The organism is Parahaliea mediterranea (genome assembly GCF_003402235.1).
Lineage (GTDB): Bacteria > Pseudomonadota > Gammaproteobacteria > Pseudomonadales > Halieaceae > Parahaliea > Parahaliea mediterranea.
This window is the reverse complement of record NZ_QEWO01000005.1, coordinates 57,672-112,234: the sequence shown is the minus strand read 5'-3', so window position 1 is coordinate 112,234 and position 54,563 is coordinate 57,672. Positions and strand designations below refer to the sequence as shown.

The 54,563-nt window shown below is 64.9% G+C and carries 57 protein-coding genes (2 of these 57 cut by a window edge); 39 read left to right on the top strand and 18 right to left on the bottom strand.

Annotated elements, in window-relative coordinates:
* On the top strand, window positions 1–134 hold the 3' end of the coding sequence (locus DDZ17_RS15375) for an exodeoxyribonuclease III (protein WP_116367856.1). It extends 640 nt beyond the left edge of the window; the window shows 134 of its 774 coding nt (coding positions 641–774); its start codon lies off the left edge, out of view; it ends in the stop codon at window positions 132–134.
* Window positions 135–150: 16 nt separating this feature from the next.
* On the opposite strand, the gene rph is transcribed toward DDZ17_RS15375, so the two are convergent.
* Complete coding sequence (gene rph / locus DDZ17_RS15370) at window positions 151–873, bottom strand: ribonuclease PH (protein WP_116368241.1); 723 nt, start codon at window positions 871–873, stop codon at window positions 151–153.
* Between the two features lie 135 nt (window positions 874–1,008).
* Here rph and DDZ17_RS15365 point away from each other — a divergent pair, with 135 nt between their 5' ends.
* From DDZ17_RS15365 to DDZ17_RS15345, 5 genes are all read left to right on the top strand, one after another.
* Window positions 1,009–1,878 (top strand): YicC/YloC family endoribonuclease, encoded by an 870-nt coding sequence (locus DDZ17_RS15365; protein ID WP_116367855.1) that lies wholly within the window; start codon window positions 1,009–1,011, stop codon window positions 1,876–1,878.
* A 136-nt stretch (window positions 1,879–2,014) separates the two neighbouring features.
* Window positions 2,015–2,632, top strand: coding sequence for a guanylate kinase (gene gmk / locus DDZ17_RS15360; RefSeq protein WP_116367854.1), 618 nt, complete (start codon window positions 2,015–2,017; stop codon window positions 2,630–2,632).
* Between the two features lie 203 nt (window positions 2,633–2,835).
* The gene (rpoZ, locus tag DDZ17_RS15355; protein WP_116367853.1) at window positions 2,836–3,096 is read left to right on the top strand and encodes a DNA-directed RNA polymerase subunit omega; all 261 of its coding nucleotides are present in this window, start codon (window positions 2,836–2,838) and stop codon (window positions 3,094–3,096) included.
* 39 nt (window positions 3,097–3,135) lie between these two features.
* Entirely contained in the window at window positions 3,136–5,262 is a 2,127-nt protein-coding gene (gene spoT / locus DDZ17_RS15350; RefSeq protein ID WP_116368240.1) for a bifunctional GTP diphosphokinase/guanosine-3',5'-bis pyrophosphate 3'-pyrophosphohydrolase, read from the top strand.
* Window positions 5,263–5,288: 26 nt separating this feature from the next.
* On the top strand, window positions 5,289–5,672 hold the full coding sequence (locus DDZ17_RS15345; protein WP_116367852.1) for a RidA family protein: 384 nt from the start codon (window positions 5,289–5,291) through the stop codon (window positions 5,670–5,672).
* A gap of 3 nt (window positions 5,673–5,675) precedes the next feature.
* Here the strand turns inward: DDZ17_RS15345 and DDZ17_RS15340 are convergent, their stop codons facing one another.
* Window positions 5,676–6,548: an NAD(P)H-binding protein gene (locus DDZ17_RS15340; protein WP_116367851.1), complete on the bottom strand. Its 873-nt coding sequence runs from the start codon at window positions 6,546–6,548 to the stop codon at window positions 5,676–5,678.
* Window positions 6,549–6,694: 146 nt separating this feature from the next.
* Between DDZ17_RS15340 and recG the strand changes: the two genes are divergently transcribed.
* Both recG and DDZ17_RS15330 read left to right on the top strand, forming a co-directional pair.
* A complete protein-coding gene (recG, locus tag DDZ17_RS15335; RefSeq protein ID WP_116368239.1) occupies window positions 6,695–8,770 on the top strand; it encodes an ATP-dependent DNA helicase RecG in 2,076 nt (691 codons plus the stop codon).
* A gap of 121 nt (window positions 8,771–8,891) precedes the next feature.
* Complete coding sequence (locus DDZ17_RS15330; RefSeq protein ID WP_116367850.1) at window positions 8,892–9,344, top strand: SRPBCC family protein; 453 nt, start codon at window positions 8,892–8,894, stop codon at window positions 9,342–9,344.
* A 24-nt stretch (window positions 9,345–9,368) separates the two neighbouring features.
* On the opposite strand, the gene DDZ17_RS15325 is transcribed toward DDZ17_RS15330, so the two are convergent.
* Together DDZ17_RS15325 and DDZ17_RS15320 are read right to left on the bottom strand one after the other, a co-directional pair.
* Window positions 9,369–9,929, bottom strand: coding sequence for a DUF1415 domain-containing protein (locus DDZ17_RS15325; RefSeq protein WP_116367849.1), 561 nt, complete (start codon window positions 9,927–9,929; stop codon window positions 9,369–9,371).
* Window positions 9,929–11,299 carry an FAD-dependent oxidoreductase gene (locus tag DDZ17_RS15320; RefSeq protein ID WP_116367848.1) on the bottom strand — a complete coding sequence of 457 codons (1,371 nt, stop codon included), beginning with the start codon at window positions 11,297–11,299 and terminating at the stop codon, window positions 9,929–9,931. Before DDZ17_RS15320 ends, DDZ17_RS15325 begins: the two co-directional genes overlap by 1 nt.
* Before the next feature lie 232 nt (window positions 11,300–11,531).
* On the opposite strand from DDZ17_RS15320, the gene DDZ17_RS15315 reads away from it, so the two are divergent.
* The 3 genes from DDZ17_RS15315 to DDZ17_RS15305 are packed head-to-tail and all read left to right on the top strand — an operon-like array spanning window position 11,532 to window position 14,220.
* Window positions 11,532–12,155, top strand: coding sequence for a chorismate--pyruvate lyase family protein (locus DDZ17_RS15315; RefSeq protein WP_157976675.1), 624 nt, complete (start codon window positions 11,532–11,534; stop codon window positions 12,153–12,155).
* A 35-nt stretch (window positions 12,156–12,190) separates the two neighbouring features.
* Window positions 12,191–13,060 carry a 4-hydroxybenzoate octaprenyltransferase gene (gene ubiA, locus DDZ17_RS15310; protein WP_116367846.1) on the top strand — a complete coding sequence of 290 codons (870 nt, stop codon included), beginning with the start codon at window positions 12,191–12,193 and terminating at the stop codon, window positions 13,058–13,060.
* Window positions 13,057–14,220: a GNAT family N-acetyltransferase gene (locus DDZ17_RS15305; RefSeq protein WP_116367845.1), complete on the top strand. Its 1,164-nt coding sequence runs from the start codon at window positions 13,057–13,059 to the stop codon at window positions 14,218–14,220. Before ubiA ends, DDZ17_RS15305 begins: the two co-directional genes overlap by 4 nt.
* 31 nt (window positions 14,221–14,251) lie before the next feature.
* Here DDZ17_RS15305 and DDZ17_RS15300 read toward each other — a convergent pair whose 3' ends face one another.
* Window positions 14,252–15,130: a dihydrodipicolinate synthase family protein gene (locus tag DDZ17_RS15300; protein WP_116367844.1), complete on the bottom strand. Its 879-nt coding sequence runs from the start codon at window positions 15,128–15,130 to the stop codon at window positions 14,252–14,254.
* Between the two features lie 10 nt (window positions 15,131–15,140).
* Complete coding sequence (locus DDZ17_RS15295; protein ID WP_116367843.1) at window positions 15,141–15,917, bottom strand: aldolase; 777 nt, start codon at window positions 15,915–15,917, stop codon at window positions 15,141–15,143.
* Window positions 15,918–16,031: 114 nt separating this feature from the next.
* On the opposite strand from DDZ17_RS15295, the gene pdxR reads away from it, so the two are divergent.
* On the top strand, window positions 16,032–17,489 hold the full coding sequence (gene pdxR, locus DDZ17_RS15290; protein WP_116368238.1) for a MocR-like pyridoxine biosynthesis transcription factor PdxR: 1,458 nt from the start codon (window positions 16,032–16,034) through the stop codon (window positions 17,487–17,489).
* Here pdxR and DDZ17_RS15285 read toward each other — a convergent pair.
* Genes DDZ17_RS15285 through yaaA form a run of 3 tightly spaced genes read right to left on the bottom strand, consistent with a single transcriptional unit; the run spans window position 17,486 to window position 20,383 of the window.
* Window positions 17,486–18,085 carry a DUF938 domain-containing protein gene (locus DDZ17_RS15285; protein ID WP_116367842.1) on the bottom strand — a complete coding sequence of 200 codons (600 nt, stop codon included), beginning with the start codon at window positions 18,083–18,085 and terminating at the stop codon, window positions 17,486–17,488. The two genes, pdxR and DDZ17_RS15285, sit on opposite strands and share 4 nt — an antisense overlap.
* Window positions 18,086–18,089: 4 nt before the next feature.
* Window positions 18,090–19,553: a flavin-containing monooxygenase gene (locus DDZ17_RS15280; RefSeq protein ID WP_116367841.1), complete on the bottom strand. Its 1,464-nt coding sequence runs from the start codon at window positions 19,551–19,553 to the stop codon at window positions 18,090–18,092.
* Window positions 19,554–19,600: 47 nt separating this feature from the next.
* On the bottom strand, window positions 19,601–20,383 hold the full coding sequence (yaaA, locus tag DDZ17_RS15275) for a peroxide stress protein YaaA (protein WP_116367840.1): 783 nt from the start codon (window positions 20,381–20,383) through the stop codon (window positions 19,601–19,603).
* A 98-nt stretch (window positions 20,384–20,481) separates the two neighbouring features.
* On the opposite strand from yaaA, the gene DDZ17_RS15270 reads away from it, so the two are divergent.
* The 3 genes from DDZ17_RS15270 to DDZ17_RS15260 are packed head-to-tail and all read left to right on the top strand — an operon-like array spanning window position 20,482 to window position 22,771.
* Window positions 20,482–20,997: a TRAP transporter small permease subunit gene (locus tag DDZ17_RS15270; RefSeq protein ID WP_116367839.1), complete on the top strand. Its 516-nt coding sequence runs from the start codon at window positions 20,482–20,484 to the stop codon at window positions 20,995–20,997.
* On the top strand, window positions 20,994–22,358 hold the full coding sequence (locus tag DDZ17_RS15265) for a TRAP transporter large permease (RefSeq protein WP_116367838.1): 1,365 nt from the start codon (window positions 20,994–20,996) through the stop codon (window positions 22,356–22,358). Before DDZ17_RS15270 ends, DDZ17_RS15265 begins: the two co-directional genes overlap by 4 nt.
* A gap of 20 nt (window positions 22,359–22,378) precedes the next feature.
* Complete coding sequence (locus tag DDZ17_RS15260) at window positions 22,379–22,771, top strand: acyl-CoA thioesterase (protein ID WP_116367837.1); 393 nt, start codon at window positions 22,379–22,381, stop codon at window positions 22,769–22,771.
* On the opposite strand, the gene DDZ17_RS15255 is transcribed toward DDZ17_RS15260, so the two are convergent.
* Both DDZ17_RS15255 and uvrD read right to left on the bottom strand, forming a co-directional pair.
* Window positions 22,772–23,947, bottom strand: a complete 1,176-nt coding sequence (locus tag DDZ17_RS15255) for a TRAP transporter substrate-binding protein (protein ID WP_116367836.1) — start codon at window positions 23,945–23,947, stop codon at window positions 22,772–22,774. It abuts the gene before it with no gap.
* Between the two features lie 59 nt (window positions 23,948–24,006).
* Window positions 24,007–26,157 carry a DNA helicase II gene (gene uvrD / locus DDZ17_RS15250; RefSeq protein ID WP_116367835.1) on the bottom strand — a complete coding sequence of 717 codons (2,151 nt, stop codon included), beginning with the start codon at window positions 26,155–26,157 and terminating at the stop codon, window positions 24,007–24,009.
* A 129-nt stretch (window positions 26,158–26,286) separates the two neighbouring features.
* On the opposite strand from uvrD, the gene DDZ17_RS15245 reads away from it, so the two are divergent.
* The 3 genes from DDZ17_RS15245 to DDZ17_RS15235 all read left to right on the top strand — a co-directional run bounded on the left by DDZ17_RS15245 (window position 26,287) and on the right by DDZ17_RS15235 (window position 28,871).
* Window positions 26,287–27,147: an SIS domain-containing protein gene (locus tag DDZ17_RS15245; RefSeq protein WP_241505910.1), complete on the top strand. Its 861-nt coding sequence runs from the start codon at window positions 26,287–26,289 to the stop codon at window positions 27,145–27,147.
* A gap of 69 nt (window positions 27,148–27,216) precedes the next feature.
* A complete protein-coding gene (locus DDZ17_RS15240) occupies window positions 27,217–28,404 on the top strand; it encodes an SPOR domain-containing protein (protein WP_116367833.1) in 1,188 nt (395 codons plus the stop codon).
* A 92-nt stretch (window positions 28,405–28,496) separates the two neighbouring features.
* Window positions 28,497–28,871 carry a hypothetical protein gene (locus tag DDZ17_RS15235; protein ID WP_116367832.1) on the top strand — a complete coding sequence of 125 codons (375 nt, stop codon included), beginning with the start codon at window positions 28,497–28,499 and terminating at the stop codon, window positions 28,869–28,871.
* Window positions 28,872–28,917: 46 nt separating this feature from the next.
* Here DDZ17_RS15235 and DDZ17_RS15230 read toward each other — a convergent pair whose 3' ends face one another.
* From DDZ17_RS15230 to DDZ17_RS15225, 3 genes are all read right to left on the bottom strand, one after another.
* Window positions 28,918–29,298: a DUF805 domain-containing protein gene (locus tag DDZ17_RS15230; protein WP_116367831.1), complete on the bottom strand. Its 381-nt coding sequence runs from the start codon at window positions 29,296–29,298 to the stop codon at window positions 28,918–28,920.
* 89 nt (window positions 29,299–29,387) lie between these two features.
* Window positions 29,388–29,522, bottom strand: a complete 135-nt coding sequence (locus DDZ17_RS22920) for a hypothetical protein (protein ID WP_277749326.1) — start codon at window positions 29,520–29,522, stop codon at window positions 29,388–29,390.
* Window positions 29,523–29,626: 104 nt separating this feature from the next.
* Entirely contained in the window at window positions 29,627–30,559 is a 933-nt protein-coding gene (locus DDZ17_RS15225; protein ID WP_116367830.1) for a hydrogen peroxide-inducible genes activator, read from the bottom strand.
* Between the two features lie 143 nt (window positions 30,560–30,702).
* Between DDZ17_RS15225 and ahpC the strand changes: the two genes are divergently transcribed.
* The 12 genes from ahpC (at window position 30,703) to DDZ17_RS15165 (ending at window position 41,218) form a co-directional block, all read left to right on the top strand.
* Window positions 30,703–31,266 carry an alkyl hydroperoxide reductase subunit C gene (gene ahpC, locus DDZ17_RS15220; RefSeq protein WP_116367829.1) on the top strand — a complete coding sequence of 188 codons (564 nt, stop codon included), beginning with the start codon at window positions 30,703–30,705 and terminating at the stop codon, window positions 31,264–31,266.
* A gap of 163 nt (window positions 31,267–31,429) precedes the next feature.
* Window positions 31,430–33,034: an alkyl hydroperoxide reductase subunit F gene (gene ahpF / locus DDZ17_RS15215; RefSeq protein ID WP_116367828.1), complete on the top strand. Its 1,605-nt coding sequence runs from the start codon at window positions 31,430–31,432 to the stop codon at window positions 33,032–33,034.
* Window positions 33,035–33,228: 194 nt separating this feature from the next.
* Window positions 33,229–33,684 (top strand): Rap1a/Tai family immunity protein, encoded by a 456-nt coding sequence (locus tag DDZ17_RS15210; RefSeq protein WP_157976674.1) that lies wholly within the window; start codon window positions 33,229–33,231, stop codon window positions 33,682–33,684.
* A 54-nt stretch (window positions 33,685–33,738) separates the two neighbouring features.
* The gene (locus DDZ17_RS15205) at window positions 33,739–34,209 is read left to right on the top strand and encodes a Na+/H+ antiporter subunit E (protein WP_116367826.1); all 471 of its coding nucleotides are present in this window, start codon (window positions 33,739–33,741) and stop codon (window positions 34,207–34,209) included.
* On the top strand, window positions 34,209–34,484 hold the full coding sequence (locus tag DDZ17_RS15200) for an MrpF/PhaF family protein (protein WP_116367825.1): 276 nt from the start codon (window positions 34,209–34,211) through the stop codon (window positions 34,482–34,484). Before DDZ17_RS15205 ends, DDZ17_RS15200 begins: the two co-directional genes overlap by 1 nt.
* Entirely contained in the window at window positions 34,481–34,822 is a 342-nt protein-coding gene (mnhG, locus tag DDZ17_RS15195; protein ID WP_116367824.1) for a monovalent cation/H(+) antiporter subunit G, read from the top strand. Before DDZ17_RS15200 ends, mnhG begins: the two co-directional genes overlap by 4 nt.
* 12 nt (window positions 34,823–34,834) lie before the next feature.
* Entirely contained in the window at window positions 34,835–35,827 is a 993-nt protein-coding gene (locus DDZ17_RS15190) for a Na(+)/H(+) antiporter subunit B (protein WP_116367823.1), read from the top strand.
* 2 nt (window positions 35,828–35,829) lie between these two features.
* Window positions 35,830–36,183 (top strand): cation:proton antiporter subunit C, encoded by a 354-nt coding sequence (locus tag DDZ17_RS15185; RefSeq protein ID WP_116367822.1) that lies wholly within the window; start codon window positions 35,830–35,832, stop codon window positions 36,181–36,183.
* Window positions 36,177–37,709 carry a monovalent cation/H+ antiporter subunit D family protein gene (locus DDZ17_RS15180; protein ID WP_116367821.1) on the top strand — a complete coding sequence of 511 codons (1,533 nt, stop codon included), beginning with the start codon at window positions 36,177–36,179 and terminating at the stop codon, window positions 37,707–37,709. Before DDZ17_RS15185 ends, DDZ17_RS15180 begins: the two co-directional genes overlap by 7 nt.
* Window positions 37,706–39,175 carry a proton-conducting transporter transmembrane domain-containing protein gene (locus DDZ17_RS15175; RefSeq protein ID WP_116367820.1) on the top strand — a complete coding sequence of 490 codons (1,470 nt, stop codon included), beginning with the start codon at window positions 37,706–37,708 and terminating at the stop codon, window positions 39,173–39,175. The genes DDZ17_RS15180 and DDZ17_RS15175 overlap by 4 nt, the downstream gene beginning before the upstream one ends.
* Window positions 39,176–39,179: 4 nt before the next feature.
* A complete protein-coding gene (locus DDZ17_RS15170) occupies window positions 39,180–39,533 on the top strand; it encodes a hypothetical protein (RefSeq protein WP_193940621.1) in 354 nt (117 codons plus the stop codon).
* Window positions 39,530–41,218, top strand: a complete 1,689-nt coding sequence (locus DDZ17_RS15165) for a Na(+)/H(+) antiporter subunit D (protein ID WP_116367819.1) — start codon at window positions 39,530–39,532, stop codon at window positions 41,216–41,218. Before DDZ17_RS15170 ends, DDZ17_RS15165 begins: the two co-directional genes overlap by 4 nt.
* Before the next feature lie 88 nt (window positions 41,219–41,306).
* Here DDZ17_RS15165 and DDZ17_RS15160 read toward each other — a convergent pair whose 3' ends face one another.
* Genes DDZ17_RS15160 through DDZ17_RS15145 form a run of 4 tightly spaced genes read right to left on the bottom strand, consistent with a single transcriptional unit; the run spans window position 41,307 to window position 46,846 of the window.
* Entirely contained in the window at window positions 41,307–43,568 is a 2,262-nt protein-coding gene (locus DDZ17_RS15160) for a TonB-dependent hemoglobin/transferrin/lactoferrin family receptor (protein ID WP_116367818.1), read from the bottom strand.
* A gap of 37 nt (window positions 43,569–43,605) precedes the next feature.
* Window positions 43,606–45,108, bottom strand: coding sequence for a DUF2271 domain-containing protein (locus DDZ17_RS15155; protein ID WP_116367817.1), 1,503 nt, complete (start codon window positions 45,106–45,108; stop codon window positions 43,606–43,608).
* A 1-nt stretch (window position 45,109) separates the two neighbouring features.
* Window positions 45,110–46,042, bottom strand: a complete 933-nt coding sequence (locus DDZ17_RS15150) for an EF-hand domain-containing protein (RefSeq protein WP_116367816.1) — start codon at window positions 46,040–46,042, stop codon at window positions 45,110–45,112.
* 18 nt (window positions 46,043–46,060) lie between these two features.
* On the bottom strand, window positions 46,061–46,846 hold the full coding sequence (locus tag DDZ17_RS15145; protein WP_116367815.1) for a DUF4198 domain-containing protein: 786 nt from the start codon (window positions 46,844–46,846) through the stop codon (window positions 46,061–46,063).
* Between the two features lie 150 nt (window positions 46,847–46,996).
* Here DDZ17_RS15145 and DDZ17_RS15140 point away from each other — a divergent pair, with 150 nt between their 5' ends.
* The 9 genes in view from DDZ17_RS15140 to DDZ17_RS15100 are tightly spaced (at most 40 nt apart) and all read left to right on the top strand, a layout consistent with a single transcriptional unit that may run on beyond the window.
* Window positions 46,997–47,872 carry a DUF3450 family protein gene (locus DDZ17_RS15140; RefSeq protein WP_116367814.1) on the top strand — a complete coding sequence of 292 codons (876 nt, stop codon included), beginning with the start codon at window positions 46,997–46,999 and terminating at the stop codon, window positions 47,870–47,872.
* Entirely contained in the window at window positions 47,862–49,160 is a 1,299-nt protein-coding gene (locus tag DDZ17_RS15135) for a MotA/TolQ/ExbB proton channel family protein (RefSeq protein ID WP_116367813.1), read from the top strand. Before DDZ17_RS15140 ends, DDZ17_RS15135 begins: the two co-directional genes overlap by 11 nt.
* A complete protein-coding gene (locus DDZ17_RS15130; protein ID WP_116367812.1) occupies window positions 49,157–49,534 on the top strand; it encodes a MotA/TolQ/ExbB proton channel family protein in 378 nt (125 codons plus the stop codon). The genes DDZ17_RS15135 and DDZ17_RS15130 overlap by 4 nt, the downstream gene beginning before the upstream one ends.
* Entirely contained in the window at window positions 49,531–49,953 is a 423-nt protein-coding gene (locus DDZ17_RS15125) for an ExbD/TolR family protein (RefSeq protein ID WP_241505909.1), read from the top strand. Before DDZ17_RS15130 ends, DDZ17_RS15125 begins: the two co-directional genes overlap by 4 nt.
* Window positions 49,950–50,609 (top strand): energy transducer TonB, encoded by a 660-nt coding sequence (locus DDZ17_RS15120; protein WP_116367811.1) that lies wholly within the window; start codon window positions 49,950–49,952, stop codon window positions 50,607–50,609. The genes DDZ17_RS15125 and DDZ17_RS15120 overlap by 4 nt, the downstream gene beginning before the upstream one ends.
* Complete coding sequence (locus DDZ17_RS15115) at window positions 50,606–51,964, top strand: tetratricopeptide repeat protein (RefSeq protein ID WP_116367810.1); 1,359 nt, start codon at window positions 50,606–50,608, stop codon at window positions 51,962–51,964. Before DDZ17_RS15120 ends, DDZ17_RS15115 begins: the two co-directional genes overlap by 4 nt.
* A gap of 14 nt (window positions 51,965–51,978) precedes the next feature.
* Complete coding sequence (locus tag DDZ17_RS15110) at window positions 51,979–52,317, top strand: hypothetical protein (RefSeq protein ID WP_116367809.1); 339 nt, start codon at window positions 51,979–51,981, stop codon at window positions 52,315–52,317.
* Window positions 52,318–52,343: 26 nt separating this feature from the next.
* The gene (locus DDZ17_RS15105; RefSeq protein WP_116367808.1) at window positions 52,344–53,720 is read left to right on the top strand and encodes a class II fumarate hydratase; all 1,377 of its coding nucleotides are present in this window, start codon (window positions 52,344–52,346) and stop codon (window positions 53,718–53,720) included.
* Between the two features lie 40 nt (window positions 53,721–53,760).
* On the top strand, window positions 53,761–54,563 hold the 5' portion of the coding sequence (locus DDZ17_RS15100) for a DUF6607 family protein (RefSeq protein ID WP_116367807.1). Its footprint extends 400 nt past the window's final position; only the first 803 of its 1,203 coding nucleotides appear in the window; its start codon is at window positions 53,761–53,763; the stop codon falls past the right edge of the window.

The following is a 54,563-nucleotide window of genomic DNA, read 5'->3' as shown; positions in this document are numbered from 1 at the left end:
TGCGCACCGACTTCCAGATCGTGTCCAAGGGCCTGAAGTACAGTGTTGACTACGGCGCCCTGTACAAGGCGCGGGAGTTTTCCAACCACGCACCGGTCATCATGGACTACGACATCGAGCCTACTGGCGCCTGACCCACTGACGCCTGACTTAGCCCTGCGCCAGTGCCGCCCGCTGGGCGGCAACCAACTGCGAGATACCCTCCGCCGCCAGATCCAGCATGGCGTTCAACTCGTCGCGGGCAAAGGGCGCGCCCTCGGCAGTGCCCTGCACCTCGATGAAGCCGCCGTCCTCGCCCATGATGACATTCATGTCGGTATCGGCCGCCGAATCTTCCGGATAATCCAGATCCAGCACCGGCACACCCTTGTAGACACCCACCGACACCGAGGCAATCATCTGCTTGAGGGGGTCGGTAACAATCAGCTTCTTACGCTGCAGATAGTTGAGCGCATCCACCAGGGCCACACAGGCGCCGGTGATGGAGGCGGTGCGGGTGCCACCATCGGCCTGGATGACATCGCAATCGATGGTAATGGTGTGTTCACCCAGTTTTTTCAGATCCACCGCCGCCCGCAGGGAGCGGCCAATCAGGCGCTGGATTTCCACCGTACGCCCGCCCTGCTTGCCGCGGGCCGCCTCGCGCCCCATGCGGGTGCCGGTGGAACGCGGCAGCATGCCGTATTCGGCGGTAACCCAACCGCTGCCACTGCCGCGTAAAAAGCGCGGCACGCCCTCTTCCACCGAAGCGGTGCAGATCACCCGGGTGTTGCCGAAACTGACCAGCACAGAGCCCTCCGCGTGGCAGGTAAAGTTGCGAGTGATGGTGATGTCGCGCAGCTGGTTGGGCGCGCGGCCGCTGGGGCGTTGCATGGCAATCTCCTGTCTGTACTGGCGCGACAGTATACGGCAGCGGCCAGAGCGATGCAGGGCACGGGCCTGGCCTGTGAGCCCGGCGGGCAAGCTGCTACACTCGAAAGCCGCGTTGACCAGTGAACCCGCCTTGCCATGATCCACAGCATGACCGCCTTCGCCAGGGAAAGCCTTGCCACCGAGCAGGGCACCCTGACCCTGGAACTGCGCAGCGTGAACCACCGCTATCTGGACTGCCACTTCAAGATTCCCGACGCCCTGCGCGAGCTGGAGGGCAGCTTTCGTGAACAGGCGGCGAAGGGTTTGTCGCGCGGCAAACTGGACTGTCTGCTGCGCCTGCAGCAGCTGGGTGATGCCGCCGCCGGGCCGCTGGTGATTGACGAGGCCCGGCTCGACGAGGTGCTGAAGGCCGCCGAGCTGGTGGCCGGGCGCGCCCCCGCCAGCCAGGCCCTGGATCCGTTGCAGGTGCTGCAGTTTCCCGGGGTTTGCGCCAGCCGCGCGGACAGCCAGGACGCACTGCTGAGCGCCGCCGCCAGCCTGTTCGGCAAGGCGCTTGCCACCCTCAAAGACAACCGCGCCCGGGAAGGTGAAAAGCTCGCCGCCCTGATTCTGGAGCGGCTGGATCTGGTGCAGGCAGAGGTGGCCAACACCCGCGAGCGCCTGCCTGCCCTGCTCAAGCAGCAGCGGGAGCGGGTCATCTCCCGCATCGAAGACCTGGACCTGGACGTGGACCCCGGCCGCCTGGAACAGGAGCTGGTCTACATGGCCCAGAAGGCCGATGTGGACGAGGAGCTTGACCGCCTCGACACTCACATCCAGGAAGTGCGCCGCACCCTGAAGAAGGGCGGCCCCTGCGGCCGGCGGCTGGACTTCCTGATGCAGGAGTTCAACCGGGAGGCCAACACCCTGTCCTCCAAATCCACCGCCAGCAGCACCACCGCCAGCGCCGTGGAGCTCAAAGTGCTGATTGAGCAGATGCGCGAGCAGATCCAGAATATTGAATAGCGCTTGTTGCGCGGCCTCAACAGCACCACGCTGACTGCCCGGCTGCGCACTGCCCGCCGCCGCTGCCCCGGGGCGCAACAATAAGGGTACAATTGCCCCTTCCTTTCACCCAGACCACGCAGGACACTCCGGCCCTATGACCGCACCCGGCACTCTCTATACCGTTTCCGCCCCCAGCGGGGCCGGCAAAACCAGCCTGGTCAAGGCACTGGTGGAGCGCTGCGAAAACCTGCAGGTGTCGGTGTCCCACACCACCCGGCCCATTCGCCCGGGCGAGGTGGACGGCGTCAACTACCACTTTGTCAGCGAAGCGGACTTCAGCGCCATGCTGGGCGAGGCTGCCTTTCTTGAGCACGCGCGCGTGTTCGGCAACTTCTATGGCACCTCCCAGCCCTGGGTGGAGCAACAGCTGGCCGGAGGCATCGATGTCATCCTTGAAATCGACTGGCAGGGCGCGGCCCAGGTGAAGCGCCTGCTGCCCCAGACCTGCGCGGTATTCATCCTGCCCCCGTCGCGGGAGACCCTGGAGCAGCGCCTGACCCAACGCGGCCAGGACGAGCGCAGCATCATCGAATCGCGCATGGCCGAAGCGGTGCAGGAGATGTCCCACTATATCGAGTCCGACTTTCTGGTGGTCAACCAGGACTTCGACACCGCCCTCGGCGAGCTGCAGGCCATTATCACCAGCCAGCGCCTGCGCACCCCGCGCCAGGCCGGGCGGTTGACGGCCATGCTGGACAACCTCCTGCGCTGAGCGGCGGCATTATTCACGGCGCCCCGGGCTGGACGCGGCCCCCGGGGGCCGCGCTATAATTGCCGGTCCTCCGGCGTGGCCATGGCTGCCCGGCCCACGAGCCTCGCGGCCCTGCCCAGGCTCCACTCAATGAACCCGGTTTACAAACCGTCGACCCGTCGCATCGCTGCGGGCGGCCCTGAACTGCATGGAAACCTGAACGCATGGCACGTGTAACTGTTGAAGATTGCCTGGAAAATGTCGCGAACCGCTTTGAACTGGTAATGGTCGCCAGCAAGCGCGCCCGCCAGATCGCCACCGGCGGCAAAGACCCCCTGGTCGAGGAAGAATCCGACAAGCCCACCGTTATCGCCCTGCGCGAAATCGCCGAAGGCCTGGTCAGCCCCGACATTCTGAGCCGCGAAGACGAGCTGGACGCGGAAGATGAACTGGCCGAGGTCATGGAGGCCAGCGAGTCGCTGTAATGCGGGAGGGCGTCTTTGGTAGCCAACGCGTATTTCATTATGCACACCATTGACGCCCTGGACTCCACCCTTCGCAGCTACCTGAATCCGGAACAGACCCAGCAGGTACGCCGCGCCTACTATTTCGCCGAGCAGGCCCACCACGGGCAGCTGCGCCGCAGCGGCGAACCCTACGTAACCCACCCCCTGGCCGTAGCCGGGATACTCGCCGACATGCACATGGACCACCAGAGCCTGATGGCCGCCATGCTGCACGATGTGATTGAAGATACTGGTATCGACAAATCCGCCATTGGCAGCCAGTTCGGCGCCACCGTGGCGGAGCTGGTGGACGGGGTCAGCAAGCTGACCCAGATGGAGTTTGACTCCCTGGCCGAAAAGCAGGCGGAAAACTTCCAGAAAATGGCCCTGGCCATGGCCCGGGACATCCGCGTGATTCTGGTGAAGCTGGCTGATCGCCTGCACAACATGCGCACCCTTGGCGTGCTGCGCCGCGACAAGGCCCGGCGCATCGCCCGCGAAACCCTGGAAATCTACGCCCCCATCGCCATGCGCCTGGGCATGAACACCGTGCGCATGGAATTCGAGGACCTGGGCTTTCGCGCCCTGCATCCCATGCGCGCCAGCCGCATCGAGGCCGCCCGCCGCGCTTCCCGCGGCCACCGCAAGGAACTGGTGGACAAGATTCGCCACCAGATCGAGGCGGCCCTTGTGCAAGAGGGCCACGACTGCGAGGTGATCGGCCGCGAGAAGCACCTCTACTCCATCTACAAGAAGATGAAGTCGAAGAAGAAGTCCTTTTCGGAAATCATGGACATCTACGCCTTTCGCATCATCGTCGACTCGGTGGACACCTGCTACCGGGTGCTGGGCTGCGTGCACAGCCTGTACAAGCCGGTGCCGGGCGAGTTCAAGGACTACATTGCCATTCCCAAGGCCAACGGCTACCAGAGCCTGCACACGGTGCTGATGGGCATGCACGGGGTGCCGATCGAAATCCAGATTCGCACCCTGGAAATGGAAGAAATGGCCAACAACGGCATTGCCGCCCACTGGCTGTACAAGAGCGAAGGCCAGAGCGCCAACGCCAGCCACGCCCGCGCCCGGGAGTGGGTGCAGGGGCTGCTGGAAATGCAGCAACGGGCGGGCAATTCGCTGGAGTTTATTGAAAGCGTTAAGATTGACCTGTTCCCCGACGAGATTTACGTGTTCACCCCCAAGGGCGGCATTCTGGAGCTGCCCCGAGGCGCCACCGCCGTGGATTTCGCCTACGCGGTGCATACCGATGTGGGCAACAGCTGCGTGGCCTGCCGCATCAACCGCCGCCTGGCGCCGTTGTCGGAGCCGCTGCAGAGCGGGCAAACGGTGGAGATTCTCACCGCGCCCGGCGCCCGCCCCAACCCCAGCTGGTTCAACTACGCGGTGACCGCCAAGGCGCGCACCAATATCCGCCACTTCCTCAAGCACCAGACCCGGGACGACTCCATCGCCCTCGGCCGACGCCTGCTGGAAAAGGCCCTGACCAGCTTTGGTTCGAGCCTTGAACAGCTCGGTGAAGAGCGCCTGGGCGACTACCTTGGCCGGCACCACTATGGCGAGCTGAACGATTTGCTGGACGATATTGCGCGCGGCAATCGCCTGCCGCCGATCACCGCCCAACAACTGCTTGGCGAAACCGACACCGCCCACGCTTCCCTGGACCCGGCCCACGCCGAGCACGACCAGTCGCTGGCCATTCGCGGCACCGAGGGCTTCATGGTCAGCTACGCCAAGTGCTGCCACCCGATTCCGGGCGACCCCATCGAGGGCTACCTCAGCTCCGAAAAGGGCGTGGTGGTACACCGGGAAAGCTGCAAGAATCTGGCGGAGATGCGCGAGAACCGCGAGCGCCTGGTGGCGCTGCGCTGGGCCGACGAGGTGGAGGGCGAATACCTGACCCACCTGCGCATCGAGGTGGAAAACCGCCGCGGCATGATTGCCGTACTCGCGACCCGCATCAACAGCATGGGCGTGAACATCGAGCGCATTGCCACCGAGGACAAGGACTACCAGTTCACCTTTGTCGACCTGGAGCTGCTGGTGAACAACCGGGTGCACCTGGCCGATATCATGAAGCGGCTGCGCAATCACAGCTCCGTGCGTCGCGTCACCCGCATCAAAAACTAACCACCCCCAGCGCAGGAGCCTTTACCGTGACCAATCGCGCCATTATTTCCACACCCGATGCACCGGCCGCCATCGGCCCTTACTCCCAGGCCGTGAAGGTCGGCAACACGGTGTGGCTGTCGGGGCAGATCGCACTGGTGCCGGAGACCATGGAAGTAGTGGCAGGCGGCGTGGAGGCCCAGGCCCACCAGGTGTTCAAAAACCTAGCGGCAGTGGCCGAGGCCGCCGGCGGCAGCCTCAATCACGCCGTCAAACTGAACATTTCCCTCACCGACATGAACGACTTTGCCGCCGTGAACGCCGTTATGGCCGAATACCTGCAGGAGCCCTACCCGGCCCGCGCCTGTGTCCAGGTGGCCGGCCTGCCCAAGGGTGTCGCCATCGAAGTGGAAGCGATTCTCGCCGTATAACGCTCAGCTGCGCTCGGCCAAAACGGCAGCGTAGCCACTGCGATAATCCGGGTATTGCAGCGCGTAGCCGCTCTCGCGCAGGGCGCGATTGCTGCAGCGCTTGTGGCTGGAAGGCGGCGCCCTGTGGGCGCTGCCGCTCGCCGGCCGCTGGCCCAGCTGCCCGGCCAGCCATCGCTCCACGTCGGCCTGGGGGGCCGGGTCGTCGTCACAGGCCAGGTACAACGGCTGCAATTTGTCATTCCCCTCGGCCTGCAATAGCAGGTGGGCGAGAAAGCCCGCCACATCATCGCGGTGAATGCGGTTGCCGTAGCGGGTGGGCTCGGCGGCGCAGCGCTCGCCCCGCGCCACCCGTGACAGCAGACGGCCCTGGGGGTCGCCATAAATGCCGGCACAGCGCACCACCGTGGCATCGAGGCCGCTGTGCAGCAATTGCTGCTCGGCGCTGATGATGGCCCTGGCCAGTGGGTCATCTTCACTGAGCGGCGAGGACTCATCCACCCAACCGCCCTGCTGTTCGGCATACACCCGGGTGCTGCTCACCATAAGCACCGCGCGGGGGCGGTGCTTGCCAAGCCCCTGTATCACATTCCGCGTGGCATCGCTAAACCCGGCAATGTAACCCGCCTCGCCCGCGCCGCAGGGTTTGAAGGTAGTAACGATGTAATCCGGCGCCAGCGCTGCCAGGCAGCCCAGGCTATCGGGGCGCGTATAGTCCACCGCCGGGCCACGCAGGGCCGCCGGCAGGGCCTGGGGCCCGCGGCGCAGGCCCGTCACCTGCCAATCCGGCAGGGCCGCTGCCAGGCGCACCCCGATATCACCGCAACCGACCACCACCAGGCTCCTGGTGCGAATTGAACGTTCACTGTCGGGGCTCACTGTGGGTACACTCCTTTCTCACCGAACCAACAGCCCGGGATCATGACGCCCACCACCATACCCCGCAAGGCCGCCCTGCCCTGTCTGCCCTCTGTACCTTTTCTGGCCGCTGTATCTTGCCTGGCCGCTGCGTCGGCGCCACCCCGGTGCCGGCTGTGGTAAGCGGGGTGCTCACCCAGCCGCTGCAGAGCCTGCGCGGCGTTGGCCCCAAGCTCGCCGGCAAACTCACCGACTACGGCGTGCACCGAGTGGAGGACCTGCTGTTCCACCTGCCCCTGCGCTATCAGGATCGCACCCGGGTCACTCCCATTGCCGCCCTGCAGGCCAACCTGGATGCCGTCATCGAGGCCGAGGTGCGCGCCGCCGATATCGTGTTTGGCCGCCGTCGCAGCCTGGTGGCCCGGGTGCAGGACGGTAGCGGCACGCTCACTCTGCGCTTCTTTCATTTCAGCGCCGCGCAGAAGAACAACCTGCGCACCGGCAGCCGTCTGCGCTGCTATGGCAATGTGCGCCGCGGCAGCAGCGGCCTGGAGATGTACCACCCGGAATACCGCCAGTTGGAGGACGGCGAGGCGGTTAACGAAGAGCGCCTTACCCCGATCTACCCCACTACCACCGGCATCAGCCAGGGCCAGTGGCGCAAGTTGTGCGCCCAGGCCCTGGCCCTGTTGCAACAGGCGGCACCCCGCGACCTGCTGCCGCCCGAGCACGCCCACGGCTTTGGCCTGGTGGAGGCCCTGCACTACCTGCACAACCCACCGCCGGATGCGCCGCTGGGCCAGTTGCAGGCCGGCAGGCACCCGGCCCAGTTGCGCCTGGCGCTGGAGGAACTGGTGGCCCACCACCTGGCACTGCTGCGCCTTAGGGAGCAGCAACTGAGCGTGCAGTCACCCGCCCTGCCACCACAGGCGGGCGCCCAGCAGCGGCTGTTGCAGGCCCTGCCCTTTACCCCCACCGGCGCCCAGCAGCGGGTGATTGCCGAGATTGGCGCGGACCTCGCCCGCCATCAGCCCATGCTGCGCCTGCTGCAGGGGGATGTCGGCTCCGGCAAGACGCTGGTGGCGGCCTGTGCCGCCCTGCAGGCCATCAGCAATGGTTACCAGGTGGCCATCATGGCGCCCACCGAAATTCTGGCCGAGCAGCACCGGCAGAACTTTACCGGCTGGCTGGGCGAACTCGGCATTGTGCCGGTGCTGCTAACCGGCAAGACCCGCGCCAGGGCGCGCCGGGAGGCTCTCGCCGCCCTGGCCAGTGGTGAATTGCAACTGCTGGTGGGCACCCACGCCCTGTTCCAGGCGGATGTCACCTTCCACCGCCTGGGGCTGGTGATTGTGGATGAACAACACCGCTTTGGCGTGCACCAGCGCCTGGCCCTCACCGAGAAGGCCAGCGGTCGCAGCGGCCGGCCCCACCAGCTGGTGATGACCGCCACCCCCATCCCCCGCACCCTGTCCATGGTGGCCTATGCCGACCTGGACTGCTCGGTGATAGACGAGCTGCCGCCGGGCCGCCAGCCGGTGACCACGGTGCTGATCGATGCCGCGCGGCGCGAGCAGGTGGTGGAGCGTGTCGCCGTGGCCTGCGCCGAGGGCCGCCAGGCCTACTGGGTGTGCACCCTGGTGGAAGAGAGCGATGTGTTGCAGGCCCAGGCCGCGGAATCCACCGCCCAGGAACTGGCCGAAGCCCTGCCGGATTTGCGTGTGGGGCTGATTCACGGCCGCCTCAAGGCCGCCGAAAAAGAGGCGGTGATGGCCGCCTTCAAGGCCGGCGAGCTGCACCTGCTGGTGGCCACCACAGTGATTGAAGTAGGGGTGGATGTGCCCAACGCCAGCCTGATGGTGATCGAGAACCCCGAGCGCCTGGGCCTTGCCCAGCTGCACCAGCTGCGCGGCCGGGTGGGTCGGGGCCGGGCCGCCAGCCACTGTGTTTTGCTGTACCAGAGCCCGCTGTCACAGCACGGCAAGGAGCGCCTGGCCGCCATGCGCGAGAGTAACGACGGTTTTTACATTGCCGAGAAAGACCTGGCTCTGCGTGGCCCCGGCGAAGTGTTGGGCACCCGCCAGACCGGCGACATGCACTTTCGTATTGCCGACCTCAGTGTACACGAGGACCTGCTGGAAGAGGCCCGCGCGGTAGGCGAGGCCCTGGCGCAGGACAAACCGGTGGAGGCCGAACTCATCCGCCGCTGGACCGGCGAAAAGCAGCGCTTCGCCAGCGTGTAGGCGGTTGGCGGAAAAAACCCGCCGCCCTGTCGATTGCCCGCTGGGTATTACGACTACTGTGAGCTATACCCTTTGGTGATTTGTTGTCGCGCCATTTTTGCAACCCACAGGAGCTCACACCATGCCGCACACCATCGACCTGCACCGCGTACTGCAGTCCACACCGGAGCGCGTGTATCGCGCCTTTATCGACCCGGACGCCATGTGCAAGTGGCTGCCGCCCAACGGCTTCACCGGCAAGATGCACCACATGGACGCCCGCGAGGGCGGCAGCTACCGCATGTCTTTTACCAATTTCAGCACCGGCAGCAGCCACACCTTCGGCGGCACCTTCATAGAGCTGGTGCCGGGTGAGCGCATCCGCTACACGGACCAGTTCGAAGACCCCAGCCTGCCGGGAGAGCTGACGGTGACCGTGTCGATCCGCGCGGTGTCCTGCGGCACAGAGCTGCGGGTGACCCAGGAAGGGGTGCCGGATGAAATTCCGCAGGAGGCCTGCTACCTCGGCTGGCAGGAATCACTGGCCCTGCTGGCCAGGCTGGTGGAGCCGGAGATTCCCGACGGCCCGGCCTGAGCAGCGCCGAGTCACCCGGAGCAGCTAGCGGAACAGTGCCAGCCAGCGCGCCTCAAGCGCCTTGCGGCCGAGGTGTTCCAGTTGCTCGATATTGGCCGCGGGGATGCCCTCTGGATCCGGGTGGCTCGTCACCAGACGGGTCACCATGTCTTCACGCAGCAGGTGCAGCGTCGGCCAGGGCGCGCGATTGCTGTAGTGGCTGGCGGCGTCTTCCGCCTCGCCCGCAAAGCGGTAGTCGGGATGAAAGCTCGCCAGCTGAACGATGCCGTCCAGGCCGGCCTGCTCCAGCAGGTACTGGGCCTGGTCGACAAAATCCAGGTAGTCCTCAAAGCTTGCCAGCGCGTCGGAAAACACCAGCAGGGTGGTGGCAATCGCCGACTCCGGCGCCGCCTGCAGCTCATCCAGCGCGTGCAGAAAATCCCGCTGCAGATCGGCGGGTTGCCGGGCGGCGCTAACGCGAATGCGCAGCGCCGGTGAACTGAGCAGAGGGCGGGCGAAGGGGCAGAGGTTCAGCCCCACCACAAAGTCAGCCAGCCACGCCCGGGTGTGTCGCTCGACAGCGCCGGGCGGGGGAGGGCGTTGCATCAGCCGAGGATGGCCGGCAGTTCCTTCTGCAGCTCCAGCTTGGCCTTGGTGGCCTCGCCGGTGAGGGCAAAGCCGAGCAGGGCGCCACCGGCATCGCGGAATTCCGCCCGCACATTGTTGCCGTCGGCGTCGATGGTCCAGTCGCCCGTGGCACCCATCGCCGGGGGCGCCACCACCACCGGGCAGGCCGGGGTTTTGATGGTGACCGGCATGGCCGGGTAGGCCACTTCCGTAGGCTGGCCGGCAAGGGTCTTGCCGAGGGCCTTGGCGGCGGCCATCAGCGGTGCCACATACACCAGCACCTGGCCGTCCACTTCCGCGCAGTCGCCCAGGGCATACACGTTGGGTGCGCTGGTTTCCAGCAGGCGATTGGTGACCACACCGCGATTGACGGTGATGCCGGAGGCCTGTGCCAGGTCGATGCGCGGGCGCACGCCCACGGCTGACACCACCAGGTCGGCGGCGATGGTCTGGCCATTGTTCAGGGTAACCACCACGCCCTTGTCCGCTTTGTTCACTTCGGTCACCAGCGGGCCGAAGTGGAATTTGGCGCCCTTGGCTTCCAGCGCCGCCTGCACTGCCTTGCCGGCGGTTTCCGGCAGCAGGGTGGGCAGGCAGTAGCCGAGGGGGTCTACGGTTTCAACCTCGAAGCCGCCGTTCAGCAGGTCGTTGGTGAATTCGCAGCCGATCAGGCCGCCGCCGATAATGCAGACCTTTTTCACCTCGTTCTTCTGCACCGCGGTGCGGAAGTCGTCGTAGTCCAGCAGGTCGTTGACGGAGTACACCTTCTCCAGGCCGTCGCCGGCGATGGGCGGCTGGATGACCTGGGCGCCCACGGCCAACACCAGCTTGCCGTAGTGGATGGCAGTCTGGGCGTCGCCCACCTTGATCATCTGGTTGGCGGTGTCGATCTCGCTCACATGCGTCATGGTCCACACGCTGGCCTTGAGCTGCTTGGCCATGCTGCCCGCATCAGACTGGGCCAGGTCGCTGGCGGTGGTGTTCTTGGTGTAGCCGGTGGAGAGCATCGGCTTGGAATAGGCGCGGCCATCGTCCGAGGTAATCAGGATCAGCGGGGTCACGTCGTCGTTTTTGCGGAACTCGCGCGCCAAGTTGTAGCCCGCAAGGCCAGTGCCGAGGATCACCACCGGGGGCCGTACCGCATCGGCCACCGGCTCCTCGTGATGCGGGGTGTCTTCCACCACGGATTCTTCGAGCAGTTCAAAGTCTTCCTTGCCCACACCACAGTCGGGGCACAGCCAGTCCTCGGGCACGTCTTCCCACTTGGTGCCGGGTGCGATGCCATCGTCGGGCCAGCCCTCCTTCTCGTCGTAGATCAGGCCGCAGACAATACATTCCCACTTGCTCATACTGAAAACTCGCTCTGGTGTGCGGCGAAAATCGCCGTACGTGGGCGTTTTCGCTAAAAATTAGAGACGCACACTATAGGGTTGTGTGAAAAATGTGCAAGAGCCACAAACGCCAGCCCCGCACCGCCCGGTTGCATATATACGACCCCTGCCGGATAAATCCGCCCGGACCACCCTTGCGCCGCCTGCGGCGATGCCGCATGCTCGCCCTGCATTTTTACCGGACCACACCGTGCCAGGATGTCTCCTGCCCCCGCAGGCCGAGCCGCAGTGGCGGCCCGCCGGGCGCATTCCCAATTACCGCCTGGGTCACCGGGAGCGCGCCTGGCTGCTAGATGACGGCTCCCTCACCCGCCGCATCATTGCCAACAACCCGGGCCAGTTCCGGGTGCAGCGCCTGCGCCAGGAGTGGGTGACCCCACTGCCCAGCGAGCGCCGCCTGCTGGGTTTGCCCCTGCGCCAGCGCGCCCTGGTGCGGGAGGTAATTCTGCAGGTGGACGATGTGCCCCTGGTGTTCGCCCGCAGCCTGATACCGGTGTCCAGCCTGACCGGTGAACTGCGCCACCTGCGCCAGCTGCGCAACCGCCCGCTGGGCGCCATCCTCTTTCGCATGCCGGGCATGCAGCGCAGCCCCTTTGAAGTAGCGCGCATCGGCGGCAACAGTAGCTACCTGCCCTCCTTCCTGCGGCAAACAGACAGCACCTGGGGCCGCCGCTCCTGCTTTGACCTGCAGGGGCGCCAGCTGATGGTGAGCGAAGTATTCCTGCAGGCCTTTAGCCCCTGGCAGGCCGAGATGCCGGTGCACCGCAGCCAGCACGGCAAGGTCAACGCTGCAATCCTGCGGTCAAAACAGTAAGCTGTGTCGCGACAGAACTGCCCATTCGCGCCCCCATGACCACCCTTGCCAACAAGCCCCAGGCCCTGCTGCAGCTGATTCGCTTCGACAAGCCCATCGGCAGCCTGCTGCTGCTGTGGCCCACTTACTGGGCCCTGTGGATTGCCGCCGGCGGCATGCCCGACGCCGGCCTGCTGGTGATCTTCACCCTGGGCACCTTCCTCATGCGCTCGGCCGGCTGCATCGTCAACGACCTGGCCGACCGCGAATTCGACGGCAGCGTGAAGCGCACTCACCTGCGCCCGCTGGTCACTGGCGCGGTCAGCGTAAAGGAAGCCCGCATCTTCATGCTGCTGCTGTGCCTGGCGGCCTTCTCCCTGGTGCTGCTGACCAACCCCCTCACCATTGCCCTGTCCTTTGCCGCGGTGGCACTGACCGCCACCTACCCCTTCATGAAACGCTACACCCACTGGCCCCAGGTGGTGCTGGGGGCGGCCTTTTCCTGGGGTATTCCCATGGCCTTCGCCGCCCAGCAGAACGCCCTGCCCCCCGGCCTGTGGTGGCTGTTCGCCGCCAACCTGCTGTGGACCGTGGTGTTCGATACCCAGTACGCCATGGTGGATCGCGACGACGACCTGAAGATCGGCATTAAATCCACCGCCGTACTGTTTGGCCGCGCCGACCGCCTGATTATCGGCCTGCTGCAGCTGGCCTGCCTGCTCTGCTGGGTCATGGCGGGCGTCACCTTTGAGCTGGGCCCCTGGTACGGCGCCGGCCTGGCGCTGGCGGCGGGTCTGTTCATCTACCACCAGTGGCTGATTCGCGAGCGGGAGCGCATGGCCTGCTTTCGCGCCTTCCTGCACAACAACTGGGTGGGGCTGGCCGTGTTCGCCGGCATTGTGCTGCATTACGCCAGCACCCCATGAGCGAAGCTGGCGACCTGCGCGTTGCTTTTGCCGCCAGCCTGGCGGACGTTGACGCCGATCAGTGGGATGCCCTGGCCGGTAACGACTACCCCTTCCTGCGCCACCGCTTCCTGTACGGGCTGGAGCGCAGCGGCTGCACCAGCGCCGACACCGGCTGGCAACCCTGCCACGCCCTGCTGTGGCGGGGGGACGACCTGCTGGCCCTGCTGCCGCTGTACCTGAAGGATCACTCCTGGGGCGAATACGTGTTCGACTGGGCCTGGGCGGATGCCTGGCGACGGATGGGCCTCAACTACTACCCCAAGCTGGTGTCGGCCATCCCCTTCACCCCGGCCACCGGGCCGCGCCTGTGCTGCGCCCCGGACTTTGCCGCCGAACAGGCCTGGCCGCTGCTGCTGCAGGGTATTCGCAGCCTGAGCGAGCAACAGGGCATCTCATCCTGGCACCTGCTGTTTCCCGAGCGCGCCACCTCCAACGCCCTGGCGGAGGCCGGCTACCCGCAGCGACTCGCCGTGCAGTTTCACTGGCTGAACAACGGCTATCGCAGCTTTGACGACTTTCTGGCCACCTTCGCCAGCCGCAAGCGCAAAAACCTGCGCCGCGAGCGCGCCCGGGTGGCGGAACAGGGCCTGACGCTCCGGCGCCTGCAGGGCAGCGCAATCACCCCCGAACACTGGCGCCGCTTCCACCGCTTTTACCAGCTCACCTACGCCAAGCGCAGCGGCCACGGTGGCTACCTGAGCGAAGCCTTCTTCACCGACGTTGCCCCTGCGCTCGGCGAGCAGGTCATGATGGTAGTGGCCGAGCAGGCCGCCAGCCCCGTGGCCGCGGCGCTCTACTTTCGCTCTGGCGACACCCTGTATGGGCGCTACTGGGGCTGCGAACAGGAATACGACTGCCTGCACTTCGAGGCCTGCTACTACCAGGGCATTGAATACTGTATCGAACACGGCCTGCAGCGCTTTGACCCCGGCGCCCAGGGCGAACACAAAATCCAGCGCGGCTTCACCCCGGTTTACACCTGCTCCAACCACTGGATTGCCGATGAGCGGCTGGCGGCAGCGGTGGCGGATTTTGCCAAGGATGAAGCCGGGCATATTGCCCAGTATCGGGAAGAAGCAGCAGAGCTGCTGCCCTTCAAAAGCGCGCCTGCCGGATAGAAGTCAGCCTACGGGCAGGGGCAGGTGTCACTCAAGCCAGCTCACTGAGCAATGCCTGCAGCCGCTGCCGCGCCGAATCACCCAGGGGTAGCAAGGGCCTTCTGGGCCCGCCCACGGTGTGCCCCTGCAGTGCCAGGCCTGACTTCACCGCTGCCGCAAGCCCGGCTGCCACGATGAACGCAAGAAATTCGTACTGCTGATAGAACAATGCCCTGGCTTTATCACTGTGCCCCGCTTTTACCGCTTCCAACAGTTGCTTAGGCTTATCGCCGATCAGGCAGGGCGCCGCTGTACACCAGCCGCTGGCGCCGGCATTCAGCGCCTCAAGCGCCATGGGGTTACAGCCGTTGAAAAAGGGCACCTTGCCGCCTGAGAGTTTGTGGATTTTATGCATACGCTGAATATCGCCGGTGCTCTCCTTGATCATGCAGGCGTTGTCGATTTTGTCGACCATCTCGAGCATGAATTCCGGCGACATATCCACGCCACAGGTAGCGGGGTTGTTGTAGATCATGATGGGCAGGGGCGTCGCCCGCGAAACGCTGTCGTAGTGTTGATACACCTCTTGCTCGCTGAGTTTGTAGTAGGAAAAAGGTGACAGCATGATCATGTCCGCCCCGACTTCATAGGCATACTCGGCGTACTTCACCGCCTGCGCCGTGGAAAGCTCGGCGACACCGACAACCACCGGCACCCGCCCAGCCACCTGTTTTACGGTGTGCTGGGCCACCCGCTTCCATTCGTCTTCGCACAGGTACGCCGCCTCTCCGGCACTGCCCAGCGCAGCAACAGCATCTACCTTCGCGGCAAGCAGGATATCGATGACCTCGCCCAGTTTGGCGAGATCAACACCGTTGCCACCCTCACCAAAAGGCGTGACCGGGTAACCAATAATTCCGGATAAATTCATGACTATCTCCCTAGATGCAGTCGCGGTGGTTGTTGAGTGCCTGTCGTGCGTAGTAGGCAAAATTGACTTTGTTGCGCTTGTCGGTGGACACCCAGTCGTGGGCTTCCTGTGCCAGTTGATGGGGCAGGGGCTGCACTTCGCCCGCGGCCATCGCCAGTAGCTGCAATTTGGCAGCCCGCTCAATCAGCACCGCCAGATTGCAGGCCTCTTCGATCGTCTTGCCTGTCACCAGTTGGCCATGGTGGGCAAGCAACACCGCGCGGTTGTTGCCGAGGGCGCCGGCAATCAGCTCACCCTCTTCATTGCCCACCGGTACACCAGGCCAGTCCTTGACGAAGGAGCAGTCGTTGTACAGCGCACAGGTGTCCATCTGGGAGATCACCAGTGGCACCGCCAGCATGGACAACGCCGCAACATGGGTCGGGTGGGTGTGAATAATGCAATTCACTTCCGGGTGCTCGCGGTAAATCCAGGTATGGAAACGGTTCGCCGGATTGGCCATGCCCTCGCCGTCCAGCGGGGCCAGATCCTCATCCACGGTCATCAGGTTGCTGGCGGTGATTTCGTCGAACCCCAGACCCAGTCGCTGGGTCAGGAAGGTGCCGGGCGCCTCCGCTCGACAGGTAATCTGCCCTGCCAGGCCCGAATCATGGCCCTTGTCGAACAGGATGCGGCAGGTAATCGCCAACTTCTCGCGATCGCTGAACGCGGCATCCTGAATGAGCTTCTGCATATCGCGCTCAGCGCTCTGCATCAGATCGGCTTTGGATGTGGTCGCTGTTTTCATACTTCGACTCCTCTGCGGCTGCGTTTGAGATGGCCACACGATAGCCAACAACTGGCCCTATAATGAGGTCCAGTATTTTTATTCTTGATGGGCCAGTTGGAGGTGGTGAAAGTAATGAATCCGTGGGAAGCGCAGTTCTGGCTGGACGATAGCCCGGGCAATAGCCTGCACACCAAACTACTGAATCAGCTAACGCTGGATATCCAGCGCGGGCGCCTGGCCCCGGGCTTCCGGCTGCCAGGGTCGCGCGCTTTGGCGGTACAACTGGGCGTAAACCGAAAAACCGTGCAGCAAGTCTACGAAGAGCTTGAGGCACAGGGCTGGCTGGTAACCCGGCAACGCTCAGGCACATTCGTATCGGAAAACCTCCCGGAGCAAGGCCTTTCGCCGTCCAGCCAACGCCTGGTCAGCAGTACCCACCGGGCAAAAGCACCGTCGGAACTGCTCGAGTCGCTGTATCAAGACGCTGTGGGTGCCTTCCCCGCCACCCCGACCGCCAACGACGGCACGCCAGACTCAAGACTCATTCCCTATGCCCTGCTCGCACGCACCTATCGACGCGTGTGCATACACCTGAGCCGTCAATCCAAATTGGGTTATGGGGACCCCAGAGGCAGTATTGAACTGCGCGAATCGGTACGCAATATGCTGTCCAGCGATCGCTTCATGAACTGCTCCACCGAGCAGGTCTGTATTGTACGGGGCAGCCAGATGGGTATTTTCCTGGCCGCGAGAATACTGGACCCGGGCAAGGGCGCCATTGTCGTGGAAGCGCTGTGCTACCCCCCGGCAAAGGCGACGTTTGAGGCCAACGGCTTCACGGTCCTGAAGTGCCCACTGGACGAGCGGGGCCTCAGTATTGAGTGCCTGCAGCAGATTCTTAAACAGCACACTGTCGCCGGGGTGTATGTGACACCACATCACCAGTACCCGACAACCGTAAGCCTGCCCATGGACCGCAGACTGGCTCTACTCGAACTGTCGCGATCGTTTAAATTCGCGGTACTGGAAGACGACTACGATCACGAATTCCACTACGGGTCCAAACCCATCCCGCCCCTGGCCAGCCTGCCAAATTCAGAAAACGTGGTGCATATCGGATCCATGTCCAAGGTGTTTGCACCGGGGCTGCGGCTCGGCTACATGGCGGCCGATGTCCGGTTTATCGAACGGGCCGCCCAGGAAATTGTCTTGATCGACCGCCAGGGCAATACCCTGTCGGAGTTGGTACTTGCCGAGTTAATGGCGTCTGGCGAAGTCAGGCGGCATATCCGGAAAACGAGAAAAGAGTACGAAGCGCGCAGGAACTTTGCCGCGCGAGAATTCGATCGCGTCTTCGGCGACAGGGTTTCATTTACCGTACCCACCGGCGGCATGGCGATCTGGGTGGATATCTCCAAGCTGCTGGCGGGTAGAAATCTGGACGCGCTGCCAGGCAAGGATTCCACACTGAGTACCCTGTACACCGATGATCGCCGCGCACCGACTCACCTTCGTTTTGGCTTCGGCGCCCTCAGCGAGAAGGAAATCAGGCAATCCATACAGCAGTTGGCCAAGACCCTGAGCGGTTAGCGGTTGTTGCCCCACACCAACAAACGATTGTTCGCCGGCATGGCATTGTCCTCCATCAGGTCAAAGCCTGCCTGCCGCGCCAGTTCATTCACCGCCTCAAAGTCGCGAATCGCGCTGTCGGGGTGTTGCCGGGCCAGCCACTGGTCGAAGCGGGCGTTGCTGTCGCTGGTGTATTGCCCGCCGTAGTTAAAGGGGCCGTATACACACAAAAGGGTGCCTGGCCTTGCTTGCCGCCCGAGTTCAGCGAAGCACTGCGCTACGGCGGAAAACGCCATGATGTGGAAACTATTCGCAGTAAAGACAGCATCGTGCACCTGGGCAGGCCAGGGGTGTTGGCATACATCCAGTGCCAGTGGCGGCAGCAGGTTGCCGCCTTCGTAGGCGGCGCAACGAGGCGCCAGGGTGGGCAGGTTGGCGTGCAGGTCGGTGGGTTGCCAGGTGAGGTGGGGCAGGTGGCCGGCAAACCAGGTAGCGTGTTGGCCGGTGCCGGCACCCAGTTCCAGCACCTGGGTCTTGTGGGCCAGCACCCGGCGCAGGATGTCGAGAATGGGCGCCTTGTTGTTTTCACAGGCTTGTGACCAGTTCAGCCCGTCCATCGTGTTATCCCTTCATATCAAAGTCGCTGAAATCCGGCGCCCGCATCTGCCACCAGTAGCGGGTGGTGGTGTGGGGCCAGTTGTTCACTACCTTGCCGGCGTCGTTTTTGTACCAGCTATCGCAGGAGGCTACCCACACAGTATTCGCCAGGTCCTTCTGCATCTTCACATTGTAGTCGCGCATGACACCGGCATTCACGTCGAGGCTACGCAGGCCGTTGGACAGCAGTTTGTCGATGCAGGCCACGGCGTACTTCACCTGGCGCTCCACCATGAAGATGATGGAGTTGCTGCCGAGATTGGTGTTGGGGCCGTAGAGCATGAAGAAGTTGGGGAAGCCCGCCACACACACGCCACGGTAGGCTTCGGCGCCATCCTGCCAGGCTTCGCGCAGGTCGCGCCCGCCGCTGCCAATGAAGCGTACGCCACTGAGCATGTCGGTGGTGCGAAAACCGGTGCCGTAGATGATGACATCGGCGGGCCGCTCGGTGGCGTCTTCGCTGCTTACGCCGCCCGGGTTGATGCCGGTAATGGGCGAGGTCACCACCTCGACATTGGCGCCGGCCAGGGCCTGGTAGTAGTCGTCGCTGACCAGGATGCGCTTGCAGCCAATGGGGTAGTCCGGCGTGAGCTGCCGGCGCAGTGCCGGGTCGGTGATGCTCTCTTCAAGGTAGTCCCGGCTCCACTTCTTCCACAGGGGCCGCAGCAGGCTGCGCTTGAGCAGCACAGGATAGAACACACCCTCGGCGCGCAGGTATACCGACAGGCGATGCAGCTTCTGCCACCAGCGATGGCGGGAGAAGCGCTGTTGCTGCTCAGGGGTATAGGCGCAGTCGTTACGGGGTATGACGTAGTTGGCGCTGCGCTGGTAAACGTAAACCTGCGCCGCCTCCTTCGCCACGTGGGGTATGAACTGCAGGGCGCTGGCGGCATTGCCGATCACCGCCACCCGCTTGCCGGCCAGGTCGATGTCGTGGTTCCAGCGCGCGGAGTGGAAGCGCTCGCCGCTGAAGCTGTCTTCGCCATCAAGCGCCGGCGTGTAGGGCAGGTTGAGCTGGCCCAGGCCACTGACCAGGGCGCGCGCTTCGATCAACTCGCCATTGTCCAGCGTCAGCTGCCACAGGCCGCGGGCGTCATCAAAGCGCGCCTCGGCCACCGCGGTGTTCAGGCGCAGGCGCGGGCGCAGGCCGTATTTGTCGGCGCAGTGCTCAAAGTAGGCGCGTATCTCGTTGTGGGGCGAATACTTGCGCGACCACCAGGGGTTGGGCTCGAAGGAATAGCTGTACAGCACCGACGGCACATCACAGCAGGCCCCGGGGTAGGTGTTGTCGTACCAGGTGCCGCCAACGCCGGCGGATTTTTCCAGGATGACGAAGTCATCAATGCCGCGCTCGCGCAGCTGGATGCCCATACACAGGCCAGACATGCCGGCCCCGATAATTGCTACGCTCAGTACGTCGTTATTCATGCACTTCCCTGTCTCTTATTCTGTGGTGGAGTGCCCGGCTGGCAATGTCAGGTGCCGGGCGGTTTGTCGCGGGTAAACACCAGTTCGCGGGCGGTGGATGCCTTGGCGTTGTAGCGGTAACCATCTTCCCGGAATTTCTTCAGCCCGGCCACATCATCAAGCTCCTGTTCGATGATGTAGCGGGCCATCTGGCCCCGGGCTTTTTTGGCAAAGAAGCTGATCACCTTGTACTTGCCGTTTTTCAGGTCTTTGAAGACTGGCGTGATCACGTCCGCCGCCAGCGCCTTGGGTTTGACCGCGCGGAAGTATTCGTTGGACGCGAGATTCACCAGCACCGGGCTGCCGGACTGCTTCAGGCTGGCGTTCAGCGCCTGGGTAACCGCATCACCCCAGAATTCGTAGAGGTTTTTACCACCTCGGTTGGCAAACTTGAGGCCCATCTCCAGGCGGTAGGGCTGCATCAAATCCAGCGGGCGCAGCAGGCCATAAAGGCCCGACAGAATGCGCAGGTGCTTTTGGGCCCAGCCCAGCTGGCTGGCGCTCAGGGTATCGGCGTCAAGCCCGGTGTAAACGTCGCCGCGAAAGGCCAGCACCGCCTGTTTGGCGTTGTCCAGCGAAAAAGGCGCGGCCCAGTTCATGAACCGGGCATGGTTGAGTTCGGCGATGTTCTCGCTCACCCCCATCAGCTCGCGGATGTCCTCCGGCGACAGGCCGCGGGCATCTTCAACCAGCTCGGCGGCGCGCCCGATAAACTGTGGCTGAGTGGTCTTGCGGGTGTGGGGCGGGGTGTCGAAATCCAGCGTTTTGGCCGGTGAGATAACTGTGAGCATGAATCCTCGTCCGGGGCTCGGGCGCGAGCGGGGAGCTTTCGCGTGAGTTGAGGCGCTATGATACGCTGCGCCCCACCGTTGCAAAAGACCAATAAAACATGCCCCGAATGCTGGCCCTGGCCACCGCGATAGACCGCTTTACCGAGGCCAGCGGCCGCTTGCTGGCCTGGCTGGCTGTGGCCATGGCGCTGCTTACCGCGCTGGTGGTGGTGTTGCGCTACGGCTTTAATATCGGCTCGATTGCCGCGCAGGAAGCCATCACCTACCTGCACGGCACCCTGTTTACCCTGGGCGCGGCCTACACCCTCAAGCACGACGGCCATGTGCGGGTGGATATCTTCTACCGCCGGTTTTCGCCCCGCGTCCAGGCCTGGGTGAACAGCCTGGGGGGTATCGTGTTCCTGCTGCCGCTGTGCGCCTTTATGTTCGGTATCAGTTGGAATTACGTGGCGGAATCCTGGGCGATACGGGAAAGCTCCCCCGAGCCCGGCGGCATTCCCGCAGTGTTTTTGCTGAAATCCCTGCTGCCGCTGATGGCGGCCACCCTGTTCTTGCAGGGCCTGGCGGAAACCCTGCGCAGCACCGCCGTGCTGATGGAGCCGCAAGCGCAATGACCGGCTACATTGCCCTGTTGATGTTTGCCGCGGTGTGCTTTGCCCTGATGCTGGGCTACCCGGTGGCCTTTACCCTTGCCGGCACCTCCCTGGCCTTTGCCGCGGTGGGCATTATCGCCGGGGTGTTCGATGCCAGCTTCCTGTCGGCCCTGCCCGGGCGCCTGTTCGGCACCGTCAACAACGCCACGCTGATCGCGGTGCCGCTGTTCATCCTGATGGGGGTCATTCTGGAGAAGTCCCGGGTGGCGGAAGAGCTGCTGTCGAGCATGTCGCGGGTATTTGGCAGGTTGCGCGGGGGCCTGGGTATCTCGGTGATTCTGGTAGGCACCCTGCTGGCGGCCAGCACCGGCATTGTCGGCGCCACGGTGGTGACCATGGGCCTGCTGTCGCTGCCCAGCATGCTGCAGGGTGGCTACAAACCTTCGCTGGCCGCGGGCACCATCTGCGCCACCGGCACCCTGGGCCAGATCATCCCGCCCTCCATCGCCCTGGTGCTGCTGGGGGATGTGCTGTCCAGCGCCTACCAGCAGGCGCAGCTGTCGATGAATATCTTCAACCCGAAGACGGTGTCGGTGGGCGACCTGTTCATCGGCGCGCTGCTGCCGGGCATGCTACTGGTGGCCCTGTACATGGCCTACCTGCTGCTGCGGGCCTGGCGCAAGCCGGAAAACGCGCCACCGGCCACCCAGGAGCCAGTGCCGGCCTCGGAACTGCTCAAGGGCCTGGTGCCGCCGCTGCTGCTGATTGCCGTGGTGCTGGGCTCCATTCTGGTGGGGGCCGCCACCCCCACCGAGGCGGCCGGCGTGGGAGCGGTGGGCGCACTGCTGCTGGCGATGGCCAAGGGGCAGATGGACTTTACCCGCCTGCGGGACGTTGCGCGCGATACCATGGAAGTTACCTGCATGGTGTTCATGATTCTCATCGGAGCGGCGCTGTTTTCCCTGGTGTTCCGCGGTTTTGGCGGCGAGGAACTGATTCACCACTTCTTCGAGCAGCTACCCGGCGGCGCGCTGGGCGCCACGCTGGTGGTCATGCTGATCATCTTCCTGCTGGGCTTTATCCTGGACTTTATCGAGATCACCTTCGTAGTGGTGCCCATCGTCGGCCCCATCCTGCTGGCCATGGGGCTGGACCCGATCTGGCTCGGCATCATGATCGCCATCAACCTGCAGACCTCCTTCCTCACCCCGCCCTTTGGCTTTGCCCTGTTCTACCTGCGCGGGGTGGCCCCGGATACGCTCCCCACCGGCGCTATCTACCGGGGGGTCATTCCTTTTATAATCATCCAGCTTTTGGTGCTGGTGGCCCTGTGGGTGTGGCCGGCACTGGCAACCTGGCTGCCCGCGCAGCTGGCCCGATAACCTGACCCGACGCAAATGCCATGAGTGATATAGATTCCGCCCCCATTCCCCAGGGTGAACTGGCCCTGCAGACCATTGCCATGCCCAAGGACACCAACGCCAACGGTGATATCTTTGGTGGCTGGCTGCTGTCGCAGATGGATATCGCGGGCTCCATCACCGCCACAGAGGTGGCCGGCGGCCGGGTGGCCACGGTGGCCATCGACGGCATGGCCTTCCTGACCCCGGTGCATGTGGGTGCGGTGGTGAGCTGCTACTGCGATGTGCTGGAAATCGGCCGCAGCTCCATTCGCATCGTGGTGGAGGTGTGGATCAACTCCAAGCACGATGGCGACCCGCTCAAGGTCACCGAAGGGGAGTTTGTGTTTGTGGCCATCGACGAAAAGGGCCGCACCCGCGCCATCAACCCCTGATCAGGGGCCGCCCTGCTCGGGCGGCAGCACCACGTCGCGGGCATTGATGTAGGCCTGCTCTGAAATGTGGTGATAGGCCCGCACCTTGCCGTAAAAGTCCTGGAACGAGGCATTGACCCGCGCCGCCAGCGGGTCGGTGGCCACCAGCTCCGCCAACACGTCTTCGCTGGCGTCATACAGCGCCTTGAGCACATCGTCCGGCAGACGCCGCAGTTGCACGCCGTGGTGTTCCACCAGTTCCCGCAGGGCGGTGTTATTGCGGGCGGTGAATTCGTCCAGCATTTCCTGATTGGATGCCCGCGCGGCGGTTTTCACAATGGCCTGCAAATCCGCCGGCAGGGCGGCCAGGGAGTCCTTGTTAACGATAAATTCCAGCATGGCGCCCGGCTCGTGCCAGCCGGGGTAGTAGTAGTACTTGGCCACTTCATGCAGGCCCAGGGCAAGGTCGTTGTAGGGGCCGACCCACTCGGCGGCGTCGATCACGCCGGTCTGCAGGGAGGTGTAAATTTCGCCGCCGGGAATGCGCACCGAGGTACCCCCGGCGCGAGTGAAGACATCGCCGGCAAGCCCCGGGATGCGCATTTTCAGGCCCTTGAGATCCGCCACGCTGTTCAGCTCGCGGTTGAACCAGCCCGCCATCTGCACCCCGGTGCTGCCGCCGGCGTAGGGCTCGATATTGGCGCCGGCATAAACCTCCCGCCACAACTCAAGGCCGCCGCCGTACTGCAGCCAGGCGTTCATTTCCTGGGCGGTCATGCCAAAGGGCACGGCGGTGAAGAACACCGAGGAGGGAATCTTGCCCTTCCAGTAATAGGCCGCGCCGTGGCCGGCATCCGCCACGCCCTGGGACACCGCGTCGAACACCTCAAAGGCCGGCACAATTTCGCCGGCACCATAGACCCGTGCGGTCAGCCGGCCGCCGCTCATCTCCCCCAGCATGCGGGCAAAATTCTCCGGCGCGGTGCCAAGGCCGGGCAGGTTCTTGGGCCAGGTGGTCACGATTTTCCAGTGGTAGCGCGCCTCGTCGCCTACGGCGCCGCCCCCCGGCCCGGCGCTGCGCGCCTCGCGGCCGGCATCGGCGGCCCACAGGCCGACGACGGCCACCAGGGCCGCGCTCAGCAGCAGGATGATCAGGGGCGCGTAGCGTTTGGGCGCGCGGGTTTGGCTGTCAGACATCAAGGCTCGACTTCAAAAACGGTTGTTATTATCAGCCAGCGCCTGGCGCGCATGGCCTGTCACAGCAGCTGCAGATTGGCGTACTGCACCACCAGCCACTTGCTGCCCTCGGCGTCGAAGTGCACTTCCACCCGGGCGTTGTTGCCGCGACCCTCAAAGTTTAACACGACCCCTTCGCCAAAAATCTGGTGGAACACGCGCTGCCCAAGGCTTAAGCCGGTGTCTGGCACCTCGGCCTGGGTGAGGGTGCTCACTGGCGCGGCGATGGTGTTGTTCAGGCGCACTTCCTGCAGCAGATCCACCGGAATCTCGCGGATAAAGCGCGAGGGGCTGTTGTAGGACTCGCTGCCGTGAATGCGGCGGGTTTCGGCATAGGTGATGTAAAGGCGCGCCATGGCGCGGGTGATCCCCACGTAGCAAAGGCGCCGCTCCTCTTCCAGCCGGCCAGGCTCCTCCAGCGACATGCGATGGGGGAAGAGGTTTTCTTCCATGCCGGCCAGGAACACCAGCGGAAACTCCAGGCCCTTTGCCGAGTGTAGGGTCATCAGCTGCACGCTGTCCTCGTGGGCATCGGCCTGGGCCTCACCGGCATCCAGGGCGGCGTTGTCGAGAAACTGCTGCAGCGGCGACAGTTCCTCGCCCTCAGGCTCGAACTGGCGGGCGGCACTCACCAGCTCTTCCAGGTTCTCCACCCGGGCCTGGCCCTTCTCGCCCTTTTCCTTCTGGTGAAAGTCCAGCAGGCCAGAGGCGTGCTCCACATGCTCCACCAGCTCTTCCAGCAGCATGTCGTCGCTGCCGCTGTCCATTTCATCCACCAGTACGGCAAAGCCGTCCAGGGCAGTCAGGGCGCGGGCCGGTAGCAGCTTTTCCGCCACGGCCATGCGAATGGCCTGCCACAGCGGCAACTCGCGGGTGCGCGCCACTTCGCGCACGGTTTCCAAGGTTTTGCTGCCAATGCCCCGGGGCGGGGTGTTGATCACCCGCTCCACCGCCGCGTCGTCGCCGCGGTTGGCAATCAGGCGCAGGTAGGCCAGAGCATTGCGGATTTCCATGCGCTCGTAAAAGCGCTGGCCGCCGTGAATGCGGTAGGGCAGGCCGGCGCGAATCAGCGCCTCTTCCAGCACCCGCGACTGGGCGTTGGAGCGGTACAGCACCGCCACCGAACTGCGTGCATTGCCATCGTCTATCCAGGCCTGGGCCTGCTCGACGATAAAGCGCGCCTCGTCCTGCTCGTTGAAGCCGGCATACAGGGTAATGGGCTCGCCGGATTCACCCGCGCTCCACAGTTCCTTGCCGAGGCGGCCGAAGTTGTGGGCGATGACCCCATTGGCGGCCTGCAGGATGGTCTGGGTGGAGCGGTAATTCTGCTCCAGGCGCACCGTCTGGCAGCCGCTGAAGTCATCGGAAAAACGCTGGATATTCTCGATTTTGGCCCCGCGCCAGCCGTAGATGGACTGGTCGTCGTCGCCCACCGCCACCACCGGGATGGTCTTGCCCGCCAGCACCCGCAGCCAGGCGTACTGGATGGTGTTGGTGTCCTGGAACTCATCCACCAGAATCTGGCGGAAGCGGCCCTGGTAGTGGGCCAGCACCGCCGGCGCCTTCAGCCACAGCTCGTGGGCGCGCAGCAGCAGCTCGGCAAAATCCACCAGTCCGGCGCGCTCGCAGGCCTGTTCGTAGGCCCGGTAAATGCGCAGCATCATCTGGCCGTAGAGATCGCCGTGGGGCACATCAATGTGCGCCGCCCGCAGGCCCTCGTCTTTCTGGCCGTTGATGTACCACATCGCCTGTTTCGGCGGCCAGCGGGATTCGTCCAGGTCCAGCTCGCGGCACACCCGCTTGACCAGTCGCAGCTGGTCATCGGCGTCCAGAATCTGGAAGTTCTGCGGCAGGCCGGCGTCCTTCCAGTGGGCCTTGAGCAGGCGGTGGGTCAGGCCGTGAAAGGTACCCACCCACATGCCGCGGGTGGAAATCTGCATCATGTCCTCGATGCGTCCGCGCATTTCCTTGGCGGCCTTGTTGGTGAAGGTCACCGCCAGAATGGCCTGGGGCGACAGGCCCTGGGCGCGAATCAACCAGGCAATGCGGTGCACCAACACGCGGGTTTTGCCGCTGCCGGCACCGGCCAGCACCAGCAGGTTGTCACTTTCGGCGGCCACGGCCTCGCGCTGGGCGGTGTTCAGGGGGGAGAGAATATCGGATACATCCATCGGCGCATTTTACTCACAGATGGGCCCTCGCCATAGGGCGCGGCGCGCGAAATCACCCGCTTCTGCGCCGGCCGCCGCGGCACCTGTATAATGGGCGCACCTGTTCGCCAACCCGGAACCCGCAAACACGTGGCCAACACCGGCAGAGTCATTCTCAGGGACATAGAGTCCTCACTTGATACCCTGCGCCGCTCGGAGCGCAAGGTCGCCGAGCTGGTGCTGGGCCAGCCCGAGCGCGTGATACACATGCGCATTGTCGACCTGGCCGCCGCCGCCGAGGTGTCGGAGCCCACGGTAGTGCGTTTCTGCCGGGCCATCGGCTGCCAGGGCTTCCAGAACTTCAAGCTCGCCCTGGCCCAGTCCCTGGCCCAGAACACCAGCCAGGAACCCTTTGTGCTGAGCGAGCTGGACACCGCCCGGGACTACACCTACAAAGTGTTCGACGCCACCATGGAAACCCTGGCCCAGGTGCGCGACACCCTCGACCCGGATGCCATCGAAGTGGCGGTGGATGCCCTGTGCAACGCCCGCCGGGTGGAGTTTTACGGCTTTGGCGCCTCCAGCCCGGTGGCCATCGACGCCCAGCACAAGTTCTTCCGCCTGCAGATTGCCAGCGCCGCCCTGTCGGACCCGCACATACAGGCCATGTCCGCCATGTCCCTGACCCCGGACGATGTGGTGGTGGCCATCTCCCAGTCCGGGCGCAGCACTGCCCTGCTGGAGGCGATGGATCACGTGCGCGAGGCGGGCGCGGTGATCATTGCCCTGGCGCCCTCGCGCACCCCGGTGCTGGCGCGGGCCACCATTGCCATCCCCATTGATGTGGCATCGCCGGACGAAGAAAGTTACACCCCCCTGCCCTCGCGCATCGCCCACCTGGCGGTGATCGACATCCTCGCCGCCGGCGTGTCGAAAATGAAAGGCGACGAAGTGAATCGCCACCTGCACAAACTCAACCGCGGGCTGCAGTCACTGCGCAGCGACGAGTGAATCCGGCTGACCCCCTGCGGCAGCTCTGTTAGTATCGCCGACATTACCGGGGCAAACAGGGCGCAGGCCATGAGCAATCACAGCGATAACGGCAATCCTTTTTCGCCGTCACGCCGGCCGCACAGTGACAGCGATCCATCCACCGCCCCGGCAACCGATGATTGGCGCCGCCTTGATGATGATAATCGCGATGACATTGGCGATGACAGTCACGATGAAAAAGCCAATGACAACGACGGCGACGATTACCCCTTCGATTACCGCGCCGACGACGATTACGACCCCGACGAGTTGCTGGACGATGTGGAGGAGCCCGCGGCCGGCAGCGCCTGGCCAGACCCCACCGCCGGCATGAGCGCCGCCGGCTATCGCCCCGCTGCCAGCAAGGATCGCGACGACCTGTTCGAGGATGACGACCCGGCGGACGACGATGACGATGCCTACGAATCCCGCTACGACCCCGCCAGCGACGACCGGGACGACCCCGACGACGACGAAGCCAGTGACGATGAGGATGACGACGGCGAAGACAGCGACGACGATCACAACGACGCTGACGCTGATGATGAGGACGACGGCAGCGACGACTGGGAAGACTACGAGGACAAGGCCGACGAACGCGGCCTGCTCGGCCCCTGGCCCCTGGGGCTGATTGCCGCCGGCGCCGTGGCCCTGTTGCTGCTGGCGGTGGGCGGCTTTGGCGTGCTGCAGGAGCGGGCCTCACTGCGCGAGGAAATTCGCGAACTGCGCGCCGAGCTGGCGGTGGCGGTGAACCCCGACCAGCTGTCGCAGGAGCGCAGCACCCAGCGCGAACTGGTAGAGCGCAACGAATCCCTGGCTGCCAGCCTTGACAGCCTGCGGCTGGAAAACCGCCAGCTGAGCGATACCGTGGCCGGCCTGGAACGCCAGCTACAGGCACAGCAGGCCGCCGTGGAACAGGCCCGGGAGGCCGCGCCTTCCCGGCCGGCTGCCAAGCCTGCGACCAAACCAGCAACCCAGCCCGCAGCAACGGCCCCCGCCAGCGCCACGGGAGACTGGTTCGTCAACTTCGGCTCCTACCGCCAGCGCGCGCTGGCCGACAGCTGGGCCAAACGCCTGCAGCCAGCCGCCGGCAAGGTGGTGGTGCAGGCAGCGCCCGGCGGCGACCTTTACCGGGTGCGCATTATCGCCCTGCCGGACAAGGCCACGGCCCAGTCAGTGGCCAAGACGCTGCAGGCCCGCCACGACCTGTCGGAACTGTGGGTGGGCGAAGACTGAAGGGCGGGTGAAGACTGCTGTAAAGACCAAGCTTGGCAGGGCAGAACGGGCCTGCTACTGTTTTGCCTCCTGTTCAGCCTGAGGACACAACGATGAACAAGTTCAGTATTGCACTCGCCACGCTGGCCCTTGGCAGCACCGCCGCCTTTGCCGACTGCACCAAGCCCGACGCTCCCAACCTGCCCAATGGCGCCAGCGCAACCATGGAAGACATGCTCGCCGGCCAGAAAGCCGTGAAGGCCTTCCAGTCGGCCAATGTGGAATACATGAAATGCCTGGAAGAAGTGTTCACCTCCGCCGAAGCCAAGGTGAAAGAGGGCGGGCTGGCTGAAGACGTGCTGGCCGAAACCCAGAAGACCTACAACGACGCGGTTGAAGCCTACAACGCCGCGGTGTCCTCGGAAGAGTCCGTCGCCGGGCAGTTCAACACCGAAATTCGCGAATACAAAGCCGCCAACCCGGGCTGATCCTGCTTGCGCGGGGCGGGCCCCAGGCCCGCCCTGCCGACTTCCCTCACACCGCTGCTGCAGCCACACCCTTGGGGTTGGGGCCATGGACGTTGTCACCCGCCTGGCTGTCCAGGCAGTAGAACACCAGCAGCACAATCCAGCCGACCACTGGAATCAGGCCGATCAGAATCCACCAGCCGGAGCGGCCCGTGTCGTGCAAGCGGCGGATGGCCACCGCAAGGCCCGGTAAAAACACCGCCAGGCTGTAAATGCCCTGCAGGGGCCCCATGCCGTACTGGCTGTTGGCAAGGCCGAGCATGCCATCCAGAAAGGCCAGCACCAAGGTGATCAAAAAGTTGATGAGGGCGAACATCCAGAATTCGGTGCGGCGCGCCCGCCCGGAGAAGCCCACATAGTTCTTCAAAACCTTCAGATACCACTGCATACACGATCCCTCTCGCATTATTGTTGTCAAGCCGTGCGGCTTCTCTGAACCCTAGTCGACCCTCGCCAACTTGTACACTCGATCGCCGGCTATTTGCGACCCGTTCGGCATTCTTCCTCGCGCAGCGGGCGGCACACCTGGTCGCCATAGTAGTTATCGCTGAAATTGCAGACCCACTGCACCGGGCCTGTCGTTGAAGGGCTGTTGTATTTGCTGTCGGTCATTGCTGTGGTTTCCTCTGTTCGCGCCCACCCCGTCACGGGGCGGCAGGCGGCCAGTATTCAAAGCCCACAGCCGGCCGTCCATCGGGTTTTTCCGAACCCTGCCTTCAGTTTTTTTTCCGTGGCTTTTTGGGTAGCGGGCTGGGCGCCTGTTCCAGCTCGCGGCGGAACAGGCGTCGCAGCAATTCAATGTCGTTAACGCCGGCATAGTTCAGGCGGGTAATGAAGGCGATACGGCGGTGGGGGCCGGGCTCGGCCAGCGGCACGGCGGCCAGTTCGCTGCTGGCGGCCAGCAGCTGATCCAGCGCCATGGCCGGCACCAGGGTGGAGCCCATACGCCCCGCCACCATCTGGATGAGGGTATACAGGCTTGCGCCCCCCAGGGACTGCTCCAGCTCCGATGGCCGCAAGCGGCAGGCGGCCAGGGCGTGATCCTTGAGGCAGTGGCCGTCGCGCAGCAGCAGTAGGTTGGCGCCTTCGAGTTGTTCGCTGCTGACCGAGCTCTCCTTGGCCAGCGGGTCTTCCCGGTGGGTCACCAGGTAGAGGTCTTCCTCCCAGAATTCAAAGCAGTGCAGGCCATCGGTGTCGTAGGGCAGGGCCAGCACCGCGGTGTCCAGCTCCCCGGTGCGCACCTTCTCCACCAGCACGCGGGACTGGTCTTCGTCGATGGTGAGCTGGAAGTTCGGGTACTCGCCGCGCACCGCGGGCAGCACCTTGGGCAGCAGGTAGGGGCCAATGGTGGGGATCACCCCGACAGACATAGGGTAGCTGAGGGGCGAGTGGCTCTGGTGGCTCAACTGGTAGAGGTCGTCCAGCTCCATTTTGATGCGGCGCGCCTTGTCCAGAATCTGCTGACCCACGGGCGTGACCAGCACCCGCTTGTTGTCGCGCTCGAACACCTGCACACCGAGCTGGCTCTCCATTTCAGAGATGGCGGTACTCAACGCCGACTGGGACACGGAACAGAGTTCCGAGGCCTTTTTGAAGTGCCGCGTTTTTTCCACCGCCAGGGCATAAGTGAGCTGCTTGAGCGAAACCACGGTGCAGAACCTCCCGGTCTTAATTCAATTTATCTGAACCATTGCTTCAGATTTATTCGATTTATTTAAACACAGCAAACACCCATTATCACTCCACCGCTGACGCAAACAGCGCTGTTTACCCACACTGACAGGAGGCCAACATGGCTAAGATCAATCAATCCATCCCTGAATTCAAAGTACAGGCTTTCCACAACGGCGAATTCAAAACCGTCACTTCCGACGACGTGAAAGGCAAGTGGTCCATCTTCCTGTTCTACCCGGCCGACTTTACCTTTGTCTGCCCCACCGAGCTGGAAGACATGGCCAAGCACTACGAAGAACTGCAGGGCCTGGGCGTGGAAGTGTACTCCGTGTCCACCGACACCCACTTCTCCCACAAGGCATGGCACGACTCGTCTGAGGCCATCGGCAAGATCAACTACTACATGCTGGGCGACCCCACCGGCACCCTGACCCGCGGCTTTGACGTGATGATCGAGGAAGACGGCCTGGCCATGCGCGGCACCTTCCTGGCCGACCCCGACGGCATCATCCAGGTGGCGGAAATCCACAACGGCGGCATCGGCCGCTCCGCCAAGGACATGGTGCGCAAGGTGAAAGCCGCCCAGTACGTGCGCGAGAACGACGGCGAAGTGTGCCCCGCCGCCTGGGAGCAGGGCGAAGCCACCCTGACCCCGAGCCTGGACCTGGTCGGCAAGATCTAAGACCAGCCCACGCCGCCGGGGAATCAGCCCCGGCGGCACCCCCTAGCCGCCCCACCGCGACAGCGCGGGGCGCACCTGACAGAGAACCGAGGCAATGGACGCGCCGCGCAATCGCAGCGGCAGGGCTTCCTGCGCCCCCAACAAACACCGAGGATGCAGAATCATGTTGAACAATGACATTCTTCAGGCCCTGAAGGGCTACGCGGAAAAACTCGAACAACCGGTCACCCTGGTTCTGCAGAACGGTGACCACGACAAGCGCGACGAGCTGGTGGATTTCCTTGAAAAGTTCACCTCGGTTTCCGACCAGCTGCGGTTTGAACAGCGCGATACCGGCGGCGCCCTGCGCAGCCCCCTCAGCTTTGCGCTGGAAGCTGGCGGCGAGCCCACCGGCATTGTGTTCTCCGGCATTCCCGGCGGTCACGAATTCAACTCGCTGGTACTGGCCGTGCTGCAAAGCGGCGGCGTGGCGCTGAAGCTGGACGACACCATCCAGACCCTGCTGCGCCGGGTCAGCGAGCCCCTGCACTTTGAAGTGTTTGTGTCGCTGAGCTGCCACAACTGCCCGGACGTGGTGCAGGCGGTGAACCAGTTCGCCCTGCTCAACTCCCACATCAGCAGCGAGATGATCGACGGCGGCCTGTACCCGGAGCTGATTGAGGCGCGCAACATCCAGGGTGTGCCCGCCGTGTTCCTGAACGGCAAGCCCTTTGCGAACGGCAAGATTGACACCGCCGCCCTGCTGGACAAGCTGGTCAGCCTGTACCCACAATTGACCGAAGCCGGCGCCGGCGAGGCGCGCCAGCAACTGCCCCTGCAGGATGTGACCGTGATCGGCGGCGGCCCCGCCGGTGTGGCGGCAGCCATCTATGCCGCCCGCAAGGGCCTGGCGGTGACCGTGGTGGCCGATCGCATCGGCGGCCAGGTGAAGGACACCATGGGCATCGAGAACCTGATTTCCGTGCCCAAAACCACCGGCCCGGAACTGAGCGGCGCCCTGCTGGCCCACCTCAACGAGTATGAGGTGACCCTGAAGGAGCACCTGCGGGTGGACAGCATCGAGCCCGGCGAGATCAAGCGCCTGACGCTGTCTTCCGGCGAGCAGATCGAGACCCGCACCCTCATCGTGGCCACCGGCGCCAAGTGGCGCGAGCTGGGCGTGCCGGGCGAGAAGGAAAACATCGGCAACGGCGTGGCCTACTGCCCCCACTGCGACGGCCCCTTCTTCAAGGGCAAGGACGTGGCGGTGATCGGCGGCGGCAACTCCGGCATCGAGGCGGCGCTGGACCTGGCGGGCATCGTCAAATCCGTCACTGTGTTTGAGTTCCTGCCGGAACTGAAAGCCGACCGGGTGCTGGTGCAACAGGCCGAGGCGAGAGACAACATCACCCTGCTGACCAACGTGGCGGCCCAAGAGATTCTGTCTGACGGCGGCAAGGTCAACGCCATTGCCTACAAGAACCGCGCCACGGGCGAGGCGCAGCAGCGCGAGCTGGCCGGCGTGTTCGTGCAGATCGGCCTGGTGCCCAACAGCGGTTTCCTCAAGGGCCTGGTGGACATGACGCCCCACGGCGAAGTGATGGTGAACGAGCGCGGCGAAACCAGCGCCGAGGGCATCTACGCCTGCGGCGACGTGACCACCGTGCCCTACAAGCAGATTGTGGTGGCCATGGGCGAAGGCGCCAAGGCGGCCCTGTCGGCCTTCGACTACCTGCTCAAGCAGCCGGATCCCGCAAGCGCTATAAACGCGACTTCCGAAGCGGCCTGAGGCGACGCGATGGCTTCTCCGTTCGGTAACCACTAAGGCTCCAAGAACCCCCGACTGCGCAGGGCGAAGCCGGGGGTTCTCGTTGCTGTGGTCACGCCGGCCGCCACGCATAGCACAAATTTTTTACAATTTCGCCTACACTTTTCACACATTCGGTGCCACAGTGAATTCAGCCGCAACGAAAAGGTGTGCCCATGATGAGATTTCTGGTTCACGCTGCCTCGTTCCTGTGCAGCACAACACTGCTGGTGGTACTGGCCCCCGCCCGGGTAAACGCTGAAGGCTCCCCGCCGGAATTGCGTACCGGCAGCCAGCTGGTTGAGGCCTGTCGCATGCCGGCGGGCACGCAAGACACGGCCGATAGCGGGCTGTGCGAAGGCTTCCTGCTTGGTTATTTGCAGGCCCATCCGGAAGTGGGCTTCAGCGACCAGCAACCCTCTGAATACATGCAACGGGTGATGCGCACACGCGCCCCCGCCCACCCGGAAACCGCGGCGTTGAAGTCGCAGACCTATTGCCTCAACAGCCTCGAAAGCGTCGCGCAGATTCGCCAGGCCATTGCCAGCCGCGACCCGGCCTCGGTGGCCTACCGCTCCGCCACCAGCCTGGTGGCCGAAGTGCTGGAACGGGATTACACATGTTCACCCTGAGGCTCATCTTGCGCTGAACACGCGCTTTCACCGACACGTTTTCTGGAGGTCGATGTGCGCTACACACTGGGGATGGCCGGGGCACTGGCGCTGTTCTGGATAATCAACTCGGGGCACTACAGCCCCCTCCTGCTGGCGCTGGGGGCGGTGTCGGTACTGCTGGTCACTTGGATTGCCCTGCGCATGGACGTGGTGGACAAGGAGTCCACCCCCCTCCATCTGCTGGGGCGCATCGGCCCCTACTTCCTGTGGCTCGGCGGGCAGATCATCGCCAGCAATCTCGACCTCGTTCAGCGGGTGTGGCGCCGCGAGCCACGATACCAACCGCAGGTGGCGCGCCTGCCGCTGCCGCAGCGCAGCGATATCTGCCGCGTGGTGTACGCCAACTCCATCAACCTCACTCCGGGCACACTCACCGTGGAGCTGAAGCCCGACCATCTGCTGGTACACGCCCTGTCGGAAGAGGGCATTGCGGCACTTGAGGCCGGCGAGATGTCGCGCCGGGTCAGCGAGCTGGATCGCTGATGCTGGCACTGACGGTGATCACCCTGCTGCTGGTGATGGCGGTAGCGCTGGTGCGTGCTTTCGCCGGCCCGAATGTGTTCGACCGGGTGATGGCCGCCAACCTGTTCGGCACCAAGACGGTACTGCTGATTGCCGCCATCTCCTATCTTTATGGCTCACCGGAGTTTCTCGACATTGCGCTGGTTTATGCGCTGATCAACTACATCAGCGTGATCGGCGTGCTGCGCGTCACCGAGTTGCGCAATGAACAACGCGGTACCAAGGAGGGCGCATGAGCGCGGTGCTGGCGATACTCAGCGGAGCCTGCCTGCTGCTGGGCAGCTTCCTGCTGCTGACCGGGGCGCTGGGCTTTCTGCGCTTTGCCGACTTTTATGCCCGGCTGCACGCCTGTGGCGTTACCGAAACCCTGGCCACCGCGCTGATTATTCTCGGCCTGATGCTGCTGTCTGACAGCTACCTGCCGCCCTTCAAACTGCTGCTGATTCTGCTGTTTGTGCTGTTCAGCAGCCCCACGGCCAGCCACGCCCTGGCCAAGGCCGCGTGGAACGCCGGTGTGCGCCCGCGCGACAACCAGGGCAAGCGCGACCTGCCACTGCCCGCTGGCGAGCGCTAAGCGGGGCTGCCGGTGGAGTTGCTGGTCAATAGTGTTTTGCTGATGCTGCTGGTTGCCACGGCGGGGGCACTGGTGGTGGTGCGCGGGCTGCTGGCCTCCACCATGCTGACCAGTGTGTACGGCCTGCTGTCCGCCAGTTTCTTTGTCACCATGGATGCGGTCGACGTGGCCTTTACCGAAGCCGCGGTGGGTGCCGGGGTGTCGCCGCTGCTGTTGCTGCTAACGGTGGCTGCCATCGGCCGTGGCGAGCCGCGGGCCGCTGGCGCGCTGCCGATACTGGCCATTGTGCTGGTGACCATCACCGGCGCACTGCTGATCATCGGCACCCTCGACATGCCGCCCTTTGGCAGCGCCGATGCACCGGCACACACCCATGTGGCCCCGCGTTATTTGCAGCTGTCCGGGGAAGAGATTGGCATTCCCAATGTAGTGACCTCGGTGCTGGCCAGCTACCGCGCCTTCGACACCCTGGGGGAGGTGCTGGTGATCTTTACCGCCGGCGTGGCGGTGCTGCTGATTCTGGCCACCCCCGGCCAGCGGGGGTCGGCGCGGCCGCGCTACACCCCCGGCAGCCACAGCGAGCCGCACACCATTTTGCAGGTGGTGAGCAAGATTCTGATTCCCTTCATTCTGCTGTTTGCCCTGTATGTGCAGTTCCACGGCGAGTACGGCCCCGGCGGCGGCTTCCAGGCGGGGGTTATTTTTGCCTCGGGCATCATTCTCTACGGGCTGCTCTACGGCCTGCCCACGGTCTGCCGGGTGGTGCGCCCGGCGGTGGTCGAAACCCTCGCCGCCGTGGGGGTGCTGCTGTATGGCACCACCGGCCTGCTGGCCATGCTGGATGGGCGCCCCTTCCTTGACTACAGCGTGTTTGCCGCTAACCCGGTGCTGGGCCAGCACATCGGCATACTGCTGGTGGAGCTGGGCGTTGGCATCACCGTGGCCTCGGTCATCACGGTCATCTACTACGCCTTTGCCAACCAGTTCGAAATGGCGGAGGGCTGAGGATGGACGTGCTCTCCTACTTCAATTACTGGGTGGTGGTGGTACTGATGATGCTCGGCTTTTTTATCGTCATCGCCCGCGCCAACCTGGTGAAAAAACTGATCGGACTCAATATTTTCCAGACCTCGGTGTTCATCCTGTATATCAGCACCGGCAAGGTGGCGGGCGGCGCGGCACCCATTCTCACCGAGGGCGTTACGCTGTATTCCAACCCGCTGCCCCATGTGCTGATTCTCACTGCCATTGTAGTGGGCATTGCCACCACCTCAGTGGGGCTGGCGCTGGTGATCCGCATTCACGCCGCCTACGGCAGCGTCAACCAGAACGACATTCTCCAACAGGACCAGCAGTGCTGAGCCAGCTGGCCCTGCTTCCGGTGCTGTTGCCGCTGATCGGGGCGCCGGCCTGCGCCGTGCTGCGCCGCCCCACGGCGGCCTGGGCCTTTGCCAGTACGGTGGCGGTGCTGGCCTTTGTGGCGGCCGCCGCCCTGTTGCAGGCCACCGCCCGGCAGGGCGTTATTCACTATGCCTTTGGGGGTTGGGCCGCGCCCTGGGGCATTGAATACCGCATCGACCTGCTCAACGCCTTCGTGCTGCTACTGGTGTCCGGGATTGCGGCGGTAGTGCTTGTGGCCTCGCGCGCCAGTGTGTGGCACGACATCGCCGAGAACCGGCGCACCCTGTTTTATGTGGCCTGCCTGCTGTGCCTGGCCGGGTGGCTGGGGATTGCCGCCACGGGCGATGCCTTCAACCTGTTTGTGTTTCTGGAGATATCCTCCCTGGCCACCTACGCCCTGGTGGCCTGCGGGCGCGATCGCCAGGCGCTGGTCGCCGCCTTCAACTACCTGGTGATGGGCACCATTGGCGCCACTTTTATCCTGATCGGCATCGGCTTTATCTACATGCTGACCGGCACCCTCAACATGGCCGACCTGGCCCAGCGCCTGCCGGGCCTTGGCGAGTCGCGCACGGTGTTTGCCGCCTACGCCTTCATTGTGGTGGGGGTGTGCCTGAAGCTCGCCCTGTTCCCCCTCCACCTGTGGCTGCCGGGGGCCTACACCCAGGCCCCGGCCATTGTAACCGCCTATGTCGCCGCCACCGCCACCAAGGTGGCGCTGTATGTGCTGATCCGCTTCAGCTTTTCGGTGTTCCACCTGGAGAGCTCCCGCCTGGCCCTGTCGCTGGAGGCCGTGTTTATCTCCCTCGGGGTGGTTGCCGTTTTCGCCGGCTCACTGGTGGCGGTGTTTGCCAGCAACCTGAAGCGCGCGCTGGCCTGGTCGAGCATCGCCCAGATCGGCTACATGGCGGTGGGCGTGGGGATTGGCACCGTGGCCGGGGTGCAGGCGAGCCTGATTCACCTGTTCAACCACGCGCTGATGAAGGGCGCCCTGTTCCTGGCCCTGGCCGCCATCGCCATGCGGGTGGGCGGCAACGAGTTGCAGGCGCTGCGTGGCATTGGCCGGCGCATGCCCCTGACCAGCGCCGCCATCGTAGTGGCCGGCATCAGCCTGATTGGCGTGCCCGGCACCGCCGGCTTTATCAGCAAGTGGTATCTGGTTACGGCGGCCCTGGCACGGGAGCAGTGGCTGCTGGCCCTGCTGATTGTGGCCGGCTCGCTGCTGACGGCGGTGTACATCTGGCGCTTTGTGGAAACTGCCTGGCTGGACCAGAACCCCGCCCAACCCGCCACGCCGCCACAGGAGGCGCCGCCGCTGCTGCTGGCCGGCACCCTGCTGCTGGCCCTGGCCAACATCTACTTCGGGCTGGATACCCGCCTGCCGGTGGGCACCGCCGCCGGCGCCGCGGCGGGTTTGCTGGGAGACAGCGCAGCGGGGTTGCTGGGGCACCCGCCAGCACCGCTGCCAGGGGCAGGTGCGCCATGAACGGCGCCGGCCTGCTGTTCGCCAGCCTGCTGCTTGGCCCCGCAACGGTGGCCGGCATCGTCCTGCTGCGCCACCACCCCAACCTGCGCGAGGGCCTGACCCTGGCCGCCGGCACCGCCCTGCTGGCCATCAACCTGCGCATACTCAGCGCCCTGAACGCCGGCACCCCGCCCAGCTGGCAAAGCGCGGACCTACTGCCGGGCCTTGGCCTGGAACTCGCGGTGGAACCGCTGGGCATGCTGTTTGCGCTGATCGCCAGCAGCCTGTGGCTGGTCACCACTGTCTATGCCATCGGCTACCTGCGCGGGCACGGCGAAACCCATCAAAGCCGCTTTTACAGCTTCTTTGCGCTGTCCATCACCTGCGTGATGGGCATTGCCTTCGCCGGCAACCTGCTCACCCTGTTCCTGTTCTACGAGCTGCTGAGCCTGGCCACCTGGCCGCTGGTGGTGCACGCCGGAACGGATCGCGCGCGCCACGGTGGCCGGGTATACCTGGGTGTGCTGCTGGGCACCTCCATCCTGTTCTTCCTGCCGGCAATCATCCTCACCTGGGCCACGGCCGAAAGCCTGACATTTACCCCCGGCGGCGTGTTTGGCCCCAGCACTCCGCCGGCACTGCTGGCCGCCCTGCTGGTGCTGTTTGTGTTTGGCGTTGGCAAGGCGGCGATGATGCCCTTCCACCGCTGGCTGCCGGCGGCCATGGTGGCGCCCACACCGGTGAGCGCCCTGCTGCACGCGGTGGCGGTGGTGAAGGCCGGCGTGTTCACCCTGGTCAAAATTGGCGTGTACATCTTCGGGCTGGATCAGTTGAGCGGGGTAGCCAGCCGCGAGCTGCTGCTCTACCTGGCCGGCTTCAGCCTGCTGGCCGCCTCCATCGTCGCCATGCGCCAGGACAACCTCAAGGCGCGGCTGGCCTATTCCACGGTAAGCCAGCTGGCTTATATCAGCCTGGGCATCCTGCTGGCGGTGCCCAGTGGCATTACCGGCTCCGGCCTGCACATCGCCATGCACGCCTTTGGCAAAATCACCCTGTTTTTCTGCGCCGGGGCCATTATGGTGGCGGCCCACAAAACGCAGGTGAGCGAGCTGCGCGGGCTGGGCCGGCAAATGCCCTTCACCATGGGCGCCTTCCTGCTGGCCAGCCTGAGCATTGCCGGCCTGCCCCCCACCGGCGGCACCTGGAGCAAGTGGTACCTGCTGCTGGGCACCCTGGATGCCGGCGCCCTGCTGCTGGCCGGGGCGCTCATCGTGAGCACCCTGCTCAACCTTGTCTACCTGACCCTGATACCGGTGCGCGCCTTCTGGCCGGGCGGGGCCGAGCCGGCCCCGGCAGGCAAGCTACAGGAGGCGCCCCTGGCCTGCTGCATTGCCATCGGCGTGACAACCGCCGCCTGCCTGGCCCTGTTCCTGTTCCCACAACCCCTGTATGCGCTGGTCAGCCGCATACCCGGCGCGGGAGGGTGAGCCCATGAACGACGACCAACCCGGCCTGTTCGACAAGCCGCGCAACATCCAGCGCATCCTGTGGCTGCTCTACGGTGCCTGTGCCATTGCCCTGGGGCTGGAGCTCGCCGTTCATCGCCACACCGAACACCCCTGGGAGGGTATGCTCGGCTTCTACCCCGCCTACGGCTTTATCGGCTGCGTGATTCTGGTGCTTGTCGCCAAGTGGATGCGCCGCCTCATCATCCGCCCGGAGGATTACTACGCCCGGCGCGATCTGCCGCAGCATCCCGCTGCAGCGGCAGCACCAGCACCAGCACCAACGCCAACGCCAACGCCAACGCCAACGCCAACGCCAGCACAGGAGGGTGACCAGTGACCGCACTGCCCCCCTTTGCGCTGTTCTACCTGGCGGCACTGGCCGCCGCCCTGACCCGTGGCCACCTGCGCAGCGCCGTGCTGGTGGCCACGCCGCTGCTGGGCGCGCTGAACCTGTGGTGGCTGCCGGTTGATGCGACCCTGTCGCACAGCCTGTTCAACCTCAGCCTGGAGTGGCTGCGCATCGACCGGCTGTCGCTGCTGTTTGGCTACCTGTTCCACATTGCCGCGCTGATCGGGCTGATTTACGCCTTGCACGTGCGCGATACCCTGCAGCAGGTGAGCGCCCTGCTCTATGCCGGCAGCGCCCTGGGCGCGGTGTTCGCCGGCGACCTGCTGACCTTCTTCCTGTTCTGGGAGGGCATGGCGCTCACCTCGGTGTGCCTGGTGTGGGCGCGGCGCAGCCCCGCCGCCTACAGCGCCAGCGTGCGCTATCTGGTGATCCAGATTGTCTCCGGGCTGCTGCTGCTCACCGGCATCCTTTTGCTGTGGCGCAACAGCGGCTCACTGTCTTTTGGCCTGATCGGCACCAGCCAGGTGTACGGCTGGCTGATTCTGGCGGCGCTGGGTTTGAAGGCGGCCTTCCCCCTGCTGCACAGCTGGCTGGTGGATGCCTACCCGGAGGCCACCCCCACCGGCACGGTGTTCCTAAGCGCCTTTACCACCAAGGTCGCCATTTACGCCCTGGCGCGGGGCTTTCCCGGCACCGAGCTGCTGGTGTATGTGGGCGCCACCATGGCCTGCTTTCCGATCTTCTTCGCCGTGGTGGAAAACGACCTGCGCAGGGTGCTGGCCTACAGCCTGGTCAACCAGCTGGGCTTTATGGTGGTGGGTATCGGCATCGGCTCGCAGCTGGCCATCAACGGCGCCGTGGCCCACGCCTTTACCGATGTCATCTTCAAGGGTCTGCTGTTCATGTCGATGGGCGCGGTGCTGACCATGACCGGCCGCATCAATGGCTCGGAGCTGGGCGGCCTGTACAAAACCATGCCGCGCACCACCCTTTTGTGCATTGTGGGGGCGGCGTCCATCTCTGCCTTCCCCCTGTTCAGCGGCTTTGTCAGCAAATCGATGATCATGTCGGCGGCCCTGAAGGCCGACTACAACGGCGTCTGGCTGCTGCTGCTGTTCGCCTCCGCCGGGGTGTTCCACCACGCCGGCATCAAGATCCCCTACTTCGCCTTCTTCGCCCACGACTCGGGCATTCGCGTGTCGGATCCGCCGGGCAACATGCAGCTGGCCATGCTGATTGCCGCCGTGCTGTGCATTGCCATCGGGGTGTTTCCGGGGGTGCTGTACAGCGCCCTGCCCTTCGACGTGGCCTACACGCCCTACGACGTGACCCACGTACTGACCCAGCTGCAGCTGTTGCTGTTCTCGGCCCTGGCCTTTGTGTGGCTGAACCGGCGTGGCCTGTATCCGCCAGAGCTTAACGCCGTTCACCTGGATGTGGACTGGAGTTACCGGCGCCTGCTGCCCGCCCTGGCGCGGCGGGTGATTGCCGTGATCGAGGCCATTGACCAGCGCCTGCGCCAGTTCGGCCAGCGCCTGCTGCAACAGCTTCTCGACCTCGCCCGGCACCTGTATTCACCGGGCGGTGTGCTGTCGCGGGACGTGGGCACCGGCACCATGGTGCTGTGGGTCGCCCTGCTGCTGGCGGTTTACCTGTTCCTGAGCTTTACCTGAGCTTTACCTTAACTTCAGCTGAGCATCTTCTGAGCGCAGCCGCAAGGCTCCGCCGGCCGCCCACTCACCGGGGCCACCGGCGGGTCGCTCAGAACTGGTAGTTCAGGCTCACTTCAAAGTTGCGCCCCGCTTCGCTGTAGCGGCGAATCCCGTTGTCTTCCACACCAATCCCCGGGCGTAGGTCGCCCTGGTCGATGAAGCGCACGGAATCCCAGGCGTAGTATTCCTTGTCGGTCAGGTTGTACACCCCCGCCACCAGGCGCAGGTTTTCAAGGATGTCCACGTAGGCGCGCAAATCGAATACCGTGGCCGTGTTGCTGAGGTACAGCGGGTAGGTGCGCCCGCCCTCGGCACTGGTTTCGTAGGCGTCGTCGCCGTCCTTGCCTTCGGTGTAGGTGGTGGCGAACTGCAGGCCCCAGTTGCCGCGGGGGCTGTCGTAGTTGACCGTCCACACGGCGCTGGGGGGCTGCACGGAGTACACCGGGTCGCCGTTGGCTTCTTCGCCCTCGGTGTAGGCCGCCTGCAGGCCGGTGCTTAGGCCTTCTTCCATGCCAAACACGCGGCTCAGGTTGAGGGTGGCCGCCAGCTCCAGGCCTTTGATGTCCACCTCGTCGGTGTTCACCGGCACACTGAAGCCGTTGGGATCGGGCTGACCTGTGTTCTGATTGATGCCCTCGCGGGTTTCGTAGTCAACAAAATCGTCATACTGGCTGTAGAACACGCCAACCCGGTAGCTACCGAGTTTGTGGTTGCCCACTAGGGCGATGTCGTAGTTGGTGCTGGTCTCCGCTTCCAGGTCGGGGTTGGCAATGGTGTTCCAGTCATCAACGCTGCCATTGGTGCTGTACATTTCCTCGATGGTGGGCGCGCGGAAGCCGGTGGATACGCCGGCCTCCAGGCTGAGGTGATCGGTGAAGGCCTGCTCGATGCCCACGGTCCAGGTGACGGCGCTGAAATCCACTGGCTGCAGGGTGCCGGTTTCATCGAGATAGTTGGCATCCGATTCGGCATCGTAGCTGTAGTCGTCGTAGCGCAGGCCCAGGCGGATCTGGGTGGATGTGCCCAGCGCGAAGGTATCCTGGGCATACAGGGTGTAGACCTCGGCCTCGGATTTTGGCACCAGCGCACCGAGGTTGCTGGTCTCCCACACGTCGCTGTCGTCGGTGAGGTCGTCGGCGTAGCGGAACTGACTGTTGCGGTAGTCCTTGTCCTGCAGTTCCAGGCCGTAGATCAGGCGGTGATCGCCCAGGGTTTTTTCAAGGTCCAGGGTGACCTGCAGCATGTCCTGGTCGTAGCTGCGGTCATCGAGGCGGTTTTCGTTGGACGTGAAAAACGGCGGAATGGAAAACTCCGCACGCTGGCGGGTGAGGGCCTCGGTTTCAACATCCTGCTGGTTTATGGCGGCGGACAGGTTGTCGAACAGGGCCGTTTTTGCCTCCAGGTTGTAGAACACGCCGTAGCGGGTGACCTTGTTGGTGTCGTCGCCCACCCGGTCGTGGTACCAGTCACCGTTGAAGGAGCGGGTCTCGGTTTCGGTGTTCTTGTCGTAGTAGGTGCCCACCAGGCCGATTTCCTGGCCCGGGCTGATCTCGTAGATCAGCTTGCCGAGCACGCTGTTCAGTTCCTTGTCCTGGGGGTCCGGGACTTCCCGGGCCGCGCCGTCGATGTCGGCACCGTCCATGTCGAAGTTTTCAAATTCGTGGCCGCTGCGCCAGGTGTAAACCAGCAGCGACTCCAGATTGCCGGACCGGTTGGCCGCCGCCAGCGAGGCCATGGTTTCATCATTCACGCTGCTGTAGCCGGTTTTCAGGCCCAGTCCCCAGTCGTTGCCTTCGGGCGCAAGGTAGTCGTCCGGGTCTTTGGTGGTCATGTTGACTGCACCGGCCAGCGCGCCGCTGCCAGAGAACAAGGCATCGGCGCCCTTGACGATTTCCACGCTTTTCAGCGCTTCGATATCAACCCCGTTGCGGTTGCCCTTGAAGTAGCCGTAAGCCTGGCCGCCTTCGTATTTGAGGGTTTCCCCCTGGGGTACGCCGTCGACGTTGATGGCAACCCGGTCTTCGTCGAGGCCGCGAATGTTAAAGCCGCTGCCGCCCCAGCGGTCGTCACCGCGCGATACCGAGACACCGGGAATGTAACGCACCAGGTCATCGGCGTTGTCGATCTGCTGGGCGCTGATGTCCTGGGCAGTGATCACGTCGATCACCGCATCGCGCTCGATGCTCTCGGATTCAATAACCGTGAGGTCAAGCTCCTGCGGCTCGGGTGCGGCCAGGGCCTGGCCGCAACAGGCCAGCAGGACACCCTGGGCGATGGCGTTGCGTCGAAAGGTATGGATGGCGGTTTTCATGGCGGTTTCCCCTCTGTCGTTCTGTCGCGGGCGCGCTTTACGGCCCATTGGTGTTAGCGTTGCCGGCCACGTGTACTTCCACACGCCCCAGCTCTCCCTCGGCCTCGGTGATGACGTCCAATGGCGGGCCACCGAGTACAAACGGAATCTTGCGGTAACTGGAGCCGCCGGTTTCCCGGGAGGCCTCCAGGTTCAGTACGTACTCACCGGCCGGCACGGCTTCGCCAAAATCATTGAGGCCGTCCCATACCAGGTCGTACACACCCGGGCTGCGGGTGGGGCGTGCTATGCCGTCCAGCAGGCCCGGGTCGTTGCGCCCGGATTTACGCCACCAACGGCGGTTCTCCCTGGCCCAGCGTTCGGTCTCCCCTAGCAGCAGGAGGTTGCGCACAATCTGCTGGCGCGGGTTGCTGATCCACACCGACAGGTAGGGCGGGTGGTACTCGGCAACCTCAAAGCTCGGTAATTCGTAGCGCAGGTGCATGCTGGCCTCGACCGGCGCGGCATTGGCCGCCGTTGGCCCGACCAGCTCATGCCAGTTGGCAGACGCCAGTTGGCGCCCCTGGGCACTGATCACCAGCGCTTCCACGCCCGCCAGCGTATTCACCCAGTCGATGCCCTCGGCCATCTGCGAGACGCTGAGGGCCGTGGCCACCGCGTCGGCGGTGACGGCATCCGGGGCTACCACCACGGCCGCCGGCGCATCAGTCACCGGCCAGCCGTCACGCGGTTTGAGAATATGGCTGTAGCTTCGCCTGCCAATCTGTCGCGCGCGGCTGTGGTGGCCACTGGCGGCGATGGCCCGTGACGAGAGCTGCAACCTGGTAATGAAGTTGCCGTTGTCGGCGGTGTTTACCGGGTCGGCCACAGCCACATCCCAGCCTTCGCGGCCGGGGGGCGTGCCGACGTAGACGGCATCGCCGCCGATATCCAGCTTGAAGGCCGCCCGCGGCAGGGCGGCACTCAGGGTTCGGGCCAGCTGGTCGATCACATAGCCTTTGGCCAGGCCATCCGGCGCCAGCTGCACCGGCGTTGGCAGGGTCAGGTGGTCGCCGCTGCTGGCCAGGGAGGCGCGATTGGCGCGCCAGGCCAGGTCCCGCAGGGCGATGCGCTCCGGTGCCTGCTGCGTCTGCTCGGCCTGCTCCCAGGCGTCGATCACCGCCCCCATGCGGCAACTGAAGCGGGTTTCGCTGCGCGCCCACCAGTCTTCGCACAGGCGATACACCTCGCGCAGGGCCGGCGACGGGCTGTCGGCGCGGCCACTGCGGTTGAATTGCACGAGCTCACTGTCCTTCCGATAGCGACTCAGCACGCTGTCCAGCCGCGCCAGTTCAGCCTCCAGCTGGGCAAAAGCCGCCCGGGCCGCCGCCGCGTCGGCGCCGAACACCGTCACATCCAGTGAGGTGCCAAGGGCATTGTCCCGGTGCAGCACCACCGGCGAATCAAGGTCGGCGGCCGCTGCCGGCTGCAACAGGCACAGGGCCACCAGGCCCACAAACCCGGCACGGCACACAGTGGCGATAAACCCTGCCGCTTTCATGTCAGGGCCTGACCTGAGCTTTGGCCTGCGCGTTGGCCGCCACGGCAGCCGCCGGTGCCGGCGCTTCCTCGCGCGGCGCCGGGTCTGCTTCCTCCCAGGTCACCACGCCGTCGGCGTCGGTGTCCCAGCGCTTGAAGCTGCGGTGGCCGGAATACTGGTACTCGGCAAAGGTCATGGCGCCGTTCTCGTCCTTGTCCAGCGCCTTGAAGCGCACCCCGGTCTGCTTGACCTGGCCTTTGCGATCAGCGGCAATCTCGGCGTCGATGCGATCCTCGAATTCACGCAGGTACTCGTCGGCATCAATGCCGCCGTCACTGTTCAGGTCGGTGCGGGCATACTGGGCCTGGCGCAGGCGGGTATATTCCTCGCCGGTTACCTGCTCATCGCCGTTGCTATCGTAGAGCGTCAGCATGCCGCCGGGGCTGTGTGTGCTTGGCATGTGCAGCACCTGGCGCACTCTGGCCAAGGCGTCTTCGCGACTCATCCCTGCAAGGCGCGCCTTTTCGGCGGCCTCCGCCGCCTCCATATCCATCGCGTCAATCACGCCGTCACTGTTGCTGTCCACATGGGCGAATGCGCGCTCGCCGGAGGCCTTGAACTCCGCTTCAGTGATTGTGCCGTTGTCGTCTTCATCCACCGACTTGAAGCGCACGCCGGTCTGGCTCACTTGGCCGGCGCGGTCGCGTTGCAGCTGGGTGTCCAGGTGGTTTTCCCATTCCAGCAGGTATTCGTCGGCGTCGACGGTGCCGTTGTTGTCCACATCGGTGCTGTCGAAGCGGTCGCGGCGGGACTGTTCAAATTCCACACTGTCCAGCACGCCGTCGCCATTGCCATCGTACTGTTCGATGAACCGCGCCTTGAAGTGGGAGGCGGCATCGGCCTGCATGGCGACGGACAACAACAGCGCTAGGCTCAGGGGGAGGGAAGTTTTCATAGTTGCATCTCCAGGTCGTTATTCGATGGCTTCCAGCACCAGGGTGTAGGTGTGGCTGTATTCGGGGGCCGGTGCAGCCAGCGGTGCCGCGGCGCGGTGGCGCGTGCGCAGCAGGTAGATGCCGCCCTCGGCAGGGGTAAAGTCGACGGCACCGTCCGGGTTGCTGGTCAGTGTGGCCACGGGATCGGTGCTGCCGTGCAGGCCACTGGCGCGGAACACGTGCACTTCCTGACCGGGCAGAGGGCTGCCCTGAAACAACACCCGCAGGGCCAGCGGCTCACCCGCAAACACGGCATTGGGGTGGCCCAGCACTTCAAACTCCACCCCCGCGTTGTGCGGCGCCAGCACCGCCCGGTTGGGGGCGCCGCGGGTGACGTAGGTTTCCGCCTGGGTCACCGACTGGAAGAAGGCCAGCTCCCTGGCGCCAGCGGGCAGCTCGGCGGCCGGGTCCTCGGCCATGGCCCGCTTGCCGTCCAGTTCATAGAAGCGGTTGATGCGCCCCATGCGGCGGCCGGTGCTGAAGCGGTAGGTGCCCTCGTCGGCCAGGGTGTGTTCCAGCACCGCGCGGGTCTTCATCACCGACAGGGTGTCCGGCGCGTGTTCGCTGCCGTCGGGGTGGCGCACGGTGTACTTGTCGTTGTCGAAGGCTACTTCGGGCACGAAGAAATGCTCGGCAAAAGCGGCGTCGAGGGTGATGATGGTGCCGTTCAGTGGCTCAAAGGTGTTGGGCGCCAGGTAGGGCGTGTGGCCCAGGGCCGGGGTGGACAGGGCGACACAGCACAGGATCAATAGCGCCTTTTTCATTGTTTTCTCCATGTTTTTGCCCGGTTCTGCGCCGGGATGGTGTCCGGTCGATACTCCAAAAGGGAAACGGATTCTAAATGATAATTGTTATCGTTTGCAATTGGTAATAAACTGCCCGACCTTGTCGACCACAGCAGCCAGCAGAACACTATGTCCAAAGGCACCCCTGTCCCGGGTATTTGCACTGCCGCTATCCGCCACAACGATCAGCGCAATAATCGCCACAACACGCTCCGCAAACAGGGCCGGCGCCTGCTGCCCTGGGCGCTGGTCATTGCCGCCGCCGGGCAGCAGGCGGCAGCCGACAACCCCACCCGGGAGGCGCGGGAGCTGGCGCAGCGCTGGCTGACGCTGGAGCAACAACGGCAGCAAATCAGCACCCAGTGGCAACGCGAACAGCAGCAGCTGGCCCTGCGCCTGGACCTGCTGATCCGCGAGCGGGATCAGCTGCGCAGCGCCATTAGCAGCCACGGCGGCGAGGAAGACGCCGTTACCGACGCGCGGGCGGAGTTGCTGGCCAGGCAGCAGGAACTGGAGGCAGAACAGGCGGAGATCACCCGCCTGACCCGCCACCTGGAGGATCTAAGCCAGGCCCTGCTGCCCTCGCTGCCGCCGCCGCTGGCCAGCCGCTGGCGGGACAGCCTGGCCAGCGCCAGCGACGACAACCCCAGCGCCACGTTGCAGCGCTACCTGGACCTGTTCGGCCTGCTCGATGATTTTCACAATGTGGCGACCCTCACCGAGGGGCTCATCGACAATCCCGATGGCGGGCAGCTGCATGTACAGCAGCTTTATCTCGGCGCCTCCCACGCCTGGTACATTTCCGCCGACGGCAGCCGGCTGGGCAGCGGGCGGGCCACCACAGAGGGCTGGGTGTGGGAGCAGGATGAGCGCCTGGACCCGGCCCAGCTGCGTGCCGCCATCACCCAGCTTGAACGCAGCGGCCAGGGCGAGCTGGTACACCTGCCGGTGACCCTGGCCCCGGCTGATGGGCAGCGACTGGCGGGAGTGAACCATGAGCGCTAGGTGCGCCCGCAGGCTGGGCGCGGTACTGCTGGTTTGGGCAACGCAGGGCGCCGCGGCGGACATCGGCAGCGCCAGCGCCGCACTGGCTGAAGAGGTACAAAGTGCGCAACGCGCCCTGGCGCGCAGCGAATCGCGCATTAACCGCGAGCGGCGCGACCTGGCGCAACAGCTCAACGCCCTGGAGGGCGAGGTAAGCCGGCTGCGGGCACAGAACGCCGCCGCCCGCCGCGCCGCCGACGAGCGCGACCTCACCCTGAGCAATCTGCGGGAACGGCTGGCCCAGTGGCAGGAGCAGAGCGATTACCAGCACCAGCTTATCGATAGTTTCCTTGGGCGCTTCCCCGCCACCACCGATGAGGCAAGCCCCTCGCGCCTTGAGCGGCTGCGCGCGCGGGTGGATGACACCGCCGGGCGGGTGCTGCCCCACTGGCGTGAAGAAGAAATCGTGCTCGCCAGCGGCGAGCTGGCGCCGGCCCACACCATCGGCATCGGCCCTGCCAGCTGGTACCTGCTCAACAACGGCGACCAGGGCGGCCTGCTGGAGCGCGGCAGCGGCGCCCCGCGCGCACTGGATTATCCCCTGGGGGACGAGGCCCGGGCCGACCTGTCGCAACTGCAGCGCCAGCACGCCGGCTTCATCACCTTCCACCCCGGGCTCGACAGCACCGCGCTGGCCGCCGGAGCCGGCGAGACCCTGCTGTCCCATATCCAGCGCGGCGGCCTTTGGGCGCTGCCCATACTGGGCCTGGGCCTGGTGGCGTTGGCGGTGGCACTGGGCAAGCTGTGGCAGTTCCGTCGACTCGCCAGCGGCACCGACGGCACTCTGCAGGGCGAGTTGGGTGCCACGGCCGATCGCGCTGCGGTGGAGCGCGCCCGGGGCGGCGCCAGCGGGGTCGTCCGGCGCCTGCTCGACATCACCCTGGACACCCCCGCCGGCAACCTGCGAGACGACCTACTGTTCACCGAGCTGGGTCGCCACAAACACGCCCTGGAAAGCTGGCTGGGCGCCCTCACCATCATCGCCGCCGTGTCGCCCCTGCTGGGCCTGCTGGGCACGGTGAGCGGAATGATCGAGACCTTCCAGCTGATGACGCTGTTTGGCGCCGGCGACCCGCAGGTGGTCTCCAGCGGTATCTCCAAGGCGCTGATCACCACCGAGCTGGGCCTGGTGGTGGCCATTCCCGCCCTGCTTGTGCACACCCTGTTGTCGCGCGTGTCGCGCACCCGCCTGGCACGGGTGGAAGACGTCGCCGTGGCCTTCAGCCGCTGGGAGGGCACCGCCGCATGACAGGCAACGTGCTTGGCAACCCGGTGATGTGGTGCATCCTGGCGCTGGCCGCGGTGCTGTATTTCCAGCTCATCCGGGAGATCCTGCAGACCCGCAGCGGCTGCGCCAGCCGGCCCGAAGCCTCCTGGAGCGCCCCCGGTGCCACCCTGATCGCCACCCTGCCACTGCTCGGCCTGCTGGGCACCATCGGCGGCCTGCTGCAGGCCTTTCACGCCCTGGCCCAGGGCGGCGGCGGTGATATCGGCGCCAGCCTGGCAGCCGGCATCTCATCCGCCCTGTTCACCACCCAGTGGGGCCTGATGACCGCCATTCCCGCCTGGTTCCTGCGCCAGTGGCTGATAGCGTCCCGCCGGCGCCTGGACTACCGGCAATGAGCCTGCGCCCTAGCCTGCAGCAACGCCTGGAGCTGGAGTACCAGGAGCGCGGCATCGACCTGTCGCCGCTGCTGGATGTGGTTTTTATCCTGCTGATTTTCTTCATTGTCACCACCGTATTCGTGCGCGAAACCGGGGTGGAAATCGACAAGCCCCAGGCGCTGTCGGCCAAGCAGCTGCCCCAGGCGGTCATCCTGCTGGCCATCACCGACCGCGGGCGCATAGTGCACGGGGGCACCACCCTGGCGCCGGATGCCCTGCGCCACACCCTGGAACCCCTGCTGCGCCGACAGATGCGGCCGGTGGTGATCCAGGCGGACCGCAAGGTGACCGCCGAGCGGCTGGTGCAGGTGATCGACATCGCCAAGCTGGCCGGCGCCCGGGACGTAAGCGTCGCCACAAGCGGCGGCACACCATGACCCGCCTCAGCGCCAGGCCCGCCGCCCTGCCCTCGCGCGACCTCACCGCCCTGGTGCTGTCGGGCCTGTTGCTGGCCACCCTGGGCAGCCTGCTCTACCAGGGCCTGGCCATGCCCACCGCGCAGCGACCCGAGCTGACCCTGCGCCAGGTGGCCCTGGCCGCGCCACCGCCGCCACCCCCGGCACCGCCCAAGCAGCACCGCAGCGACGTGCAGCCAGCGCTGACCATTGAAGCCGCCGCCAACCCCGCCGCGGTTGCCATCGCCCGTGCACCGCAGGCCACCCTCACCGATGCGCTGCCCCTGCCCAACCCGGACTTTACCCCCGCGCCCATAAACTGGGAGCAGGACCTGGCGGTGAACTGGGACGCCTTTGCCCCGGAGGCCCTGGATGCGCCACCGCAGGTACTGACCCTGCAGCGCACCGCCTGGCCGAGCGACCTGAGCCGGCGCAACATCGACCGGGCCGTGGTGCGCCTGGATGTCATGATCGACGAGCGCGGCACACCCATGCTGATCAGCATTCTGGAAAACCCCCATCCCGCCCTCAGCAGCGCCATTGGCCAGATTGTTCGCGGCAGCCGCTTCACCCCCCCCACCCGCAATGGCCAGGCGGTGCGGGCGCGCTTTGTCTGGCCGCTGGAGCTCCGCCAATGATGCGCCGCGCACTGTTGCTGCCCCTGTGGCTGGCCGCCTCCCTGTACAGCGCACCGGGCGCAGCCGCCCTGAGCCTGGTGCTGCCCGAACCCAACTGGCGCATTGACGCCGCGTTTGAACCACTGCGCGAGCGGGAGGCCGGCCTGCTGCCGCAGGAACACAAGCTGGCCGCGCAGTTGCGGCCGCTGGTGGCAAAGGGCGACTACCAAGGCGCCCTGGCCCGGCTATCCTCCGCCGACAGTGCCAGCTTCAGTGCCGCCTTGCGCTACGTGCAGGCGCAGCTCTACCTGGCGGCTGGCGATGCCGAGCGGGCGCGAGCGACCTATCTCCAGACCCTGCAGCAAATGCCCGACTTCCAGCGCGCCCACCGGGGGCTGGCGGCGGTTTACCTGCAACTGGACGACCCCGGCAATGCCCGCAAACACCTGACCCGGGCCATCGCGCTTGGCGCCTACGACGCCCAGGTTTTCGGCCAGCTGGCCTATATCAACCTGCGCGAAGGCAGCGCCTGGAGCGCGGTGAGCGGCTACCAGCAGGCCCTGTTCCTGGAGCCGGGCAACACGCAGTGGCAGCAGGGCCTGATCATCGCGCTGGTCAGAACGCGCCACTACGACGCCGCCCGCGCACTTTTGGAAGACGCCCTGGCCCAACAACCCGACGACGCCACACTCTGGCTGCAACACAGCAACCTGGCGCTGCACACCCAGGACAACACCACCGCCCTGGCCAGCCTGGAAATGGCCGCGCGTCTGGGTGGGCTGGACGCCGCCAACGCCCTGGTGGCCGCACAACTGCACCTGCAGCAGGGCAGCCTGCAACGGGGGCTTGCGCTGCTCAAGGGCAAGCTGACGGCGTTTGACGGCGAACAGTCGCAAACCCTGGTGCAAACCGTTCAGTGGCTGGCGCAGCGGGGTGAGGGTAGCGCCACCAGCGAGCTTGCCAGTGTCCTGCTCAACAGCGGGCTCAGCCTGTCCGCCAGCCAGCGCAGCGCGGTGCTGGCCGCCCGCGGCCAGGTGCGCCTTGCTGGCGGGCAACGCGAACGCGGCCAGCACGACCTGGCCCAGGCCAGCGAACTGGACCCGGCCAATGGCGAGGCCCTGCTGGCGCTGGCAGAATCGCACCGCGACACCAACCCCTACCGCGCCAGCACCCTGTTCGAACGCGCCGCCAGCCTGCCCGACTATGAAGAACGGGCCTGCCTGGGGCGGGCCCAACTCGCCGTCGACCAGCACGATTACGAACGCGCCCTGGAGCTGCTGGTACGGGCCCGCCAGCTCAATCCGCACCTTGGCGGGCTGGCCGCCAATATCGCCAGCCTGCAGCGCCTGGTGGCGCTGGAACAGTACCAACCCTGAATCAAGGACGCCGGATGCTGCCCGAGTTTTTACAGCTGGAAGTGCTCAAGCGAAAAATCCGCTACGCCGAGGAGCCCGACAACCCCGCCGTGCTCAGGCACTACTTCCGGCTGGATACCCCGCCCCCCAAGGAAACCCTGCTGCAACGCCGGCTTCGACTGCGAGCCCAGTACGTTCTACTCTACGACACCATCAAGGATGCCGGGAATCCGCCGCACTGGAGCCAGATATGCCTCGATATGATTCACCGCCCGCTGTACGAACTGCGACAACTGGCCAACAGCAGGGAAAGCCGCGAGGATGTCTCCCTGCTCTTTGTCCAGCTCAGGCGTATTGAACTGGGCACCCCCTGACCGACAGCAGCCGACAGGAGTCAACCATGAGCAACACACGCACCGAACGCGACAGCATGGGCGAACTGGCCGTGCCGGCCGACGCCCTCTATGGCGCCCAGACCCAGCGCGCCATCAACAACTTCCCGGTCAGCGGCCGGCGCATGCCGGCGCTGTTCATTCGCGCCCTGCTCACCATAAAAGCGGCGGCCGCCACCGCCAATGCCGAGCTGGGCGAACTGGAGGCTCCCATCGCCACCGCCATTGCCCAGGCGGCGAATGCCCTGCTCAGCGACCCCGACTACCTGCGCCACTTTCCGGTGGATGTATTCCAGACCGGCTCCGGCACCAGCACCAACATGAACGCCAACGAGGTGCTGGCCCACCTCGCCAGCCAGCAGAGCGGGCTGGCGGTTCACCCCAACGACCACGTGAACCGCGGCCAGAGCAGCAACGACATCATTCCCACGGCCATTCACGTCAGCGCCTGCCTGGCCCTGGACGAGCAGTTGCTGCCGGCCCTGTCGCACTTGATTCACACCACCCGCAGCAAGGCCGACAGTGTGCACCACCTGGTAAAGACCGGGCGCACTCACCTGATGGACGCCATGCCGGTGCGCCTGAGCCAGTCGCTCAACGCCTGGGCGGACCAGATGCAGTACAACCAGCAGCGCGTGGCCCAGGCGGAATCCGACCTACGCACCCTGGCCCAGGGCGGTACCGCGGTGGGCAGCGGCATCAATGCCCACCCCGAGTTTGCCGCGCGCTTTGCCGAGGCCCTGTCACTGGCGTGCAATATTCGCTTCGCGCCGGCGCCCAATTTTTTTACCCACATCGGCTCCCAGGATTGCGCCGTGGCCCTGTCCGGCCAGCTGCGCACCTGCGCCGTGTCACTGATGAAAATCGCCAACGACCTGCGCTGGATGAATTCCGGCCCGCTGGCGGGGCTCGGTGAAATTGAACTGCAAGCCCTGCAGCCCGGCTCCTCCATCATGCCGGGCAAGGTCAACCCGGTAATTCCCGAGGCGGTGGCCATGGTCTGCGCCCAGGTGATTGGCAACGACAGTGCCATCACCATTGCCGGCCAATCCGGCAATTTCGAGCTGAACGTCATGCTGCCGTTGGTAGCCGACCGCCTGCTCGACAGCCTTGAGCTGCTGTCCAACGCCAGCCGCTTGCTGGCGGACAAGGCCATCGCCAGCTTCACAGTACGCGAAGCACAACTGCAGGGCCCCCTGTCGCGCAACCCGATTCTGGTGACGGCGCTGAACCCTATCATCGGCTACCAAAAAGCCGCGGAAATCGCCAAGCAGGCCTACGCCGAAGGCCGGCCCATTGTGGATGTGGCCGAGGAGGCAACCGATCTCAGCCGCAACGAGCTGCTCGACCTGCTCGACCCGGCCAAGCTGGCCGATGGCGGTTGATCAGCGCTTCACAACCAACACCGAAGGAGACACACCAACCATGGCACGATTCACCGCCACCGCCACAGCTGCCCTGCTGGCCGCCCTCGCCCTGAGCGCATCCGGCGGCGCAGTCGCCGAGAGCCCGGGCCAGAGCCAACTACAAGAACAACAAAAACAACAACGGCAAAACGAGAAGGGGCAAAACACGGCGCCCGCGCCCAGGCAGCGCCAGTACACCTACGCCTGGCCCTACGCTGTCGATGGCGACATGGCGCCCCGTGGCGGCACCTCCACCGGCGCTGCCGTCACACTCATCAAGGCGCCTTCCACAGCCTGGCAGGCCCTGCAGGAAGACGGGCTCAACGCCAAAGCCCGCGACCGCCGCGCCATCCTGGCCATGGCCGGCCCCTACCGGGCCAGCTTCGATTTCCTTGAAACCGTGGGCTTTTTGCCCGGCTACACACCGCCGCGCCCCTACCAGTCCTGGGGCACCGAATATGTGTACGTAGTAGCCGACGAGGAGGACTTCATCAGCCTGCAGCACATCATGGTGATGCAATTTGAAATGCCAGATGGCACGGCATCCGAGCCCATGGTGATCAAGCACTGGCGCCAGGACTGGCGCTATCAGGACACCTTGCTGAATGTGTTCATTGGCGATGGCACCTGGGAGCAGCGCACGCTGGGCAAAGACGAAGTGGCCGGCAGCTGGACCCAGGCCGTGTTCCAGGTGGATGATTCGCCGCGCTACGAAGGCATCGGCCGCTGGCACCACGCCGGCGGCTATTCCAGCTGGCAGAGCGACACCACCTGGCGGCCACTGCCACGGCGCGAGTTCAGCGTACGCAGCGACTACCAGGC

What these genes read in the sequence shown, in the direction of transcription:
- rph (WP_116368241.1), bottom strand. Translation starts at nt 873, where the DNA reads ATGCAACGCCCCAGCGGCCGCGCGCCCAACCAGCTGCGCGACATCACC.
- DDZ17_RS15365 (WP_116367855.1), top strand. Translation starts at nt 1,009, where the DNA reads ATGATCCACAGCATGACCGCCTTCGCCAGGGAAAGCCTTGCCACCGAG.
- gmk (WP_116367854.1), top strand. Translation starts at nt 2,015, where the DNA reads ATGACCGCACCCGGCACTCTCTATACCGTTTCCGCCCCCAGCGGGGCC.
- rpoZ (WP_116367853.1), top strand. Translation starts at nt 2,836, where the DNA reads ATGGCACGTGTAACTGTTGAAGATTGCCTGGAAAATGTCGCGAACCGC.
- spoT (WP_116368240.1), top strand. Translation starts at nt 3,136, where the DNA reads ATGCACACCATTGACGCCCTGGACTCCACCCTTCGCAGCTACCTGAAT.
- DDZ17_RS15330 (WP_116367850.1), top strand. Translation starts at nt 8,892, where the DNA reads ATGCCGCACACCATCGACCTGCACCGCGTACTGCAGTCCACACCGGAG.
- DDZ17_RS15325 (WP_116367849.1), bottom strand. Translation starts at nt 9,929, where the DNA reads ATGCAACGCCCTCCCCCGCCCGGCGCTGTCGAGCGACACACCCGGGCG.
- DDZ17_RS15320 (WP_116367848.1), bottom strand. Translation starts at nt 11,299, where the DNA reads ATGAGCAAGTGGGAATGTATTGTCTGCGGCCTGATCTACGACGAGAAG.
- ubiA (WP_116367846.1), top strand. Translation starts at nt 12,191, where the DNA reads ATGACCACCCTTGCCAACAAGCCCCAGGCCCTGCTGCAGCTGATTCGC.
- DDZ17_RS15305 (WP_116367845.1), top strand. Translation starts at nt 13,057, where the DNA reads ATGAGCGAAGCTGGCGACCTGCGCGTTGCTTTTGCCGCCAGCCTGGCG.
- DDZ17_RS15300 (WP_116367844.1), bottom strand. Translation starts at nt 15,130, where the DNA reads ATGAATTTATCCGGAATTATTGGTTACCCGGTCACGCCTTTTGGTGAG.
- DDZ17_RS15295 (WP_116367843.1), bottom strand. Translation starts at nt 15,917, where the DNA reads ATGAAAACAGCGACCACATCCAAAGCCGATCTGATGCAGAGCGCTGAG.
- pdxR (WP_116368238.1), top strand. Translation starts at nt 16,032, where the DNA reads ATGAATCCGTGGGAAGCGCAGTTCTGGCTGGACGATAGCCCGGGCAAT.
- DDZ17_RS15285 (WP_116367842.1), bottom strand. Translation starts at nt 18,085, where the DNA reads ATGGACGGGCTGAACTGGTCACAAGCCTGTGAAAACAACAAGGCGCCC.
- DDZ17_RS15280 (WP_116367841.1), bottom strand. Translation starts at nt 19,553, where the DNA reads ATGAATAACGACGTACTGAGCGTAGCAATTATCGGGGCCGGCATGTCT.
- yaaA (WP_116367840.1), bottom strand. Translation starts at nt 20,383, where the DNA reads ATGCTCACAGTTATCTCACCGGCCAAAACGCTGGATTTCGACACCCCG.
- DDZ17_RS15270 (WP_116367839.1), top strand. Translation starts at nt 20,482, where the DNA reads ATGCCCCGAATGCTGGCCCTGGCCACCGCGATAGACCGCTTTACCGAG.
- DDZ17_RS15265 (WP_116367838.1), top strand. Translation starts at nt 20,994, where the DNA reads ATGACCGGCTACATTGCCCTGTTGATGTTTGCCGCGGTGTGCTTTGCC.
- DDZ17_RS15260 (WP_116367837.1), top strand. Translation starts at nt 22,379, where the DNA reads ATGAGTGATATAGATTCCGCCCCCATTCCCCAGGGTGAACTGGCCCTG.
- DDZ17_RS15255 (WP_116367836.1), bottom strand. Translation starts at nt 23,947, where the DNA reads ATGTCTGACAGCCAAACCCGCGCGCCCAAACGCTACGCGCCCCTGATC.
- uvrD (WP_116367835.1), bottom strand. Translation starts at nt 26,157, where the DNA reads ATGGATGTATCCGATATTCTCTCCCCCCTGAACACCGCCCAGCGCGAG.
- DDZ17_RS15240 (WP_116367833.1), top strand. Translation starts at nt 27,217, where the DNA reads ATGAGCAATCACAGCGATAACGGCAATCCTTTTTCGCCGTCACGCCGG.
- DDZ17_RS15235 (WP_116367832.1), top strand. Translation starts at nt 28,497, where the DNA reads ATGAACAAGTTCAGTATTGCACTCGCCACGCTGGCCCTTGGCAGCACC.
- DDZ17_RS15230 (WP_116367831.1), bottom strand. Translation starts at nt 29,298, where the DNA reads ATGCAGTGGTATCTGAAGGTTTTGAAGAACTATGTGGGCTTCTCCGGG.
- DDZ17_RS22920 (WP_277749326.1), bottom strand. Translation starts at nt 29,522, where the DNA reads ATGACCGACAGCAAATACAACAGCCCTTCAACGACAGGCCCGGTGCAG.
- ahpC (WP_116367829.1), top strand. Translation starts at nt 30,703, where the DNA reads ATGGCTAAGATCAATCAATCCATCCCTGAATTCAAAGTACAGGCTTTC.
- ahpF (WP_116367828.1), top strand. Translation starts at nt 31,430, where the DNA reads ATGTTGAACAATGACATTCTTCAGGCCCTGAAGGGCTACGCGGAAAAA.
- DDZ17_RS15210 (WP_157976674.1), top strand. Translation starts at nt 33,229, where the DNA reads ATGATGAGATTTCTGGTTCACGCTGCCTCGTTCCTGTGCAGCACAACA.
- DDZ17_RS15200 (WP_116367825.1), top strand. Translation starts at nt 34,209, where the DNA reads ATGCTGGCACTGACGGTGATCACCCTGCTGCTGGTGATGGCGGTAGCG.
- mnhG (WP_116367824.1), top strand. Translation starts at nt 34,481, where the DNA reads ATGAGCGCGGTGCTGGCGATACTCAGCGGAGCCTGCCTGCTGCTGGGC.
- DDZ17_RS15185 (WP_116367822.1), top strand. Translation starts at nt 35,830, where the DNA reads ATGGACGTGCTCTCCTACTTCAATTACTGGGTGGTGGTGGTACTGATG.
- DDZ17_RS15175 (WP_116367820.1), top strand. Translation starts at nt 37,706, where the DNA reads ATGAACGGCGCCGGCCTGCTGTTCGCCAGCCTGCTGCTTGGCCCCGCA.
- DDZ17_RS15170 (WP_193940621.1), top strand. Translation starts at nt 39,180, where the DNA reads ATGAACGACGACCAACCCGGCCTGTTCGACAAGCCGCGCAACATCCAG.
- DDZ17_RS15160 (WP_116367818.1), bottom strand. Translation starts at nt 43,568, where the DNA reads ATGAAAACCGCCATCCATACCTTTCGACGCAACGCCATCGCCCAGGGT.
- DDZ17_RS15155 (WP_116367817.1), bottom strand. Translation starts at nt 45,108, where the DNA reads ATGAAAGCGGCAGGGTTTATCGCCACTGTGTGCCGTGCCGGGTTTGTG.
- DDZ17_RS15150 (WP_116367816.1), bottom strand. Translation starts at nt 46,042, where the DNA reads ATGAAAACTTCCCTCCCCCTGAGCCTAGCGCTGTTGTTGTCCGTCGCC.
- DDZ17_RS15145 (WP_116367815.1), bottom strand. Translation starts at nt 46,846, where the DNA reads ATGAAAAAGGCGCTATTGATCCTGTGCTGTGTCGCCCTGTCCACCCCG.
- DDZ17_RS15140 (WP_116367814.1), top strand. Translation starts at nt 46,997, where the DNA reads ATGTCCAAAGGCACCCCTGTCCCGGGTATTTGCACTGCCGCTATCCGC.
- DDZ17_RS15135 (WP_116367813.1), top strand. Translation starts at nt 47,862, where the DNA reads ATGAGCGCTAGGTGCGCCCGCAGGCTGGGCGCGGTACTGCTGGTTTGG.
- DDZ17_RS15130 (WP_116367812.1), top strand. Translation starts at nt 49,157, where the DNA reads ATGACAGGCAACGTGCTTGGCAACCCGGTGATGTGGTGCATCCTGGCG.
- DDZ17_RS15125 (WP_241505909.1), top strand. Translation starts at nt 49,531, where the DNA reads ATGAGCCTGCGCCCTAGCCTGCAGCAACGCCTGGAGCTGGAGTACCAG.
- DDZ17_RS15120 (WP_116367811.1), top strand. Translation starts at nt 49,950, where the DNA reads ATGACCCGCCTCAGCGCCAGGCCCGCCGCCCTGCCCTCGCGCGACCTC.
- DDZ17_RS15115 (WP_116367810.1), top strand. Translation starts at nt 50,606, where the DNA reads ATGATGCGCCGCGCACTGTTGCTGCCCCTGTGGCTGGCCGCCTCCCTG.
- DDZ17_RS15110 (WP_116367809.1), top strand. Translation starts at nt 51,979, where the DNA reads ATGCTGCCCGAGTTTTTACAGCTGGAAGTGCTCAAGCGAAAAATCCGC.
- DDZ17_RS15105 (WP_116367808.1), top strand. Translation starts at nt 52,344, where the DNA reads ATGAGCAACACACGCACCGAACGCGACAGCATGGGCGAACTGGCCGTG.